At 43.2% G+C, this 45928-nt stretch carries 37 protein-coding genes (1 of these 37 only partly in view); 18 read left to right on the plus strand and 19 right to left on the minus strand.

What is annotated here, in order from left to right:
• The 6 genes from PHU20_RS13350 to PHU20_RS13375 all read right to left on the minus strand — a co-directional run.
• Nucleotides 1-339, minus strand: partial view of a TolC family protein gene (locus PHU20_RS13350; protein WP_274826339.1) — the 5' portion only. 1014 nt of this gene lie to the left of the window's left edge; 339 of the gene's 1353 nt are visible here — the first part of the coding sequence; its start codon is at nt 337-339; its stop codon lies off the left edge, out of view.
• Nucleotides 340-409: 70 nt separating this feature from the next.
• Entirely contained in the window at nt 410-3658 is a 3249-nt protein-coding gene (locus PHU20_RS13355; RefSeq protein WP_274825887.1) for an efflux RND transporter permease subunit, read from the minus strand.
• Nucleotides 3658-4800: an efflux RND transporter periplasmic adaptor subunit gene (locus PHU20_RS13360; RefSeq protein ID WP_274825888.1), complete on the minus strand. Its 1143-nt coding sequence runs from the start codon at nt 4798-4800 to the stop codon at nt 3658-3660. The genes PHU20_RS13355 and PHU20_RS13360 overlap by 1 nt, the downstream gene beginning before the upstream one ends.
• A 9-nt stretch (nt 4801-4809) precedes the next feature.
• Nucleotides 4810-5196 carry a MarR family winged helix-turn-helix transcriptional regulator gene (locus PHU20_RS13365; protein WP_274825889.1) on the minus strand — a complete coding sequence of 129 codons (387 nt, stop codon included), beginning with the start codon at nt 5194-5196 and terminating at the stop codon, nt 4810-4812.
• Between the two features lie 244 nt (nt 5197-5440).
• Nucleotides 5441-6319, minus strand: coding sequence for a leucine-rich repeat domain-containing protein (locus PHU20_RS13370; RefSeq protein ID WP_274825890.1), 879 nt, complete (start codon nt 6317-6319; stop codon nt 5441-5443).
• 172 nt (nt 6320-6491) lie between these two features.
• Nucleotides 6492-8408 carry an ABC-F family ATP-binding cassette domain-containing protein gene (locus PHU20_RS13375; protein ID WP_274825891.1) on the minus strand — a complete coding sequence of 639 codons (1917 nt, stop codon included), beginning with the start codon at nt 8406-8408 and terminating at the stop codon, nt 6492-6494.
• A 64-nt stretch (nt 8409-8472) separates the two neighbouring features.
• Between PHU20_RS13375 and PHU20_RS13380 the strand changes: the two genes are divergently transcribed.
• Nucleotides 8473-8877 carry a DUF983 domain-containing protein gene (locus tag PHU20_RS13380; RefSeq protein WP_274825892.1) on the plus strand — a complete coding sequence of 135 codons (405 nt, stop codon included), beginning with the start codon at nt 8473-8475 and terminating at the stop codon, nt 8875-8877.
• On the opposite strand, the gene PHU20_RS13385 is transcribed toward PHU20_RS13380, so the two are convergent.
• The 7 genes from PHU20_RS13385 to topA all read right to left on the minus strand — a co-directional run bounded on the left by PHU20_RS13385 (nt 8846) and on the right by topA (nt 18466).
• A complete protein-coding gene (locus PHU20_RS13385; protein WP_274825893.1) occupies nt 8846-9907 on the minus strand; it encodes an NAD(P)/FAD-dependent oxidoreductase in 1062 nt (353 codons plus the stop codon). The two genes, PHU20_RS13380 and PHU20_RS13385, sit on opposite strands and share 32 nt — an antisense overlap.
• Before the next feature lie 109 nt (nt 9908-10016).
• Complete coding sequence (gene porN / locus PHU20_RS13390; RefSeq protein WP_274825894.1) at nt 10017-10919, minus strand: type IX secretion system ring subunit PorN/GldN; 903 nt, start codon at nt 10917-10919, stop codon at nt 10017-10019.
• Nucleotides 10920-10946: 27 nt separating this feature from the next.
• A complete protein-coding gene (gene porM / locus PHU20_RS13395) occupies nt 10947-12506 on the minus strand; it encodes a type IX secretion system motor protein PorM/GldM (RefSeq protein ID WP_274825895.1) in 1560 nt (519 codons plus the stop codon).
• Between the two features lie 56 nt (nt 12507-12562).
• Entirely contained in the window at nt 12563-13216 is a 654-nt protein-coding gene (porL, locus tag PHU20_RS13400; RefSeq protein WP_274825896.1) for a type IX secretion system motor protein PorL/GldL, read from the minus strand.
• Between the two features lie 115 nt (nt 13217-13331).
• Nucleotides 13332-14690, minus strand: coding sequence for a T9SS ring complex lipoprotein PorK/GldK (gene porK / locus PHU20_RS13405; RefSeq protein WP_274825897.1), 1359 nt, complete (start codon nt 14688-14690; stop codon nt 13332-13334).
• A gap of 114 nt (nt 14691-14804) precedes the next feature.
• Complete coding sequence (locus PHU20_RS13410) at nt 14805-15962, minus strand: formimidoylglutamase (RefSeq protein ID WP_274825898.1); 1158 nt, start codon at nt 15960-15962, stop codon at nt 14805-14807.
• 2 nt (nt 15963-15964) lie between these two features.
• The gene (gene topA / locus PHU20_RS13415) at nt 15965-18466 is read right to left on the minus strand and encodes a type I DNA topoisomerase (protein WP_274825899.1); all 2502 of its coding nucleotides are present in this window, start codon (nt 18464-18466) and stop codon (nt 15965-15967) included.
• A 198-nt stretch (nt 18467-18664) separates the two neighbouring features.
• Between topA and PHU20_RS13420 the strand changes: the two genes are divergently transcribed.
• Nucleotides 18665-21805, plus strand: a complete 3141-nt coding sequence (locus tag PHU20_RS13420; protein WP_274825900.1) for a WD40/YVTN/BNR-like repeat-containing protein — start codon at nt 18665-18667, stop codon at nt 21803-21805.
• Between the two features lie 59 nt (nt 21806-21864).
• Here the strand turns inward: PHU20_RS13420 and PHU20_RS13425 are convergent, their stop codons facing one another.
• On the minus strand, nt 21865-23106 hold the full coding sequence (locus tag PHU20_RS13425; RefSeq protein WP_274825901.1) for an LVIVD repeat-containing protein: 1242 nt from the start codon (nt 23104-23106) through the stop codon (nt 21865-21867).
• Between the two features lie 161 nt (nt 23107-23267).
• Entirely contained in the window at nt 23268-23990 is a 723-nt protein-coding gene (locus PHU20_RS13430) for a hypothetical protein (RefSeq protein ID WP_274825902.1), read from the minus strand.
• A gap of 132 nt (nt 23991-24122) precedes the next feature.
• Between PHU20_RS13430 and miaB the strand changes: the two genes are divergently transcribed.
• From miaB to groL, 7 genes are all read left to right on the plus strand, one after another.
• On the plus strand, nt 24123-25568 hold the full coding sequence (gene miaB, locus PHU20_RS13435; protein ID WP_274825903.1) for a tRNA (N6-isopentenyl adenosine(37)-C2)-methylthiotransferase MiaB: 1446 nt from the start codon (nt 24123-24125) through the stop codon (nt 25566-25568).
• A gap of 26 nt (nt 25569-25594) precedes the next feature.
• The gene (locus tag PHU20_RS13440) at nt 25595-26866 is read left to right on the plus strand and encodes a sigma-54 interaction domain-containing protein (protein WP_274825904.1); all 1272 of its coding nucleotides are present in this window, start codon (nt 25595-25597) and stop codon (nt 26864-26866) included.
• Nucleotides 26867-26868: 2 nt separating this feature from the next.
• Nucleotides 26869-27390 (plus strand): LptE family protein, encoded by a 522-nt coding sequence (locus PHU20_RS13445; RefSeq protein ID WP_274825905.1) that lies wholly within the window; start codon nt 26869-26871, stop codon nt 27388-27390.
• A 57-nt stretch (nt 27391-27447) separates the two neighbouring features.
• Nucleotides 27448-28380 (plus strand): hypothetical protein, encoded by a 933-nt coding sequence (locus tag PHU20_RS13450; protein WP_274825906.1) that lies wholly within the window; start codon nt 27448-27450, stop codon nt 28378-28380.
• A 5-nt stretch (nt 28381-28385) separates the two neighbouring features.
• The gene (secG, locus tag PHU20_RS13455) at nt 28386-28745 is read left to right on the plus strand and encodes a preprotein translocase subunit SecG (RefSeq protein WP_274825907.1); all 360 of its coding nucleotides are present in this window, start codon (nt 28386-28388) and stop codon (nt 28743-28745) included.
• 140 nt (nt 28746-28885) lie between these two features.
• A complete protein-coding gene (locus PHU20_RS13460) occupies nt 28886-29164 on the plus strand; it encodes a co-chaperone GroES (protein WP_274825908.1) in 279 nt (92 codons plus the stop codon).
• A 115-nt stretch (nt 29165-29279) separates the two neighbouring features.
• On the plus strand, nt 29280-30914 hold the full coding sequence (groL, locus tag PHU20_RS13465; protein ID WP_274825909.1) for a chaperonin GroEL: 1635 nt from the start codon (nt 29280-29282) through the stop codon (nt 30912-30914).
• 176 nt (nt 30915-31090) lie between these two features.
• Here groL and PHU20_RS13470 read toward each other — a convergent pair whose 3' ends face one another.
• The 3 genes from PHU20_RS13470 to PHU20_RS13480 form a co-directional block, all read right to left on the minus strand.
• On the minus strand, nt 31091-31453 hold the full coding sequence (locus tag PHU20_RS13470) for a heavy-metal-associated domain-containing protein (RefSeq protein WP_274825910.1): 363 nt from the start codon (nt 31451-31453) through the stop codon (nt 31091-31093).
• 24 nt (nt 31454-31477) lie between these two features.
• On the minus strand, nt 31478-33718 hold the full coding sequence (locus PHU20_RS13475; protein ID WP_274825911.1) for a TonB-dependent receptor: 2241 nt from the start codon (nt 33716-33718) through the stop codon (nt 31478-31480).
• A 266-nt stretch (nt 33719-33984) separates the two neighbouring features.
• Nucleotides 33985-34488, minus strand: coding sequence for an HYC_CC_PP family protein (locus PHU20_RS13480; RefSeq protein ID WP_274825912.1), 504 nt, complete (start codon nt 34486-34488; stop codon nt 33985-33987).
• Nucleotides 34489-34528: 40 nt separating this feature from the next.
• Between PHU20_RS13480 and PHU20_RS13485 the strand changes: the two genes are divergently transcribed.
• From PHU20_RS13485 to rodA, 7 genes are all read left to right on the plus strand, one after another.
• Nucleotides 34529-34981, plus strand: coding sequence for a GAF domain-containing protein (locus PHU20_RS13485; protein ID WP_274825913.1), 453 nt, complete (start codon nt 34529-34531; stop codon nt 34979-34981).
• 261 nt (nt 34982-35242) lie between these two features.
• Nucleotides 35243-36772 carry a bifunctional phosphoribosylaminoimidazolecarboxamide formyltransferase/IMP cyclohydrolase gene (gene purH / locus PHU20_RS13490; protein ID WP_274825914.1) on the plus strand — a complete coding sequence of 510 codons (1530 nt, stop codon included), beginning with the start codon at nt 35243-35245 and terminating at the stop codon, nt 36770-36772.
• 53 nt (nt 36773-36825) lie between these two features.
• The gene (locus PHU20_RS13495) at nt 36826-37854 is read left to right on the plus strand and encodes a rod shape-determining protein (protein WP_274825915.1); all 1029 of its coding nucleotides are present in this window, start codon (nt 36826-36828) and stop codon (nt 37852-37854) included.
• A gap of 87 nt (nt 37855-37941) precedes the next feature.
• On the plus strand, nt 37942-38757 hold the full coding sequence (gene mreC / locus PHU20_RS13500) for a rod shape-determining protein MreC (protein ID WP_274825916.1): 816 nt from the start codon (nt 37942-37944) through the stop codon (nt 38755-38757).
• Complete coding sequence (locus PHU20_RS13505) at nt 38750-39256, plus strand: rod shape-determining protein MreD (protein ID WP_274825917.1); 507 nt, start codon at nt 38750-38752, stop codon at nt 39254-39256. The genes mreC and PHU20_RS13505 overlap by 8 nt, the downstream gene beginning before the upstream one ends.
• Before the next feature lie 114 nt (nt 39257-39370).
• A complete protein-coding gene (mrdA, locus tag PHU20_RS13510; RefSeq protein ID WP_274825918.1) occupies nt 39371-41239 on the plus strand; it encodes a penicillin-binding protein 2 in 1869 nt (622 codons plus the stop codon).
• Nucleotides 41229-42512, plus strand: a complete 1284-nt coding sequence (gene rodA / locus PHU20_RS13515; protein WP_274825919.1) for a rod shape-determining protein RodA — start codon at nt 41229-41231, stop codon at nt 42510-42512. The genes mrdA and rodA overlap by 11 nt, the downstream gene beginning before the upstream one ends.
• Here the strand turns inward: rodA and PHU20_RS13520 are convergent.
• On the minus strand, nt 42509-43321 hold the full coding sequence (locus PHU20_RS13520; RefSeq protein ID WP_274825920.1) for a DNA/RNA non-specific endonuclease: 813 nt from the start codon (nt 43319-43321) through the stop codon (nt 42509-42511). The two genes, rodA and PHU20_RS13520, sit on opposite strands and share 4 nt — an antisense overlap.
• A 138-nt stretch (nt 43322-43459) precedes the next feature.
• On the opposite strand from PHU20_RS13520, the gene msrB reads away from it, so the two are divergent.
• Entirely contained in the window at nt 43460-43921 is a 462-nt protein-coding gene (msrB, locus tag PHU20_RS13525; RefSeq protein ID WP_274826340.1) for a peptide-methionine (R)-S-oxide reductase MsrB, read from the plus strand.
• Between the two features lie 314 nt (nt 43922-44235).
• Nucleotides 44236-45687, plus strand: a complete 1452-nt coding sequence (locus tag PHU20_RS13530) for a sugar porter family MFS transporter (RefSeq protein ID WP_274825921.1) — start codon at nt 44236-44238, stop codon at nt 45685-45687.
• Nucleotides 45688-45928: the final 241 nt, after the last annotated feature.

Consider the following 45928-nt stretch of genomic DNA (forward strand, 5'->3'; position numbering starts at 1 on the left):
GGTCAGTGCCGAAGAATATGCTTGGGCCTCTGCTTTATCGAGCTCAACATCTTCCCTCGGGCTGCCATCATCATTGTACTGTCCGGGAAATTCTATGACCGAATCATCCCTACCGTAATCGGCACTTGCCGAACCGGTAAGCGTAGGCAAATAACCCGAATTAAGCACACTTTTGTTATTCCCTGCAACCTCAACATCATTTTTGGCCACATTTATTCCATAATTATGTTCCAAGGCAAGTGCAATGGCCTCTTCCTTGGTCAACATTTTATCTTGGGACCGTGCACTCAACCCTAAAAGTACCAACACCATAAAGAGAAAGGCGCTTTTATAGCCCATAATATTCGACCATAGTTTTAATTGGAGTTTCTTGTACATACGTTCCGATTCTTTATATCCCATAATGCAACTAATCATTGTCTAAGTTGGTTACTTCATGGCCTTGTGAAAGCCCTCCGCTCAAATGAGCCTCTTCCTTTTGTTCCTTGATCGCTCTTTCAACCTCTTCTTTGGAAACACGGGTACCTGTGATCAACCATTTGGTTTCGACCTTGACCCTATTACTGAAAGAAAGGAACAACGGTAACATCAACAAGGTCAAAACGGTAGCAAATGCAATCCCATAAGCGATGGATATCGCCATGGGCTTAAGAAATTGTGCTTGCCTACTTTTTTCCAAAAGTAAAGGGGCCAAACCGGCAATCGTAGTTACCGAGGTCAAGAAAATGGCCCTAAACCTGGATTTTCCCGCTTCAATCAGGGCCTCGTCAAATTTCATCCCTTCCCTAAGGTTTCCATTGAACTTTCCTATAAGCACGAGTCCGTCATTGACCATAATCCCTATCAAAGCAATGACACCCAACATCGAAAGGAAGTTTACCGCAAATCCATGGATCCAATGCCCCCACCCCACGGCGGTGATACTAAAGGGCACCAATAAGATCAACATCAAAGGTTGACTAAAACTTCTAAAGGTAAAGGCAATCGTTATATAGATCAGGAGTATGACGGCCACACCTACCCCTTTCAACGAACTCATGGTTTTGTTCACTTCCCGGTTCTGCCCCTCATAAGAAGGTGTCACCGTAGGATATTTCGATTGTATCGCAGGCATAATATCCTCCTTTATTTCGGTCATGACATCGGTAGCACTGGTTTCCTTCTCATCTTTTAGGTCCGCTGAAATTTGGATCTCGCGCCTACCTTCCAAACGATTTATGGCCACATCTCCCCTTTCAATGGAGTAATTGGCAATTTCTTTTAAGGGCACCCGGTCCCCAGATGGGGTCTGTATCCTCATTTCATCCAAATCGGCGATAGAGGAACGGTTTTTCCGATCATAACGGACCCATACCCGAATTTCATCCTGACCCCGTTGAAAACGTTGCGCTTGGGAACCAAAAAACCCAGCCCTTACCTGGTTCATGACCGTTCTTAGATCCAATCCCAACAAATAGGCATTTTCCTTAAGTTCCAACCGTATTTCCTTTATCCCAGCAGGATCGTTATCCTCAATATCCTTTAAGGCGGAATTACTCAACATTATCGTTTTCAATTCATTTTTCGCCGCCTTTAATTCTTCAATGTTATTTCCCAATAAGGATACCGAGACCGGGGTTCCTCCAAAATTGCCCCCCGAACCATAGATCAAACTCTCAACACCTATTACCGGGCCTACCAACTCCCTGAGTCGGTTGGTCACCAAATCCGAAACAATTTCGTCTGGGCGCTCTTCCCCGGGCAATAAATTCAAGGTCAGGGTAGCCGCTGACGACCCAGGTCCCAATTGTTTAATGACATTCTCATAGAGCACCTTGCCCGTACCTTTCAAGTATTTATCGGTCAATTCCTGATTTACGATCTCGGCTTTTTCCTCAATCAACGAAATTATCGAATCGGTCACCTTCTCATTCGTCCCATTGGGCATCAATAAATCTACCTGTACCCGATCACTGGCGATACGAGGGAAAAATGAAGTGCGGATGACACCCCCGCCTATCGACCCTATGGTAAGGACCAACAGCATGATAAAAACACCGAAGGAAAAGAGTTTATGTTGCATTACGAACTGAAGGGTTGGACCGTACAACCGATCCCGCATCCATTTCATGAACTTGTCACCGGCCCGATTGATCCCCCTAAGACGGGCAAAAGCTTTGGCCATTCCCGTTTTTTCTTTATTGTCTGCCGGCTGTAGGGCTTTGGAGTGTGCCAAATGCGCCGGAAGTATCAACAATGCTTCGACCAAGGAAACCAACAGGGTCAGAATAACGATAACGGAGACCTCACTGAAAAATTCGCCGATCCGCCCATCCAAAAACAAGAATATGGAGAAGGCCAAAATCGTGGTGATAATAGCCGAAACGATTGGAGGAATAACCTCCATGGTCCCATCAATGGCTGCTGCCAATGGCGATTTCCCCCTTTCGTAATGTTGATAAATATTCTCCGCGATGACGATACCGTCATCAACCAGGATACCGATAACGATGATCATACCGAACAACGACAGCACATTGATGGTCACATCGAAAAAACCTGCGAAAATGAACATGCCAAGGAAAGAGATCGGCAATCCGAAAGCTACCCAAAAAGCCAACCTTGTATTTAAGAACAGTGACAGGAATATAAGCACCAAGATCATACCCATTATGGCGTTTTCGGTAAGCAACTGGGTTCGTTGGTTCAAGGTCTTTGATTGATCACTTACCACATCCAAGCGAACATTATTGTGTTGTTGGTTAAAACTCGACACATATGATTTGACCTTATCGGCCGAACTGAGCAAATCTTCGGTATTTGTACTGGTAATCGAGACATTGATGGCCATATTGCCATTGAAATAGGTGGCATTGGGGGTTTCAGAAAACCGGTCCCGGATAATGGCCACATCCTTTAGACGCACCGTTTGCCCGCTGGGATCGGACTTCACCACGATATTGGATAGCTCATCACCATAATACGACCTATTATTGGCACGTATCAGATACTCCTCGGCACTTGTTTTGATATTACCACCGGTAACAAGGATATTGGCATTATTCACCGCTTGGGCCACTTCATCGAAAGACAGGTTATAGGCCAAAAGATTGTTCTCATTAACCGCAATTTCAATCTCTTCCTCCGGATACCCTGAAATGGCAATCTGGGAAATGCCGTCTATGGCCCTAAGATCATTCTCTATTTGTCTCCCAATCTGTTTCAAGGTAGCCAAGGGAATGTTATCCCCGCTTATGGCAAAATTAATCGTCTGCCGAACCTCTTCCAATTTGGAAACGATCAAAGGTTCCATACCCGTAGGAAAGGTCGGCACCCGGTCTACGGCATTTTTCACCTCTAGGAGCATAAAATCGATATCGCGCCCCTTTTCGATCTCAACATTGATATTGCCACTATTTTCCTGGGAAACGGAAGTAACCCTGTCAACACCTTCGAGCCCCTTAAGGTTGTCCTCGATCTTGAGCACAATGCCCTCTTCCACCTCTTGGGGTGAAGCCCCTGGATAAGTTATATTGATCGAAATGTTTTTGGAATCGGAAAGCGGGAAAAAGGATGACTTTAAGGAAAGTGCCCCTATAAGCCCGAATATGGCAAACGCAAAAATAAATACGTGTACCGCAACGTGGTACTTTATGAAGTAAGATATGATGTTTCTCATTAGTTCGCCGAATTAGTTGACAACCCTACTTCTTTATCCTGGTATTGTCTTACCAACATACCTGTATACGCCCCGACGACGGGTTTACTTAAAATGGTCATTCCATCAGGTACATTTTTCACCACCACTTTTTTTGTTGAAAAATACACGGGTTCAACATCGATCATATCCAACAAGGAATCACGGACAACGAATATGCGATTGTTTTCCAACAATAGGTTCCTATCTATTTCTATGGCATTGGTTTCTTCCTTGGCATCCAGATTGGCCTCTAAATACATCCCTTCCCTTAAGCCTGTGTCACGCACCTCGATATACGCCTTTATGGTCTGTGTTTCTTGATCGACACTACCATTGATCCGGGCAACTTTACCCGTATAACTTTTGGTCTTATCCAAGTTGGAAAGGGCTACGTGCTCCCCTAACTCGAGTAAATCACTGAATTTTTTGCTGATGGCAACCTCCAGCTCATAAACATCGGTATTAATGAACTCCCCCAGTTTTTGACCGGAACGGATAAGGGTCCCCTCGGTTACCAAGGCATCGGTAAGTATCCCATTGAAAGGAGCGGAAATATTATATTTGGAAAGCCGTTGTTCCAAATTCTTCACATTGTAATAAGTGGTCAAAATACCCCTGCCCGAGATAAAGAATTTTTCCTTTTCGCTGGTCATTTCGGGAAGCTTTGGAGTGGTTTTCTCCATATCGAAATCCCTGAGATAGGCTTGCCACTTCGGGAATACTTCCGGATAATCGAGTCGCAGATCGGGCATGATCGAAGTAAGTTCATTGTATAGGTTGCTTTTCGCCGATTGCACATTGGCCAAATATTCGGAGGCATCTATACGTATGATGTTTTCCCCTGCACTATACCGTTGCCCCGGACGAAAAAGTTTGCTCCCCCCTAGAAAAACGCCCTGTACTTCGGCATACAGTTCCAAACGGTTCTTGGCCTTCAGGTTCCCATTGGCCGGGACCACAATCGGTACCACACCATTGCTTACCTTTTCGGTAAAAACGGTTTTCACCACTTTTTCAACTTTGGGCCGCGCATTGTTTTTACTATCGATGATCATTTTTGCAATGAAAACAGATGCCACGATAATCAGAACACCCAAAATACTTAAAATTGTTTTTCTCATATGGTTTGGCTATTGTACTTGACTTTCTTGCTTATAATTAAATTGAACTTTTTTTAATATTTTGATCAAGTGTTTTTTCTCCTCTTCCGAAATACCCATTTCCATGGCTTCAATAAGTTCTTTCAAGGCCCTTTTAGCCTTTTTATAAACCCTTTTCCCCTCATCGGTCAAAATAACATGGTTGATCCGCTTATCCTCAAACTGCTGTATTCTTTTGATACACTTCTTCTTTTCCATTTTCGATAGCAAACGGGCCAACGAAGATTTATCCCTATTGGTAAGAAATGCCAACTCATTTTGATTTAGACCTTCACCCTCATGATCGTGTAATTTTTTCAACACTACAACCTGCTCCTTACTTAAGTCCAACCCGTGATGTACAAGTCGTAAATGCAAGTAATGATCTACAAACTTTGAGGTTTTTCCTAACCAAGGTATGATTGAATTATCGAAATCGATATATACTTCTTTGGATTGCACCGGACGAAACTAACAAAAATCGCTTTTGGTTGCAGATGCAACCAATGTTAAAATTATCACAATGTCCTTATTACCAATAGCACTAAAAAGAGCTTTACAAACAAAAAGGGATGCTGTTGCATCCCTTTTAACCAAACTAACTAAAATTATGAATCACTAACTACTCTTCTTCGACATCCTCGAACTTGGTGTCCGCCATTCTTGTTTTACTGAAGTTTATGTCTTTGAAATCCATACGGGAATCATCCTTATCATAGTCAAAGACCAATAACCCTTGTGTATCCATCATTCCTAAATTATCAAAGGAATTGAAATTATTGTTTTGGATTTGAAATACCTCCAAGCTGGCCAATTGTCCGAATTCGGATGGGATTGCCCCTCCCAACTCGTTATTTGCCAAAACGAGTTCCTTCAATTTGGTAAGGTTGCCGATTTCGTTGGGGATATTACCGATCAATCCGTTTTCGAACAGCCCCAAACTTTCCAATTTTGTCAAATCCCCTAAAGATTTAGGGATTTCGCCTTTAATATTATTGCTTGAGAGGTTCAAAACCTTGAGGTTCTTAAGCCCCCCAATCGATTCAGGGATACTTCCTGATATGAAATTATTGAATATGGAAAATTCTTCCAATTCGCCCATCATTCCGATGGTATTTGGTAAAGTTCCTTTTAAACGGTTCATTTCAAGTTTCAATACCCTTAGTTCCTTCAAAAGCCCCAAGCTAGTGGGCAAGGTTCCTGTAATCGTATTGAATGCCAAGTTCAATTTCTTTAGGTGAACAAGTTGTCCAATGCTATTGGGCAAGGTGCCCGACAAATTATTATGGAACAAATCGAGCCCTACCACGTGTCCATCCACGACTTCTACGCCATGCCATGTAACACATTCGGCTTCTAAATCCCAAGTTACTTTCCATGACGGGCCATTGGTATTATGGTAGAGATCCAACAAGGCCTGCTTTTCCTCAGAATCGACCTTAGCAAGCATAACTGTATTGGCCATAATAACCATCAAAACCAAACATAATATCCTTTTCATATTGCAATTAATTATTTATGAACAAATACAATCTCGTTCAATTAAGAATTACCCTACAAATATACTATTGAACAAGATTAAACTACAATTTTTATCGTTAAACGGCACCACAATGTTGTGAAAGTTCGATTATGTGTGGTGAAGGAAATATTGGAATCGGAAAATTTCCGAATTACCCCTCAAGATTCTCCATATCAATGGTGATTTCCGTCCATTGTTCCATGAATTTTTCCAAATCTTGCTTTTTTCCTTCGTACTTATCGAAGAAACCCGGTTTGGCTATAGTGGCGTCGTAGTTCAAGAGCAGCTCCTGGTCTATGGTTTTCAATTCTTTTTCCAAGCGGGCGATTTTGCTTTCCACAGAACTCAATTTATTCTTCAAGGCCTTTAATTTCTTTTGGTCTTGGAAAGAATTGGTGGGCTTATCTACCTTCACTTTTTTGGAAGCATTTCCCTTTTCCTTTTCAATGGCCCTAAAATCGGCCACTTTTCTTTGTTCCAGATAAAAGTCGATATCCCCTAAATATTCTTTGATCTTTCTGTCGCGGAATTCATAGACCTTATTGGTCAACCCTTGAAGAAAATCCCTGTCATGGGAAACCAGGATCAGGGTGCCCTCAAAGTTCTGCAAGGCCTTTTTAAGCACATTCTTGGATTGGATATCGAGGTGGTTGGTAGGTTCATCCATCACCAATACATTGAAAGGTTGTAAAAGCATTTTCGCCAAAGCCAACCTATTGCGTTCCCCCCCGGAAAGCACTTTCACATATTTGTCTACCTCTTCCCCCCGAAACAGGAAAGAACCCAGAATATCGCGCACCTTACTTCTATTGGACTCGTTGGCTGCATCGATCATGGTGTCCAAAACCGTTTTACGGCCATCAAGGTACTCCGCCTGGTTTTGTGCAAAATAACCGATCTGGACATTATGCCCCAATTTGCACTTTCCTTCGTACCCAATCTCTCCCACCATAATTTTGGCCAAGGTGGATTTCCCTTGTCCATTTTGCCCTACAAATGCGGTTTTACTATCGCGTTCTATAAGTAGGTCAATAGCGTTGAGCACCAAATTATCGCCATAGTTTTTTGATAGGTCCTCTATTTCAGCTACCACTTTACCCGGTGTGATCGAAATGGGGAACCGTAGGTTCATTACGGCATTATCATCCTGATCCACCTCGATCCTTTCCATCTTATCCAGTTTCTTTATCAAGGATTGCGCCATTGAGGCCTTCGTAGATTTTGCCCGGAATTTTTCGATGAGGCGTTCTGCCTGTTGAATCTCCTTTTCCTGGTTTTTTTGCGCATTGAGTTGTTGCTCCTTGATTTCGCCCCTCAACTTTAAAAATTCGGTATAGGGTTTACCGTAGTCATAGATGCGCCCTAAAGAAATTTCAATGGTCCGATTCGTCACATTGTCCAAAAACATCTTATCGTGGGAAACAATGACAACGGCCCCTGCGTAATTGGTCAAGAACTGCTCTAACCATATGATCGATTCAATGTCCAAATGGTTGGTAGGCTCATCGAGCAACAATACATCATTCGTTTGCAACAATAATTTGGCCAATTCGATCCGCATTCGCCACCCTCCTGAAAATGTTTCGGTTTTCTTTTCAAAGTCTTCCCGCTTAAAACCGAGGCCCAGCAATATTTTCTCTGTCTCCCCTTGATAATTATACCCACCAATGATTTCATAATGATGTGTAAAGTCATTGAGATCTACCATTAATTGATGATATTCCTCACTCTCATAGTCCGTTCGTTCCGCGAGTTGTTGATTCACATGTTCCAACTTACGCTCCAAGGCCTTGATTTCCTCAAAGGCATGATAAGCCTCCTCCAAAACGGTCCTACCTTGCTTAAAATCTATATCCTGCCTTAAAAACCCGATTTTCAAGTTCTTTTCGGTGGCTATGGTCCCCGAATCTAAAGGCATGTCCTTGGACAATAATTTCAAAAGCGTTGATTTCCCGGCCCCGTTTTTTCCGATAAGGCCGACCCGATCACCCGCATTTAGTCTGAAGGATATTTCCTCAAATAAATATTCACCTCCGAAAGAGACTGAAAGATTATGGACGTTTAGCATATTTTGTGACCTAGGTTACTTTAAAAAAATTACAAATACCGTAATTTCGTGAAAACTTTTGCAAATGTTAAAAAAAGGAAACAAACTCTACAGCATTTTAACAGGAACTTGTCCTAAATGTCAGAGTGAAAGCATGTATTTGGAAGAAAACCCATATAAATTGGGGGAATTGTTCAAAATGCATGAGCGCTGTTCGCACTGCAATACTAAATACAAGATCGAACCCTCCTTTTTTTACGGAGCCATGTACGTAAGTTACGCCGTAGGTGTGGCCTTTGCCGTTGCAGCCTTTGTGATCTCCTTTTTGTTCATTGGTACTTCCCTGCTGACTTCCTTTATTGCCATCGTAGTCACAATGATCGTTTTTTTGCCCGTTATCATACGGTTATCACGAAATATATGGATCAACTTTTTTGTTCATTACGATCCCAATGCCGCTAAGAAACCTTCGCAGCATACCGCTTTATAAATCGATGTACGTCTATTTCAGGGGGTAATGTTTCCCCATGTTCTATATGCCTGTACAGTTGCTCCGATACGGTAGGTGCTATAAGGACTCCACGCGACCCAAACCCGTTCAACACATACAGGTGGCCGTAATTAGGATGAACGCCGACCAATGGCCTCCTATCCGCAACCGTTGGCCTTATCCCGGCCTCCTGACCAACGATTTCATAATCACATTTTAAAAACGTATGCAATTTGGTCTGCAATTCCTGTCTGGCCTTTTGTGTGGGTTCATTGGATTTTTCCGACCTTTCATAAGTGGCGCCGACCCTATAAAGGTCTTTACCCAAAGGAATTATGAAAACCGAGGATTTGATGATCGTGTCTAACTTCAAAGCCGGGGCTTTTATCGTCAAAAGCTCCCCTTTATTACCCTGTAAAGGCAGGTAATTGAAATATGGATTGTTTTTAAGTCCGAAACCTTCGGCGAAAACAATCTTCCTCGCTGTAATTTCCTTATACCGTATGGTGTCTGTATGCACCTGTAGTTGGTCAAAATCAAATGTTTCCTCCAACAGCTTTTCTTTTTGAAGGAGGTCGGCTCCATATAAGGAAACCAATGTACTCACATCTATTCGGCCCGTATGTAATACTTGCCCATACCCAAAGGGCGCATCAATACCTTCATAAGTGTTTTCGACAACGGTACCATCAAGAAATTTACCGAGCTTTTTTTTATCAGCGGCCTCAAACCACATATTTTGCTCTTCGACAGAGGCAAACTTCCTGAAAACAGGAACCTTATAATCCAACTGCGTACCGAATTTCCCCTCGAGGCGCTTATAAAACGGGATGGCCTTCTCCAATTGTCCATCCGCATTCCAAGCCAATGTAAATCGCTTCAGTACTACTGGATTATACAACCCCCCAGCGACAAGGGATGAGGACTGGGAACGATCGGAAACGACCTTATAACTTTTCTTGTCCAGCGCTAACCGCTCACAGAATGAAACCCCTGCCAATCCCAGGCCAACAACCAAATAATCTATCATGCCATAAAAGTATACAATCTTGCCAAATACACATTCTTCCGGTAAACAAAAAACCCTGACGAAATCGTCAGGGTTTTTATTTTATAAATTGAATTGGAATAAACCTTGTTTAATAGGCCCACATATCTTGTTCGCGATCACGAATGGCCTCTTTGATCCGTTGGGCCTCCAAAAGTTGGAACAAAGCATTATCGGCAATATAATCGGTGACCTTACGATCCCCATGCACATTATCCTCACGGTAGATAACACCATTGAACCTCCTGGCATTCAACAACATATCGAACGATATGGGTTGTGCCGAGTTACGTTGGTTAAAGACTTTTGCTTCGTGCAAAATTTGTCTTGCGCTCGGATACCATACCCAGAAAAGCTCTACCTTGGCTTCTGAAGGATCCATCGATTCATCATCGATGAAGTTAACATCGGGAGCAACCGGGGCAATACCCAACAAACGGTATTTTAATTCCCCTTGGCGCTTATCGAAATACCAAATCCCTTTAATACGATACTCTTCAATATCCGCTGCGGTCAAATCGCGTTGGTTGACAAATTCAGGGGACAGTGGTTCACCTGCATTGATTTGTTCGTATCCCATATCGGTGGTATCCACTTTACGCAATGTAGCGGCCAAGTCACTGAACTTTCTTTTTTCAGTAAAATAAGAATCCACATACACATCCTCTAGGTCCCCATTTTTGAGGTTCTTGATAAGCACATCGTATAACGACCTTCTATCGGAACCGATATCAACGGTGTCGATTGGATAATACAGCGGGAAGTTGACACGCTCATCCAGATCAATGGTCTCCCATACGGTTTTGGACCAAAGGATATCCCTGTCGTCCACATAACCGTACTCCAACGGAGCATCATTGTCAAGGGCCTTCTGCGCTTCTGTCCTTACCCCGATCTGTTCTGGCTTTTTAGCATTCAATATATTTGCTTGGGCCATAATGGATGCGGGCAATAAACTAACAGCTCCGATTAATAAAACATTCTTCCAATTCATAAAATACAATTTATATAATACTACTTATTAGTTTGTTATCTCAACAACTACCGGAGATACCTTTTTAAGTTTGTAGGTCTTATTGTTCGTGATATACGCGTTTACATCGAATATCTGAACCGCGTCACCACGCTTGGCTCTTTTAAGGGCAGATTTGGCCCTTGAGTCAAGTTTGTCGCCATTGACGCTTACCGTAGGCTGACCCGGAACTTTAAATTTGAATCCGCTTACTTTTAGGTTCAAGTCAAAATCAAAATCTTCCAACAAAGCACCCACAGTGGCTATTTCCAAATTTTTTCTGGGCATTTTTGTACTACCGGTCTCACCTCTGATCGCTCCGGCCGGTCTTGGGATATCCTTGATCCTAAACTCGGATTTTGAGGATATGGTCTGACCATCAGGCAATTTTCCAGAAGCGGTAATGGTAACCGTTCTACCTTTTCCTGGGTTCATTACATACTTGCTTCCACTTATGGATTGTAATCCCGGTGCAGATGCATTCACTTTGTTGTTGGGTATTCCAGGGATGGAAATCGACATTGGGTTTGGAACACCACGATAAACAACATTCATTTTATCGGCAGCAATCAATGCAGCATTCGGCTTACTAATGGTCGCGAAACTATTATTGACCTCAACGGGAATTTCCTCCCCATCCTGCATAAAGTACATGGTACCTTTGATTTCGTGATCTCCCGCAGAACCGGCACCGATCAACATTTTTATACCACCGGCTTCCAAGACATAATCCTTACCTTCAGAAAGTTTTCTACCATCGAGGGTCAATTCTGCCCGTACAGGTGTCGAAGATTTATCGGTCTTACTGATGATGATCTTACCATCGTACTTTTCACCTGCATAGAAGGCGGATTTACTGGCCGCAAGTGATGTGGCGAAATTTTTCAAGGAAACCTGGCTGGTCAACTCCCCTTCCAACATTGATTTTAAAGCATCCTCTTCGGTTGCTTTAACGTCTGCTTGAAGCGAAGTCAATTTGGCCAAGGAAGCCACTAAGGGATACCCTTCGTAATGATAGTTGATCCAATCTTGCTTAGTACCATCCCTTTTTTCGACCTTACCATTGTCATCCCCTGTTTGGAAACGTAAGCTTACGGCCTCTTTTAAACTTTCTGGAGCGATCTTTGCGACTTGGGTACGGTAATCGTTAATTCTTTTCATGAATTCCTTACCATCCGGGGCTAGGTTATCCCCTTGGAAAAACTTTTGATCCAAGAAATCCGAATTGTCCATACGGGCATAATCCTTAGGGTCTTCCACCTTTTCCATCATCCCTTTTTTAAGACCTTCCAAGTAGTCATAATACTCTTGGGACAAGGTTTTTATCTTCTGGGCATTTTGATACAATTCCCCGTACTTCTTAGCATCTTCCGATGCTTTAGTCTCAAGACTTCCCAAGAAAGCCTCATTGCTTTCGGTAGTCTTTATATTAGAAGCTTCCAGTTTTTCGTTCATGATACCGAACGCTGCTAGAACTTCTTTACTCATATTTAAGGCCAACATCGCGATGAAGATCAAATACATTAAGTTGATCATCTTCTGACGTGGTGATGCTTTTCCTCCTGCCATTTCTTAATTGGATTTTAATTACTATTTGATTTGGGGTTATTTGACTAAAATTCCAATTAGTTTCTGTTCATTGCAGTCAACATACCGCCATAAACACCATTTAATGAAGAAAGATTAGTAGCTAAAGATTCCATTTGGTCTTTAAGGGCGCTGGCATTTTGAACCACTTGTTCGTTAACGCTGGCTTGCTTGCTAGCACTTTCCAATTGTACTTTGTACAAACTGTTCAACGATTCCATTTGGGCGGCTGCTTGGACCATCTCTTCCGAGTATTTCTTGGTAGACTCCATCGCGTCAACTGCAGGGGCGATACCTTTGGCCGCACCTTCGAAATTCTTGATACTGGAACCTAAACTTTCCATAAGACTGGCATCGATACCTGCCTCTTCCAAAAGGGTATCCAATTTTTTGGACAATGAAGTTTCGGTCTCCTTGATCTCGGTAGCTTCATTTTTCCTACTACCATTGCTTGCCCCACCGGCCAATTCAGGGTAAACCAATGACCAATCCAATTCTTCCTCTACGGGTTCAAATGCAGCGATTGCGAATATCAAGGCTTCCGTAATAAGACCTACGGCCAATAGTAGTCCACCGGTCAAAGGTCCGATTTCCCAGTGAAGGATCTTGAACAATGCACCGATAATCACCACTGATGCTCCCAGCCCGTAAGCCATATTGAATAATTTTTTTGTTGCTTTTGATTGTGCCATAATTTTTAAATTTAATTTTAGTTAATGTTATTAATAAGTATTTGGTTAATGGTTGAATTTGTCCTGCATCCGATATTGCATCGGGATCCGGATCGTATTTATGGTTATTGTATTCTTATTGTGTCGAATCTTCTTCACCCATGTAATCCTGTACGGTCCTGAAACCTACATAACTACGGGCAGAATCCGCATATTCATAATCCCGAGTACTCACCTGTAGGAAATAAGCGACGTCTTTCCATGAACCTCCACGTATGACCTTTCTGGCATTGTTCCCGTCACCCGCATTAGGGTTCATCGTAGAAACATATTCATAAGAATTCGGGTCATAACTTGAGTTCGTCCATTCCGAAACGTTCCCTGCCATATTGTACAGGTTGAAATCATTGGGCTCGTAGGATTTGGCCTCTACGGTATACAGTGCCTGGTCGGCCGCATAATCCCCTCGCTGGGGTTTGAAATTCGCCATGAAACAACCGGTATCACTAATTACATAAGGACCACCCCAAGGATAGGTACCTCCCTCGATACCCCCTCTTGCGGCATACTCCCATTCGGCCTCGGTAGGTAACCTGAATTTATTCACGAATTGTTTGCCTTTACTTTTTTGATCGTCGTTCTTGAACTTTGTCCTCCAATTACAAAAAGCCTGTGCCTGTTTCCAAGAAATACCCACTACAGGATACTCACTGTAGGCATCATGCCAAAAATAATCGTTGTGCATGGGTTCATTATACGAATATTCGAAATCCCTGATCCAGACCGTGGTATCCGGATATATTTCCAATTCCTCATGACGGATGAAATCCTTTCTATTGCCATTCCTAGAACGTGCAGCAGCTTCAATATCCATCCAACTGTACTTATATTTCAATCGGGTCACGTCAAAAGTACGCTGACCATTATAGGATTCCTCTTCAGACAAATAAAGGGAATCGACCATGACTTCGGTATAGTATTCATCCGGATAATCGGAGGTGTCCCAGACCAAGTCCACATCCTTATTCAATGCGCGACCTTCATAACCTGTTTCACCCAATCCCGAATAATTGTCCAACATATATTTGTCATACACGGAGGCTTTGGTCGTGTCGGCATCTTTGAATGCATATTCCCCAATACCGCCATCTTCAGGTCCTATTCCCAATTCATCGGCTAAAATGGCCAATTTGGTTCTTGTTATTGAATCTTTGACCCACTCTACAAACTGTCGGTATTCACTATTCGTGATTTCCGTGTCGTCCATATAAAAAGATCGCACTGTCACGGTCTTGGTAGGTGCATTGAGAAGTTTTGCCTGGTCTTCCTCACTTTTACCCATGATAAATGACCCCCGTGGGATCAGCTCCATGCCGTAAGGTTTTTCCGGGTACCACTTTTTACCCTGGACGCCGACCAGCTCTCCTTTTGTTTTGGACCCACAACTGGTGAGCAAAAAAACAAATGCTATAGATGATAACAATAGCTTCTTCATACTTTAGGTTAAATTTCGATTAAGGTTATAAATGCAAACACAATTATTATACTCTCTAAAACTACGTTTTGGGTAAATTATTGTACGTTATACCATTATCGTATATTTTTTTGATCAGTTAAAGCCTTTTCTGTAGGCCTTGAACCACCGCTCTGGAATATTCTGGTTGCAAGCATCCAGATAGTCCTGTTCGATGCAAGGTAATAACGCCACTGATCCGGCTTTAGTATGTGAAGTCAAAATTGAAGGTACCTCTACCCACCATCTTTCGGTAAGATGGCTTTTATAATAGACCAACTGCTCTGTATCGGTCGGTACGGTATACTTTGTAAAATCGTCTGAATTGGAATATGGGGTTTCTTCGATCCTAAAATTGACCCCTTCTATGAAGTACCATATGATTTGGGCCAACAATTGGCACGATTGGTCTATATTCTCCATCTCATAAATACCGAAAATGCTGACCTTATCGCTGAGGCCCGCATATCTGGAGATGGCACAAATTTCCCGGCCGTCGAAACCATTGGGTGAAAAATTGGGTGAAACCCCCAATTCGCTGGCCTTGATCGCCCGCACATCCAAACTTACCATATGGGCATTGCGCAAAACAGGTTCTGCCAATGAAACGTCATTCGTCAATTCGCCCAACCTGTAGGCATCAAAAAACAAACGATCCATAAGATCCTTTTCTTCCTGTGCGATAAAATAACTTTGATATCCTAAATTGGAAAAATTAAAAAGGTTGTTCGGTTTGTCGGTAATGATCTTGCTCATATAGGAATGGGAAGATATGAGTTCATCTTCCATACCGAAGTCAAAACGGCTATCGATTGCCACCAAGTTGACCATATCCTTGATGCCGTCAAAGGCACGGTATGCGGCATAGGTGATATCTTGGGTTGCCCCTAGAATGACCGGTATGATATTTTCCTCAATCAATCCCGCAACCACCTCCTTGACCACAAAGTAGGTATCATCAACGGTTTCCCCCTCTTCAATATCGCCCATATCGATGATCGTCGAATTCCAATTGCCCAACATCAATTTGTACAACTGTATCCGAATGGCGGAAACGTCTAATTTTTCAGGTTTTTTTTCGTAGGCATTACGGGATTCCCTTACCCCTAGTATCGCAATGGTGGCATTGGCCAAAACCGGAAGGCCATCGTTTTTGGTATGTGCATAAATATGTCTTCCTAGGGCTTGGGCGGGTAACAATTCGTTATGGGCCATTACCCTATCCGCTACAGGTACCAAAAAATCGAATGCCATGCTTATTTCTTAGTTTTTGCCTTTGTTTTTGTTTTTGCCTTTGTTTTTCTTTTGGGGGATTTCTTTTCGATCAGTTCCATGGCCTCTTTCAACGACACCTTCGAAGCGTCTACGGTTTTTGCCAATTCGACCTTTACTTTTCCCTTGATGATATTATGCCTTCCCCATCTGGCCTTTTCTATTCGGATGCCTTCTTCGGGCCATTCCTGGACCAGTTTATCGATTTCTTTCTGCTTCTTAGCCTCGATCAGTTCCACAATATCCGCTTGTGATAGGTTATCGAAATCGTATTTCTTATTTACGTTGATGAACATTCCGTCCCATTTAATAAAAGGACCAAACCGCCCAACACCCTTAACCACATCCTTATCCTCATAACTTGCGATAGGGGCATCGGCCTTTTGTTTTTCCTTGATCAGTTCAATGGCCCTCTCCAAGGATACATCCATGGCACTTTCCCCTTTGGCCAATGATACGAACTTTTTGCCAAATTTGATATAGGGTCCAAAACGCCCCACGTTCGCTTCGATTTCCTCATCTTCAAAACTACCCAATTTCCTGGGAAGTTTAAACAGGTCCATGGCCTCCTCGAAGGTAATGGTATTCAATGATTGGTCGGGCGCCAAACTGGCGAATTGTGGTTTTTCCTCATCATCAACGGTACCTATTTGCACCATGGGGCCAAATCTGCCCAAACGCACCGAGACCTGTTTTCCGGTTTTGGGATCCTTTCCCAATACACGTTCCCCACTTGCACGATCGGCATGCTCCTCTACGTCGAGAACGGTCGGATGGAAGTCATCGTAAAATTCTTTCATTACTTTATGCCAATCTTCCTGACCTTCGGCTATCTCATCAAAATCCTCTTCGACCTTAGCCGTAAAGTTATAATCCAAAATGTTCGAAAAATGACTTACAAGAAAATCATTTACGATCATCCCGATGTCGGTAGGCACCATTTTTCCCTTATCGGACCCCACCGTCTCGGTCAACTCTTTTTCTTTGACGACATTCGTCTTTAAGGTAAATTGTACATATTTTCTTTCGGCACCTTCAACCGTTCCCTTTTCGACATAGCCCCTGTTCTGTATGGTGGAAATGGTAGGGGCATAGGTAGAGGGTCTCCCGATTCCCAATTCTTCCAATTTTTTGACCAAGGAGGCTTCCGTAAAGCGATAGGGTGGCCTTGTAAAACGTTCGGTAGCCGTAATATAGATGTTCTGCAAAGCATCACCGATCTTCATCGGGGGCAACATGCCTTCTTGCTCTTCGGACAGATCCTCATCGTCCAAACCTTCCATATAAACCTTTAGAAAACCATCGAATTTAATGACCTCCCCATTGGCCGTGAACTCTTCGGGGTGTGTGGTTGCCTTGATCTTCACATTGGTGCGTTCCAATTGGGCATCGCTCATTTGGGAGGCAATGGTCCTTTTCCAGATCAGGTCGTACAACTTTGATTGATCCCGTTCCAAAGAAGGGGATTGTCTTGTCATATCGGTGGGGCGAATTGCCTCATGGGCTTCTTGCGCCCCTTTGGTCTTGCCCTTGAAATTACGAACCGTACTGTACTTCTCACCATATTGATCGATGATGGCATCTTTTGCCGCATTGATCGCCTCTCCTGAAAGGTTTACACTATCGGTTCTCATATAGGTAATGAGACCGGCCTCATATAAACGCTGTGCCACTTGCATGGTCCTTGCCACTGAGAAGTATAGTTTCCTTGACGCTTCCTGTTGTAAGGTCGATGTGGTAAAAGGTGCTGAGGGGGATTTTTTGGCTGGTTTCTTATCCAGACTGCCGATAGAAAAACCGGCATTGATATTTTTATCCAGAAAGGCTTTCGCCTCTTCCTTGGTCTCAAAGGTCTTCCCTAATCTCGCCGTGAACACGCCCCCACTTTCCGTTTTGAATTCGGCAGCCACTTTAAAGGATGCCTTTGGGGTAAATGCCTCAATATCACGCTCACGCTCAACGATCAATCGAACAGCAACGGATTGTACCCTACCTGCCGATAGTCCCGGTTTGATCTTTTTCCAAAGTACCGGCGACAATTGGTAACCTACCAACCGATCCAAAACCCTTCGGGCCTGTTGTGCATTTACCAGATCGTAATTTATCTCACGTGGATTCTCGATGGCTTTTTGTATGGCAGATTTGGTAATGGAGTTGAAAACGATTCTTTTCGTCTTTGCTTTATCCAATCCCAAGGTTTCGGAAAGATGCCATGAAATGGCCTCCCCTTCACGGTCCTCATCACTGGCCAACCATATGGTCTCTGCTTTTTTCGCTAGATCCTTAAGCTTTTTTACCAGAGCCTTCTTGTCCTTATCAACGATATATTTGGGTATAAAACCCTTTTCAACATCTACGCCCAACTCCTTTGAGGGCAAATCGGCTATGTGACCAAAGCTCGATTCAACCTTAAAATCCTTCCCCAAAAACTTCTCAATAGTTTTGGCCTTTGCAGGAGACTCAACAATTACTAAATTTTTCGCCATCTACCTTATTTATGGGTACAAATGTATACTAAAAATTAAACTTTGAAATTTGATGCGTTTATTTTTCCCTTTAAAATCGCAATAATAACCCCCTAAAATCATGAATTCCTCAGAAATAAAAAAGTTTGCCAAAGACGATTCCGAAGACCATATAAATATTCATAATTTTAAGTTACCATCCAAAAACAAACCCATACAATGAAGCAAATTTACGCCACCCTCCTCTTTGCATTTCTATTCTTACAGCCAGTTCAAGAGGTAATTGCACAACGAAAGAAAAAGACCATTTCCTATAAGGAGTCAATTTACAGCGGTATGGAATATCGTCCTATCGGTCCTTTTAGGGGAGGAAGGGCCGGTACCGTTTCCGGGGTTTTGAACCATCCAAACCTATATTATATGGGTACTGCCGGTGGTGGAGTATGGAAAACCACGGATGCCGGCAATACATGGGAATGTATTTCCGACGGATTTTTCGGCGGTTCCATAGGGGCCATTGCCGTATCGGAGTCCGACCCAAACATCATTTATGTCGGTGAAGGGGAACAGACCCTAAGGGGAAATGTATCTTCAGGCAAAGGACTGTGGAAAAGTATGGATGCAGGGGAAACCTGGGAATTCATCGGCCTCAAGGATTCCGAGCATATCGCTAGAATTCGAATACATCCCAAAAACCCCGATCTGGTTTATGTAGCCGCCATAGGGAATTTATGGAAACCCAATGAAACACGAGGGGTATATCGTTCCAAAGACGGAGGGGACAATTGGGAAAAAGTACTTTATGTAAGTGACAAGGCCGGTGCCGGGGATTTAATTTTAGACCCCAATAACAGTAGGATCATCTATGCTTCCACTTGGGAAATGAAAAGAAACGGGTATCGCATGGATAGCGGCGGACCGGATAGCAAACTATTCAAAAGTACCGATGGAGGTGATACTTGGAAAGACATCTCAACGCAAACCGGTCTGCCGGGCTTCCCATGGGGCATCGTTGGCATAACGGTATCCCCGATAGACTCCAATAGGGTTTGGGCCCTAATAGAAGCCGAAGACGGTGGTCTGTTCCGATCGGACGATGCCGGGGCAACCTGGGAAAAAATAAACGAGAACAGGGCACTACGCCAGCGCGCTTGGTACTACACCCGTATTTATGCGGACACCCAAAACATGGACAAACTTTACGTCATGAACGTAAGCTATGGTGTTTCTACCGATGGGGGAAAAACATTTACGCTCAAAAACGCCCCCCATGGCGACCATCATGATTTATGGATAGACCCACAAAACAACCAGAGGATGATCATTGCCGATGATGGTGGCGCCCAAATTTCAAATGATGGCGGAAATAATTGGACCACGTATTACAACCAACCTACGGCCCAGTTTTACCGCATTGCAACAGACAGTGTGTTTCCTTATCGTATTTATGGGGCCCAACAAGACAACACCGCATTACGAATTTCCCACAGGTCGTCGGGGGAAGCGATTACAGAACGTGACTGGGAACCTACGGCAGGTGGGGAAAGTGCGCATTTAGCACCTGACCCCAAAAACAACCAAGTTGTTTATGGCGGCACGTATAAAGGGTATATGAACCGTTTGGACCACACTACGGGCCAAGCCCGTTCGACCAATGTTTGGCCCGATAACCCGGCAGGTTCCGGGGCCGAAATCATGAAATACAGGTTTAATTGGAACTATCCGGTTGCCTTTAGCAGACATGACCCCAATAAATTATATGCAGGTTCGAACTTTTTAAATGTCACAACCGATGAAGGCCAGTCTTGGAAAACCATTTCCCCTGATTTGACCAGAGGACTCCCGGAAACCATAAAGTCATCCGGAGGACCAATTACCCAGGACAATACAGGGGCCGAATTTTATTCGAACATTTTTGTAATCTCGGAATCGATTTTGGAAAAAGATGTGATCTGGACAGGCAGCGACGATGGTTTGATCCATGTTACCAAGGATAGCGGAACTACTTGGGAAAATGTCACCCCACCTTCTTCGATGTCGCCTAAATTGAACATGATCAATTCCATAGACCCAAGCCCATTCCATAAAGGAACGGTTTATGTCGCCGCCACCGCCTATAAATTCGGTGATTACACCCCTTATTTATACAAAACCACCGACTATGGCAAAACCTGGTCCTTGATCACCAACGGAATCAAAGACAATTTTTACACGCGGGTCATACGCACAGACCATGTACGGGAAGGTCTTTTGTATGCCGGCACCGAATGGGGCATGTATATATCATTCGACGATGGTAAATCCTGGTCCCCTTTTCAGTTGAACCTCCCCATCACGGCAATACGGGATTTACATGTTCGGGACAATGACCTGATCGTGGCCACCCATGGGAGGAGTTTTTGGGTTATCGACGACCTAACCCCATTACATCAACTATCGCAGGAAGTTGCCGAGAGTGATTTTTATCTTTTCAAACCGGACACTTCCTATAGGATGCATCAATCCGGTGGCAGGACAAAACCCAACACCAAGTTGGTAGGAACCAACCATCCGGATGGGGTTATCATCAACTTCTTTTTGGATAAATTTCAGGAAAAGGATACTGTCTTGCTCGATATCCTAGAAACCAACGGCACTATGATACAGCGTTATGCAACCAGTGCCAAGGAGGATAAACTGGACCCTGCAGCTCCCAAACCGTTAACCGTTAAAACCGGCGGGAATACAATGGTCTGGGATATGCGCTACCCCGGTTACAAAACCTTTGAAGGGATGATCTTCTATTCTTCCCCAAACAAAGGCCCAAAAGCAGTTCCCGGAAACTACAAGTTGAAGCTGACCGTTAACGGGGTTTCCCAAGAACAAGGGTTCAGCATCGTAAAGGACCCCAGATTACCCAATACGCCAAATGACTATCAAGAACAATTCGATTTTTTAATTGAGGTACGTGATCAAGTCACCAAGGCCAATGAAGCGATCATCAAAATAAGAAGCATCCAAGGTGATTTAAAATACTTAAAGGACAAAACAAAAGAATACAGCGCCCTTCAGGAGTTGATCACCGAATATGAATCCGAACTTTCGGTCATAGAGAACAACATCCATATGACCAAAAACAAGAGCAGGCAAGATCCACTCAATTACGGCATTCGTATCAACAACAGGTTGGCCTTTTTGTTGGCCGATTCCCAAAGAGGCGATTACCCCCCTACCCAACAGGCAAAAGCGTTTTTTAAGGAAATCGCAGATGAACTGGATGTTGAGATTAAGGATCTGGACAACCTTGTGAAGAAACAAACGGCAATCGTAAACTCCAAAGTAGCGGAAGAAGGCATTAAGATCATTTCGCCCACACCATAACCAACAACAGGAAAGGGAGGCCCATAAGGCTTCCCTTTCCTGTATATGATTTCACAATCTCACAAATCCAAGGTACTTATCAACGTAATATCGTTGTTCGAATATCCATACTGATATAACATATCGGCACCTACCATCAACAATGAACTTTCCAACGGTATCACATCGTAGGTATCGATATCCTCAAAATGGTTCAGGGCCACTAAATCCATGACATCGGTTTTGTCGTACACCTTTAATCCGGATTCCCCATCACAGACGAATAATTTCCCGTCTTTAATACCAAGTCCATAAGGGCCATCCATGGGATAACTTATCGCCAATTCAGGATTCGTGATATCCGAGATATCCACGATGAACAGTCCGCTTTCAGTTGCCCCACAGCTATTGCCGCCCCGTAAGGTAACAAAGGCATAATCCCCATCGACCACTACGGGATCACAGGCCGTACCGTGTTGGAATTCGGACACGAATGTCGGTGTGGCCGGAGAAGAAATATCATAGATATACATTCCGCGCATGCTCCCCAAGAACAGATGATCGCCCCTATTGAAAATAGTCTCGATATCAAAACCGGCATACACATCCTCCAGGTCTTGGGGGGCATCCAAATCCTGTATATTGAAAATATTCAAGGTATGGCTATCCACTGCATAGAGATAATCCCCGACGATCTTAAACCGTGCCAAGGAACCTCCTTGCCCCACTGATGCATCATTGGCCGCTTCGGCCATGGCAAAGAGTTCCCCATCAACGGTAAACCTTTCCTCGTATTCCGATATAAGCCTACGCTCGGTGACCGTTTCCCATCCGACCAAAATATCGTTCTCATAATCAACACCGTCATATTCATAAAAATCGACCAATGGCCATACCACATTGCTGCCAAGAACATTTTCCAAACGGTCGACCTGACTGATGTTATGGATATCCGAAATATCGAGTACTACCAAATCTATGACACTATCGGCATACAAATAATCATCTTTTATTGAGATATCCACATTTCCCGCAATCTTTATGAATGCGATTTTCATGGGTGCACTTGGATCACTATTATCTATTACATGAACACCGCGATATTTATCATTCACGAAAATATAATCCTTGTAAGCATAAATTTTCCCTGACCCCACTATGGGGGATGGCGCAATGACATCCACACCATTTTTAAATTCGGCCTTGCTTATCACCAATGGCTTGGCCACCAAATAGTCGGCATACTTTCCATCTTCGGATTTATCACAGGAAACCATGGCCAGCGTGGCCGTAAACAGAAGTAACATCAATTTCTTTTTCATCGGTATGGTATTACAATAACGTTTAAAGTGAAATGACTTTCGGCCAAATGAATGATGTATAAACCGGGTTTCTTCCCAATCCATTTCCCGATCATTCGCCTCATGGCCATACCATTAAGATGGGATTACCGTACCAACGTTGCGTTAAAAAAAGGCCGTCCTTAAAATTTAGGCCCGGAAGAGAACCCAATGGCATCTTTATACATAAAATAGACCGGTATCTTAGCCAACATGGCCGTAAAAAAGATGCCAACGAAACAGAGCATGACACCCAATTCGGCCACCAGCCCCATAACAATAAGGAGTCCGAAAATAACGAACCAATTCCTATTCCCCAGCATAAAACTCGATTTCACGATTTGTATCGCGGACAAATCTTCTTCAAAGGCCAAAAAGGCCGGTATCAATGAAATTGGGACAATCAAATAAAAAATCCCCAATCCACAAGCCAACAAACCCATGAGCATCAACCCCAAAATAAGCAAGGACAGTACCAATGATTTTAAAATATACGCCTTCTTGAAGTAATGGAAGTAATTACCTGACTTGACAAGGTTAAGGTCCTTGTGCTTACAAATTCGCAGGAAAGCCGCATTGAGCAATAGACTTACTGTCATGGTCCCCAAAAAAATCACGGGTACGAACACCATCATTACCAATACCATTTCCGGTGGCATCCCTTCAACTTTGGCCATTTCCGGTTCGGACACCCCCGCAATAAGAAGCGGCATATAAAAAGGAATGATCGACACCAACGTCAGTAAAACGATTATAAACCCCTGCAACCAAACCATTTTGAACAGTGCTATGGATTTACTGAAAATGGACCCAAAATCCAATGGACTACTTTCTTTAATTCGATTTTCCAAAACTTTATAGCTCATGATCCCTTTAGGTATTGAAGTACGATTAACGGCACAAACACTAAAATAGTACTAAATTATACTGTCATATTGTCATTAAATTGGAATTAGCGCTATCTTTGCAAACCCTTATCCCAAGATAAAGGTAATTATATGGAGAAAATCATTGATGAATCGGTTCAGGGCAAGGCACTTTCCCTGGAAAAGAACGAAAAGAACACACGCAACCTATATATAGAGAGTTACGGTTGCTCCATGAATTTTTCAGATAGCGAAATCGTGGCTTCGATCTTGGCCAATGAAGGATTCAACACTACCCAAGAATTGGAACAGGCCGATTTGGTTTTGGTCAACACCTGCTCCATTCGTGAAAAAGCGGAGACCACCGTTCGTAAACGCTTGGAGAAATACAATACGATCAAAAAAAAACGACCCCACATGAAGGTAGGGGTCCTTGGTTGTATGGCCGAACGGCTAAAGAGTAAATTGCTCGAAGAGGAAAAGATCGTGGATATGGTCGTAGGGCCTGATGCTTATAAAGACTTACCCAACCTGATCCAGGAGATAGACGAGGGCCGTGATGCGGTCAATGTCGTTCTTTCCAAAGACGAGACCTATGGGGACATTTCCCCCGTGAGATTGAACAGCAATGGGGTGAGTGCCCTTGTTTCGATCACAAGGGGTTGCGACAATATGTGTACGTTTTGCGTCGTACCCTTTACCCGGGGTCGCGAACGCAGCAGGGATCCACAATCCATTATCAACGAAGTAGACGAACTTTGGAACAAAGGGTATAAGGAAATAACCTTGCTCGGCCAGAATGTGGATAGTTATCTTTGGTATGGGGGTGGACTCAAAAAGGATTTTGACAAAGCTTCGGAAATGCAAATCGCAACGGCTGTGGATTTTGCCAATCTGTTGGATATGGTGGCCCAAGCCCAACCTAAAATGCGCATACGGTTTTCAACCTCCAATCCCCAGGACATGAACCTAGAGGTCATAAAGACCATGGCACGGCATGAGAACATCTGCAAACACATCCATCTACCCGTACAAAGTGGCAGTAACCGAATTTTAAAGGAGATGAATCGGCAGCATACCATTGAGGAATATTACGAACTGATAGACAATATCAAGGAAATAATCCCCGATTGTGCCATTTCACACGACATGATATCCGGGTTCCCTACGGAAACCGAAGAAGACCACAAAGCCACCCTTGCCGTCCTTGATTACGTTAAATACGACTATGGGTATATGTTCTCGTATTCAGAACGCCCCGGCACCATGGCTGCCCGTAAAATGGAAGACGATGTGCCCAATGCGGTTAAACAGCGTAGGCTTGCGGAAATAATCGCATTACAGCGGGACCATTGTTTGTACCGTACAAAAAACTTCGTTGGCAAGGAGCAGGAAATCTTGATCGAAGGCACCTCCAAAAAGGATGAGGGCATGTGGATGGGACGTAATTCACAAAATGTTGTCGCGGTTTTTCCTAAGGAAAACTATAAGTTGGGTGATTTTGTAAACGTCAAGTTCAATGACTGTACTTCGGCAACCCTCATCGGGGTAGCTGTAGGTTATGGAAAATCGAATTAAATCATACTTGAAACGACAAGAATACTATGGAAGGTGTACAAGCAATAAAGCAACGTTTCGAAATCATTGGGAACGACCCCAAGCTCAACCGTGCCTTGGAAAAGGCCATACAGGTGGCCCCCACTGACATTTCGGTCCTTGTCACAGGGGAAAGTGGTGTCGGCAAAGAGTCGATCCCCAAAATCATACATTCCCTTTCACACCGTAAACACGCTAAATATATTGCCGTAAACTGCGGTGCCATACCCGAGGGAACCATCGACAGTGAACTTTTCGGACATGAAAAAGGATCTTTTACGGGAGCAACCTCTACCCGAAGTGGGTATTTTGAGGTAGCTGATGGTGGAACCATTTTCCTGGATGAGGTCGGGGAACTGCCTTTGACGACCCAAGTTAGACTTTTAAGGGTCCTTGAAAACGGGGAGTTCCTAAAAGTAGGATCCTCCCAAGTACAAAAAACCGATGTACGTATCGTCGCGGCCACGAACATGAACATGATCGAGGCCATTAAAAAAGAAAAATTCAGGGAAGACCTCTATTACCGTCTGAGTACCGTGGAGATCAACATTCCGCCACTCCGTGAACGCAAAGAGGACATCCATTTATTGTTCCGGAAATTCGCTTCCGATTTTGGCCAAAAATATAAGATGCCGACCATACGATTGCAAGAGCAAGCCGTTCAATTATTGTACAAATACCGTTGGCCGGGCAATATTCGACAACTTAGGAACATTGCCGAACAGATTTCGGTATTGGAAAGTGAAAGAAATATTTCCGCTGCCACTTTGGGCAGTTACCTGCCGAGCACAGGGGGTTCAAACTTACCGGCAATTGTTCGGCAAGACAAAACCGAAAGTGACTTCAGTAACGAACGCGAGATTCTTTATAAGGTTTTGTTCGACATGAAAGGGGATCTTACCGATTTGAAAAAATTGACCTTGGAATTATTGAAGAACAAAGACACCCAAAAAGTCCAGAAAGAGAATGAAGGGTTGATCCAAAAAATCTATGGAGGGGAGCAAGAGGATTTTCAAGAAGAAGATGATGAAGAAACCATGGAAGTACTGCAACTTCCAGAACCACATATCGCACATGACACCCTTGAACCGCCACAGGAAGACAAGTACCATTTTGCCGAGGAAATAGAAGAGGAAGAAACCTTATCTTTACAGGAAAAGGAAGTGGAATTGATAAAAAAATCCCTGGACAGAAACCGTGGAAAGCGAAAAGCCGCCGCGGCCGAACTGGGCATTTCGGAACGCACGCTTTACCGAAAAATAAAACAATACGATCTTTAAGCATGAAAAACATCCAAAAAACGCTATTGATTTTCACCATCCTAACCACGATCGTAAGTTGTGGGGTTTACAATTTTACGGGAGGTGATATCGGAACCGCCACGACGTTTCAGGTAAACTTTTTCCAAAACTATGCGACCCAGAGCCCTGGATCTACCTTTGAACCCAGTTTGGACCGTGATTTTACCCAAGCCCTCCAAGACAGGATAATGAACCAAACCAGTTTGGATTTGGTGAACAACAACAATGCCGACTTATTGTATGAAGGGGAAATCGTGGAATATAAGATATCCCCCATGAGTGCAACAGCGGATCAGACCGCCTCACAAAATAGATTGTCAATGGCAGTCAATGTCCGCTTCTATAACAGAACAAAGGAAGACGCCGATTTTGAAACCCGGTTTTCCTTTTTCTATGATTACGATGCCGATGTTCAATTATCATCGGTAAAATCGGAGGCCCTGGAAACCATCTTTGAACGACTTACCCAAGATATTTTCAGCGCATCCCTAGCAGATTGGTAAGTAACGACGAATAAAGTTTAGGCGCTTTGTTTTCGCCTTTTGAACCTTTACAAAACAATGAACGTACAGGATTTTACATTCTTACTACAAAACCCTGACAAGGTCGTAACACCCATCCAAACCAGACAACTGGAAGAGGTATTGGAAGAATACCCCTATTTCCAAGCGGCCAGGGCTCTTCATTTAAAAGGGCTAAAAAATCTCAACAGTTTTAAATATAATAACGCCTTAAAGGTTACGGCTGCCTATACCACAGACCGCGATATCCTTTTCGATTTCATCACATCTGACGATTTTTCGCAAAATAGCATTGCCGATACAATTTCGGGCAAAGTCCCTATTACTGAGGCGCCGGAAACGGCAGCCGGGGAAACAACTTCGGAAACGGAGGAACCCAAGGCTTTAATCCCGGAATCCGAAGACAAACCCTTACCCCAAGACCTAAAGGATGCCGATAAGATATTGGATCCCAAACTTTTTAAATCCAAGGACCCTGAAATTGACCGTACACTAAAAGAAGAGAAGCAAAAAGCGGAAAAGGACCTCGAAATAGGCCAACCTATACCGTTTACCAAAAAAGAAAAGCATTCTTTTAGCGAATGGTTGCAACTGGCTACGGTAAAAACCATTGAAAGGGAACCGGAAACCAAGGAAAAAGAAGGCCCAGACACGACCAAGGATGGTGATTTTCCATTGGAAAAAGAAGTCCTGAAAAAGAAAAAATTCGAATTGATCGACAAGTTCATCGAAAACAATCCCAAAATAAGTCCTACCCCCAAGACCTCCATAAAAATAGACATCAAAGATTCGGTTAAAATCGATAAAACCGAATTAATGACCGAGACTTTGGCCAAGGTGTACTTAGAGCAGAAAAAGTATAAGAAAGCCATTCAAGCTTACAAAATTTTAAGTTTGAAATATCCAGAAAAAAGTGGTTTCTTTGCAGACCGAATTAAAGCGGCAGAAAAAATACAACAAGAAAATACATAGTACGAATGAGCACATTTACAATATTCTTGGTTCTTATCATCGCAGTTTGCTTTTTATTAGTGTTGGTGATCATGGTTCAAAATCCAAAAGGCGGCGGATTATCGTCCTCATTCGGAGGTGGAGGCAGCCAAGTCGTTGGTGGGGTAAAGAAGACCGGTGACTTTTTGGATAAAAGCACCTGGACCCTGGCCGGATTACTCATTGTTTTGATTTTGGCATCCAATGTCGCCCTTAAGGGAAGTTTCAGTGATGCGGAATCAAAATTATTGCAAGGTGATGACATAGAGGAAACGGTTCCCGAGGCAGTACCTGAAGAGGTACCAGCACCTGCCACTAATACCGGTAGTGCTTCAGACAGCCTGTAACATACCCCTTTAAACAATATTAAAATGCCAGCCTGAATGACAAGCTGGCATTTTTGTTTTACAATTTGTCAGTTTTTATCGAATGGCATAATTTCTGACTAGTACATCCAGTAATTTTAAATCAACTTAAAATATTCAATATGGCTAAAGTTAACATTAAACCATTGGCAGATCGAGTTCTTATAGAGCCAATGGCCGCAGAAACCAAAACTGCATCCGGTATCTACATTCCGGACACCGCTAAAGAAAAACCTCAAAAAGGGAAAGTAGTTGCTGTAGGCCCTGGAACAAAGGATGAGCAAATTACCGTAAAGGTGGGTGACACTGTCCTTTATGGGAAATATGCCGGTACCGAGTTAAAATTGGAAGGTACCGATTACCTGATGATGAGGGAAAGTGACATTTTAGCAATTATATAACTAACGTAAATTCCAAAGTATACAAATCACAGGTTCCCAAACGTAATCTTCATTATAAATGGGAATTTGGATATTGAAATTTGGAGCTTAAAATTTTAAAAATAAAATTTTTATTATGGCAAAAGATATAAAATTTGATATTGAAGCACGCGATGGCCTAAGAAGAGGGGTAGATGCCTTGGCCAATGCCGTAAAGGTAACCTTAGGGCCCAAAGGTAGGAATGTTATCATCAGCAAATCATTCGGAGCTCCTGTAGTCACCAAAGACGGTGTTTCGGTAGCTAAAGAAATCGAGCTGGAAGATGCTTTGGAAAACATGGGGGCACAAATGGTTAAGGAAGTAGCTTCCAAAACCAATGACCTTGCAGGTGACGGGACAACTACAGCGACCGTTCTTGCCCAAGCCATCGTTAAAGAAGGCTTGAAGAATGTTGCCGCAGGTGCAAACCCAATGGACTTGAAAAGAGGTATCGACAAAGCTGTTGAGGCCATTGTTGCCGATTTGGCCAAACAATCCAAAAAGGTCGGCGATTCTTCCGAAAAAATAAAACAAGTTGCCTCTATTTCTTCGAACAACGATGAGACCATTGGTGAGTTGATTGCCCAAGCATTCGGCAAAGTTGGCAAAGAAGGTGTTATCACCGTTGAGGAAGCCAAAGGAACGGATACTTATGTTGATGTTGTAGAAGGTATGCAATTCGATAGAGGATACCTATCTCCTTATTTCGTGACCGATTCTGAAAAGATGACCACTGATTTGGAAAACCCATACATCCTTCTTTTCGACAAGAAAATCTCTTCCATGAAGGATTTACTTCCGGTCTTGGAGCCTGTGGCCCAATCGGGAAAACCATTATTGATCATCGCCGAAGATGTAGACGGTGAAGCTTTGGCCACTTTGGTAGTCAACAAATTAAGGGGATCATTGAAAATCGCCGCTGTAAAAGCCCCAGGATTCGGTGACCGAAGAAAAGCAATGTTGGAAGATATTGCCATCTTGACCAAAGGAACGGTAATCGCAGAAGAAAGAGGTTTCTCTTTGGACAATACCACAATTGACATGTTGGGTACCTGTGAAAAAGTGACCATCGATAAAGACAACACGACTATCGTAAATGGTGGTGGGGTCGCTGAGGACATCAAAACAAGGGTAAACCAAATCAAAGCACAGATAGAAACCACAACTTCCGATTATGATAGGGAAAAACTACAGGAACGTTTGGCCAAATTGGCCGGTGGTGTTGCCGTTCTTTATGTAGGTGCAGCTTCTGAGGTTGAAATGAAAGAAAAGAAAGACCGTGTTGACGATGCATTGCATGCAACAAGGGCTGCGGTAGAAGAAGGTATCGTTGCAGGTGGTGGCGTTGCATTGGTTCGTGCCAAGAGCGTCTTATCCAAAATCAAAGCCGAAAATGCCGATGAGGAAACCGGATTACAAATCGTTGCAAGGGCCATTGAAGCCCCATTGCGAACCATCGTTGAAAACGCTGGAGGTGAAGGTTCCGTAGTTGTAGCTAAAGTTCAGGAAGGCAAAGGTGATTACGGCTATGATGCCAAGTCTGAGCAATATGTTGAAATGTTCAAAGCAGGAATCATCGATCCAATGAAAGTTACAAGGGTTGCCTTGGAGAACGCCGCATCGGTATCCGGTATGATCCTTACTACTGAATGTGCGTTGACCGATATCAAGGAAGATACACCTGCTGCCATGCCTCCAATGGGCGGTGGCGGAATGCCCGGTATGATGTAATCGTAGCATTACAGCCAAATACAAACCTGAAAACACAGGTTCTACAAATAAGAAACCGCACTTGGAAATCCAAGTGCGGTTTTTTTTGTTGTCCTGTAATGGGAAATCCGTCAGGTATTTGACCCACGATGATCAATTTGGCACTAAACCAATCGTCCGCAACGAATTGATCTTGACTACATTTTGTGAATGGCCCCATCATCCGAATTGTCTTCCCTGTACTTACAACAGGGATGCACACTATTATAAGCCTCCTCGGTAGCCTTTAATTCCTTGGTATCGTGACCTACCGCAACTATAGCCGTTTTGATCTTCATGGCATCGGTTTTGCGTTCATCCATGATTATCGATAATTGATGTGTGGGTATATCCCAATTTGCATACTTCACCCCTTTTACGTTCAAGGCCGCCTTTTCAATACGCTCTTTGCACATGGCACATTTGCCGTTAACATCAAAAGTCATTTTCTTATTCTTATCCTGGGCCGTGGTCAATATGGCCATTAACATCATTGCAATTGATAAAACCGTTGTCTTCATTGTTTTTATATTGATTGTTAGGTATTATATTTTAAATCTAAATCCGCCATAGAACATTCTCCCCATGATCGGCGCATACACTATTGTGGTGTCAAAATTTGGGCCAAATGGATCATCTGCGGCCAGAACCGGATTATCCTGCTGCACCCCACTTATGTTCTCTGCCCCTAAATATAACTCAAACTTACCTGAAAATACTTTGGTGATTTGGGCATTCATAAGGTTATATGGCGATGAATGATCCGACAATCGGTACTGATCGGGATTGGTACTGGTATCGGGCAATCTCATTTCCCCCATACTATGCAAGGTATAATCGAATTTCCATTGTGCCCCGTCCTCCTTGGCCTTGGTCACGTAACCCAAGTTGATGAAAAAACGATGTTGTGCCTGTAATGGCTTTTGCAGGGTACCCCCTTGGTAATCGGTCGATACATCATAATATTTATAGGCCGTCCTGAAATTTAAACGGGCCAACAATTCGTAATTCAATTCGATTTGGAAACTCTTCGCACTACTATTCCCATCCAAATTATAGAATGAAACTTCCTGCGGGTTTTCCCAATCGACTACGACTTGATTCGTAAAATCGGTGATATAATAATCGACCGAAATATCCCCTTTTTTATTCAGGAAATTAAACCCTTGCAAAAAACTCACCCCGTAATTCCATGCATCTTCCGGCTCCAGGCCATAAACATTGCCATCCGTATCCAAGATATTTACCTTCCGGGCCGATGCAAACAATTGTTGGTTCTCCGCAAAGATATTGGCCGCTCTTTTTCCCCTTCCGAACGAACCCCGTAAACTACCCTTTTCCCAAGGTGTATAGCGAATATGGAACCTTGGCGTCATAAACGTTCCCAATCTATTATGACGATCAACGCGCAACCCAGCCGTTAAACTGACTTTCTCCAAGTTCTCGTAACTATATTCAAAAAACGCCCCTACCGATCTGTCTTCCCGTGAATAGTCGGTACCGGTCACCATTTCGTCATATCCATCATACGCAAAGGTAATTCCCGTAGCAAACCTGTTTCGGGTATCGCCGATAATTGAATTGAATATGAGGTTACCATACAAACTTTCATGATCGATATCATAGGTTCCAAATCCGAAATACGAATCCTGTTTATGTAAACTATAGGAAGTTTGAAACCCAAAACTCTGATAAGGCAGTTCCGGAAAAACATAACCCAATTTCACCGATGTATCGAAACGACGGGTATTGATCTCACTGCCCCAACTATTGGTCGTAAACTTATCGGTATCAGGATTGAAATCCATTTGCCCTACTTGTTTTTCGTCATTCAAAAATCGCACATTAAAAAAGCTGACCCATCCTTTTTCCGGATCTTGGTATTGCCAACGGTTCATAATATTAATTTGATCGGCCAATGGGGCATCCAAGAATCCGTCTTCATTAATATCCTCTTTTTGGGTCCGGGTATTCCCATGGACATAAAAACCGGCACTTAATTTTTCAGTAAGCTTTTTATTGAAATGCGTATTCAGCTCATAACGTCCGTTCTGATTCGCATATCCATTTACGAAAATGGCCTTATCGGTAAGTGGTTTCACAAGTTCGGTATTGATCTGGCCCGAAATACTTTCATACCCATTGACCACACTTCCTGCCCCCTTGGTAATTTGGATACTCTCGATCCAGGTACCGGGAGTGAATGTGAGTCCGTAAGCCTGCGATGCCCCACGAACCATGGGGATATTCTCTTGGGTTATCAACAGATACGGACTTGTCAGCCCCAGCATTTGAATTTGTTTTGTCCCTGTCAATCCATCGGAAAGGTTTACATCGATCGCAGGATTGGTCTCAAAGCTCTCTGCCAGATTACAGCAGGCTGCCTTCAATAGTTCCGCACTATTCACGGTTACGACATTCGACGGACTGAAAAAGGTTTTCTGAATGGCATCACGCTCCTTTTTCACTATGACCTCATCCAGCGCATTGGAAGCTTTCAGCGTATGACGTATATATTTAGGGGTATTGACCGTTAACGTATCCGGTTCATACCCGACATAACTAATGATCAATTTGTTGAAGTCCTTTAAATAAGGTATCGAAAATTTACCGTCAAAATCGGTTACGACTCCGGTTTGTGAATCTTGCCAATACACATTGACCCCGGACAACCCCAGATTATTCTCCCCTTCACTTGTGTCCATGACCATTCCTTCCACTTTCCCTTGAGAGAAAGCCAACCAAGGCAAAAGAGCGGAAAACCATACAATTAAATTTTTATTCATTTATTCCATTAAAACTTTTGTCAATTCATCTTTGTATTTGGTGGATATGGAAGGCTCGTTCCATATTCCGGTCTTTAGACGCCCTTTGAAACAACCATTCAACACCGTTCACTTTTTACGTATCATCTTCAAGATAAATCCTTTACGGTCAAATATTTACATTAAACAACGTGCTGCAGTGGCTACTGGTTTTTCCCATGGTGGTTAGTCCCTGTCCCATATAACCGGGAACGGTCCAAGGCGGGCGTATGGAGAAAAAAAAGGAATCAAATCAAGAAGACATCGCCGAGCAATTGGATATCCTTGACGATCTTGGGCGGAATATATTGCCTATTCACAATATTGTGGCCATGGATCGGTTCAAAAAGACCAAGGCAGCCATCGATGTACGTGATGAAGTACAGTTGCCGTTCCAGATCAATATCGGTATCGGAAGGCTTGATATCATTTTGACCTTTTTTCGCAATTATCTCATTCGCACAGCACGATTTTTTACCGATGATCGTTTCCGGATCGGAAGCATCCGGACTATCCATCCCACAACCTTCGGCATCAACGAAAAATGCCATATCGACCAAATGCCCCATACAAAAGTGCTTTTCGACCTTCCAGGAAGTGGTGGTGGCCAAAAGCAGAAGGGCCATGGAAACTGCGATTATTTTGGATACATAGGCTTTCACGGATCCAAAAATACAAATATTTGGTTTGTATGCGTCCCATGGAACCCGTTTATGCAATTTTAGGTTAAAGCGCTCAAGCTCCCATTCCATGGAATTACAAAGCAATTTAATATCTTCGCCAAAAAAAATCATGCTCAAAGAACTGCAACCTGAAATAAACGAACTGTTATCCAATGGCAATGCCGGCATGGACGAACGCCTGCAAGGCATCTGCGAATTACTGAAAGATCGTGTTCCCCATTATGATTGGGTCGGTTTTTATTTCAAAAACGGGGATAAGGAAGAACTGAAACTAGGTCCTTACGCCGGTGCGCCTACCGACCATACCATTATACCCTTTGGCAAGGGAATATGTGGTCAGGTCGCCGTAAGCAACCAAAACTTTGTGGTCCCCGATGTCAATGCCCAGGACAATTATATTGCCTGCAGTATAACCGTGAAGGCAGAAATTGTCGTTCCCCTATTTTTGAATGGTGAAAATATCGGTCAAATCGATATCGATTCGAACACGCCCGATCCCTTTACGGAAGAGGACGAGAAATTATTGGAATATATCAATTCCGAAATTGCCAAGATCATGTGAACCAAAGGGTATTCCAACTTGTTGGATACCCCTTTCAGTAAATTCACTCTTAGAATTGGGACGGGCATGGGTCAATATCTTGGGCCTGCCCCCTGTTTGGCCACTTCTAAAGCTGTTTTCGGCACCTAAATCATGTAATTTGACCCTAACCAGGTTCCATTGGTTAAAACTTTCTTGTTTTTGTTGATAACCTACCTTATTTGTTAGCCTCAAAAAAATTACTTTTGTGTGCTTAGAAACCAAAAATCGAGCAGCAGCAAAATGAGCACCAAGAAAGCGACATCGGCCTTAATATCAGTATTTCATAAGGACGGACTTGAACCTATCGTAAAAAAATTCAATGAACTCGGCATCACCATATATTCTACTGGGGGAACCGAGAAATTCATCAAAGACCTAGGCATAGACGTTGTACCGGTTGAAGAGGTAACCAGCTATCCTTCGATCCTAGGGGGCAGGGTAAAAACCTTGCATCCAAAAGTCTTTGGGGGAATTTTGAACAGACAGGACAACGAAAGCGATCTGGCACAATTGGAAGAATTTGAAATTCCACAATTGGACATTGTCATCGTAGACCTATACCCATTTGAAAAAACAGTGGCCAGTGGGGCTTCCGAACAGGAAATTATCGAAAAAATAGATATAGGTGGCATTTCGTTGATACGGGCGGCCGCAAAAAATTACAAAGATGTCCTTTGTGTGTCTTCCATGGAAGATTACGCCGAAGTGCTGGAATTGATAACCCAAGGCAATGGATCGACCACCCTTGAAGATCGCAGACGCTTTGCCACAAAATCATTCAACATTTCTTCCCATTACGATTCAGCGATATTCAATTATTTCAATGCCGACCACCAAGAGGCTGCATTAAAGATCAGTGAAACACAGGGGAAAGTTTTACGCTATGGCGAAAACCCACACCAAAAAGGGTTTTTCTTCGGTGATTTTGACGCCATGTTCTCAAAACTCCATGGCAAGGAACTCTCGTACAACAACCTACTCGATGTTGATGCCGCAGTGAACCTAATGGGCGAATTTAAAAACGACGGCCCCACCTTTGCCATTTTAAAACACAATAATGCCTGTGGTCTGGCCATGAGGGACACCCTTCATCAGGCCTACTTGGATGCTTTGGCCGGCGATCCCGTTTCTGCATTCGGTGGCGTTCTGATCAGTAATAAGGAAATTGACAAGGCAACTGCCGAGGAAATCCACAAACTTTTCTGTGAAGTGGTCATCGCCCCGAGTTATGCCGATGACGCCTTGGAAATTTTGAAAGGCAAAAAAAACAGGATCATCCTGATCCAAAATGAGGTTGAAATGCCCGACATGCTCGTCAGGACATGTTTGAACGGCGTATTATTACAAGAAAAGGACCACAAGACGGATGCCGTTGCCGATTTAACCGAAGTTACCGTAAAAACCCCTACAGACCGTGAGGTAGAAGACCTTATTTTCGCCTCTAAGTTATGTAAACATACCAAATCGAATACCATCGTCCTTGCTAAGAACAAACAACTATGCGCAAGTGGTACCGGACAAACTTCCCGCGTAGATGCCCTGAACCAGGCGATACACAAGGCAAAGTCGTTCAATTTTGATTTAAACGGGGCCGTGATGGCGAGTGATGCCTTCTTCCCTTTCCCCGATTGTGTCGAAATTGCGCATAAAAGTGGGATTACGAGCGTTATACAGCCGGGAGGGTCGATCAAGGACCAACTGAGCATCGATTATTGCAATGAAAATAATATTGCCATGGTAATGACAGGCACACGTCATTTTAAGCATTAATTTCACTACTTTTGTCGATGAAATGCACCATTAACCCGAACAAATAACAAAAAATGGGATTTTTTGATTTCTTAACCGAGGAAATTGCCATTGACTTAGGTACGGCAAACACCCTTATCATTCATGCGGACAAAGTCGTTGTAGACAGTCCGTCAATCGTTGCCAGGGATCGTATTTCGGGCAAAATCATCGCTGTAGGTAAGGAAGCCAACATGATGCAAGGGAAAACCCACGAGAACATAAAAACCATTAGACCGTTGAAAGACGGGGTTATTGCAGATTTCGATGCCTCGGAAAAGATGATCAATATGTTCATCAAGAATATTCCCGCATTAAAGAAAAAATGGTTCCCTCCTGCCTTGCGGATGGTCATTTGCATACCATCGGGCATTACGGAAGTTGAAATGCGGGCGGTTAAGGAATCGGCGGAACGTGTCAATGGCAAGGAAGTGTATTTGATTCACGAGCCCATGGCCGCTGCCATTGGTATCGGTTTGGACATCATGCAGCCGAAAGGGAACATGATCGTTGATATAGGTGGGGGTACCACCGAAATCGCCGTTATCGCCCTTGGGGGTATCGTTTGCGACAAATCGGTTAAAATTGCGGGAGATGTATTCACCAATGACATCATCTATTACATGCGTACGCAGCATAACCTTTATGTAGGGGAAAGCACTGCGGAAGCCATAAAGATCGAAATAGGTTCGGCTACCGAGGACCTTCAAACCCCACCTGACGAAAAATCGGTTCAAGGGCGTGATTTACTTACGGGTAAACCCAAGCAAGTACAGATATCGTATAGGGAAATTGCCAAAGCCTTGGACAAGTCCATTTTAAGGGTCGAGGATGCCGTGATGGAAACCTTATCACAAACCCCTCCGGAATTGGCCGCCGATATTTACAACACCGGAATTTACCTTGCTGGTGGTGGATCCATGCTTCGGGGGTTAGACCGAAGACTTTCACAAAAAACGGATCTCCCCGTATATATTGCCGAAGACCCATTACGTGCTGTAGTTAGGGGTACGGGTATAGCGTTAAAAAACCTAGAGCGTTACAAAAGTATTTTAATCAAATAGGACCTCTCGGCACCCAAGTTGCTTTATACCGGTTTGGTTCCAAGGGTTTCAGGATATTTCGACGAGCATACAAAACAAAGAAAGTGAATGCAGCAGATCATCAAATTCATAATACGATATAAGATTTTTCTTCTTTATATCTTATTGATGATCATTGCCTTTGCTTTTACGGTACGATCTCATTCTTACCACCAGTCCCGATTCTTCAATTCTTCCCATTGGATTTCGGGGAACATCTATGGTACGTTCCAGGGCATCGACACCTATTTTGATTTGGATGACGAAAATGAAAGATTGCTTCGCGAAAACCAAATTTTACGCAGCAAACTATATAACCAAGCACCGATTCCCAATATCACCATAGACACTGCGGATTTAAAGTACTCCATTATTTCGGGCCAGGTAATCAAAAACAGCTATGCGGGCAGTAGAAATTACATCACCATAAATCGGGGAAAAAGGGACAGTATAAAACAAGACATGGGGGTTATTACCGATTTGGGCATTCTGGGCATCGTGGAAAACACCTCCCGAAAATTCGCCACGGTTCAAAGCATTCTCAATACAAAATCGAACATCAATGCCAAATTGAAGAACACCAATCATTTCGGTTCATTGATTTGGGATACCGAAAACTACAACACCGTCCAATTGATAGATATTCCCCGTTTGGTACCTTTGAACATTGGCGATACCATTGTCACGGGGGCCATGAGCAGTATTTTTCCCGAGAACATCCCCATTGGCACCATTAAAAAGTACGACCTGGATACCTCCAAGAGTTTTTATCGTATAGATGTGGGGCTGTTCAACGATATGACCAATATCAAGAATGTCTACATCATCAATAATCTAGACCGAAAGGAAATCCAGGAGCTGGAAGAAAGAACCGAGAATGAATAGAGGTATTTTCTTAAATATCGTCCGCTTTGTTTTACTGGTTCTGGTACAGATACTGGTTTTCAACCGACTTAACTTTTTTGGGTATATCAACCCCATGGTATATATCATGTTTCTTTACTGGTATCCCATAAAGCAGAACAGGGCGTTGTTCATAGGGGTATGCTTCCTATTGGGGCTCTCGATCGACTTATTCTCCGATACCATGGCCATGCACACGGCGGCGACCACTACGATCGCCTACTTCAGATCCACGGTAATGCGTTTTGTTTTCGGTATCAATTACGAATTCCAAAGTTTTAAATTAAGTAATACCACTAGGGTACAACAATTTACATTTTTAGCGTTATTGATATTGGTACACCACATGGTTTTCTTTTCATTGGAAATTTTCAGTTTTTCCAATGTCATGTTAATTGTTAAAAAAGTGTTGTCCTTTGGTGCTGCCTCCTTAATTTTGTGTTTATTGTTCATATCATTGTTCAGTAGCAACAAAGCTTAAGGCACTTTTTGATAAATATCGTTCTTAACGCTACGAAACAAGGATGTTCGGTGCATTTAAATAGTTGTTGAATTTTAAACGGATTAAGTTCCTAAAGCCTAATCACCATCTTCTATGAAGAAGATTCTTTTATCATCTATAATCCTGATTATCGGAATAGTTTTTATCGCCAGGTTATCTTACCTACAGATATTCAGTTTTTCCGCCGATCAGGTCTTGGAAGATCCCGCCATAAAAGCTATCTATGATTATCCCGAAAGGGGATATATCTACGACCGAAATGGCAAATTATTGGTGGGGAACGACCCTGCTTATGATGTCATGGTCATCCCCCGGGAGGTCAAGCCGTTGGATACCTTGCAATTCTGTGAGCTCATCGGTCTCGAGAAGGAAGACTTTGTGAAAAAACTCAAGAGGGCCAGAATATATTCCCCGCGTTTACCTTCGGTTTTGGTGCCACAACTTTCAAAGGAAGACTATGCAAAACTTCAAGAAAAAATGCGCCATTTTGAAGGTTTCTACATCCAAAAAAGATCTTTGCGTTACTACGATACGAAAAGTGCCGCCAACGTCCTTGGATACATCAGCGAGGTCAATGAACGGGATTTGGAACAAAACCCATATTACGTTCAGGGCGAACTTAAGGGAAGAACCGGTGTAGAAAAAACCTATGAAGACATATTAAGGGGTAAAAAAGGGGTTCAGTATATTCAAAAAGATAGGTTCAATAGGGATATCGGCCCCTACAAAGAGGGGGAATTGGATACCCCTCCGGAACAAGGAAAGGAAATCAGCATTACCATAGATAAGGATCTTCAGGAATACGGGGAATTGCTTATGCACGGCAAACGCGGTGGCATTGTTGCCCTTGAGCCCGCAACCGGCGAAATATTATCCATGATATCAGGCCCTACCTACGACCCTTCCCTTTTGGTAGGCCGTAAAAGGTCAAGGAACTACACAAAACTTTATAACGATTCGATTGCCAATCCCACGTGGGACCGGGCACTCTTGGCAGAACCTTCGCCAGGTTCCCCCTTTAAAATCTTGAATGCATTGGTCGCCTTACAAGAAGGGGTCATCATCCCTGAAACCAAAATAACATGCTATCATGGTTTTTATGTCGGCAATACCAAACGAGGTTGCCACTGTGGTGGTGGGATCCGCGATCTTAATTCAGGTATTTACAAGTCCTGCAATGCATATTTTGCAGGGACCTTCAGGAAAATATTCGACAAATTCGAGACTGCCGATGAGGCGATGGACGTATGGGAAAAACACATGAGGAGTTTTGGTCTTGGCGGTTATCTGGGTTCTGACCTTCATACCGGAAGACCGGGAAGAATACCCTCAAAAGAGTATTACGACAAATGGTATGGCGACAACCGTTGGAGCTCCTCATATATCATTTCAAATTCCATTGGACAAGGGGAGGTAGCGGTAACGCCCATCCAATTGGCGAACATGACTGCGGCCATAGCCAATCGAGGCCATTATTTTACGCCCCATATCATAAAAAAAATCGATGGGGAGGATATTACCATTCCTGAATTTACCGATTTAAAACAAACTACGATAGACCGAAAATATTTTGAACCCATTATCAAAGGCATGGCCGATGTTTATCATAAAGGTACTGCACGATGGGTTCAAATCCCGGATATTGAAATCGCTGGTAAAACAGGTACCGTAGAAAACTATACCATTATCGATGGCGTGAAAACCCAGTTGACCGACCATTCCCTATTTGTGGCCTTCGCCCCAGTAAACAACCCTAAAATAGCCATTGCCGTTTATATCGAAAACGGATATTACGGATCACGTTATGCCGGACATATCGCATCCTTGATGATAGAAAAATACCTTAAAGGCGAGATTACCAGAAAGGATCTTGAAAAAAGAATGCTGGAAAAAACCCTGGAACACGAATACGCAAAACCGTATAGTGGTGAAGAGTTCAAGATAAACGAATATGTTTGGTAAAAATATAGCAAAGCGTATCGATTGGTTATCCATATCCATCTATTTGGCCCTTGTGACCATTGGCTGGGTCAATATTTACTCTACCACCTTTACAGAGACTGATGCGTCGATTTTCAATTTCGCAACCTTGGCCGGCAAGCAATTGTTCTTTATTGGGGTAAGCTTGGCAACCATCATTGTGATCATAGGATTAGAGGCCAACTTTTATGAAAGGTTTTCCAGCCTGATGTATGTCATAGCCCTACTGTTGTTATTGGGTCTTTTTGTTTTCGGAAAGACCATATCCGGGGCCACTTCTTGGTATAATCTGGGGTTTTTCAACCTTCAACCCTCCGAATTCGCCAAAGTGGCGACCGCACTGGCATTGGCCAAGTATTTAAGCGATATACAAACGGATATAAAAAGGCGAAAAGACCAGTTTTATGCGTTAGGGATCATTCTATTGCCCGCCTTATTGATCATCCCACAACCCGATCCCGGGAGCGCCCTGGTATTCTTTGCTTTGATATTCGTGATTTTTAGGGAAGGACTTCCGTTATATTATTTGGCTATCGGCCTTCTCGCGATTTCAGTGTTCATAACGACTTTGATGTTCGGTACCATTTGGATCGTCATATTCATTGGGTTGTTTTTGGTGATTTTTTTCCTTACCAAAAAGAAAACATTCAAAGTCCCGGTTTTCCCCTTGATCGGTGTAATAGTGGTCACCATTTTATTTTCACTATCGGTGAATTTCGTGTTCAACAAGGTTTTTGAACAAAGGCATAGGGATCGTTTTGGCCTTTGGCTGCGCTTGGAAAAGGACCCCACAAAACTGGAACAGATCCGGAAGAGCGTTGGGTACAATACCTATCAATCGGAGAAGGCCATTGAGTCTGGCGGTTTTTTCGGAAAAGGTTTTTTGGAAGGTACCCGTACCAAAGGGGATTTTGTACCTGAACAACACACCGATTTCATTTTTACCACTGTAGGGGAAGAATGGGGTTTTATGGGCACGGCAACGGTCATCCTGCTCTTTACATGCCTATTCCTTCGGTTGGTCTATTTGGCCGAAAGGCAAAAAAACCCATTTTCACGAATGTACGGGTATGGGGTCATATCCATCTTATTGATCCATTATTTTATCAATATAGGGATGGTCATCGGTATATTACCCACTATCGGTATACCGTTACCGTTTTTTAGTTATGGCGGTTCGGGTTTGCTCTTTTTTACCATCTTGTTGTTTATATTCTTAAAGCTCGATTCGAACCGGTTAAAGGAAGGCATCTAAAATTTCCATCCGGAAACTGTTGTAGTACTTTCCAGCTTTGCTTCGATCCCATCAGGTAATTTTTCAAAAAAATCCAATCCGGTCATCCGCTCCACTTCATCGACAGGGACCAGGAATGCCTGCAATGTTTTGGAACTTTCACTACTGGGCATTAAAAAAGCGAGTACCTCAAGGTCATCCATATCCCCTTTGGCAATAATTTTATAATAGTACTTAGGAACGTCCACATCTTCCTCCCCTATTTCCTCAAGGCCTTCTTCGAGTACACCTCCCGTAACCACAAAAACCTCCCCATACCGTTTGGCCCATCTCCTTACCTGCATTTCCAACCTATTCCAGATACCGGCATTAAAATCGCGGTCTTGTGGACTTATATTACTGGTATAAAACGTCTCCTTATAAGCATATTCCGAAAATCGCCGATCCCCGGCCGGACATAAATGGCCCCGATCATAGCCAGATCCTTTATAATTGCGCCAATCTGCCGATTTGGTCTTTACCTTAGGGTCCTCGATAAAATATGGCCGTTTACGGTCCTCATACGTTAGGTGTTCCTTTTTAAGCATATAAGCCACCCATTCGGCCTGTTCAAAGGGCTCGTTATAGGACAGTATGAAATGGTCATGGGCCGCAATGGCCCCTGTGGTGGAACTGGGCAAAAGAAAAGAGGGGATACTGGTCTTTTGTCCGTCATCGAGTGCTACCGAATAGGTGTCGGGAGTATAAAAATTTTCAAACAACCAAAAACCAATGATACACAATACCATTAAAATGGCATAAAGGGTTTTGTTTTTCCTAGCGCGATCCATCTGGCAAATTTAGTTTAAATTCGTAAAGTCCCAACCCCCAAAACGATTCCAGGGGTTTTGAAAATGGGACGCAAAGGTATCCCTGGTGAAGCCCCTGATTTACCCTACGAAAAGAACAAGGACAGAAAAAACATTACTATGATCACTTGGAAAAATGTCATCGATTTTACATTAAACGGCAATCCGGCACCGGACCAAAGGGTAGCGAAAACAGAAAATGAATGGCGCGAGATCTTAAGTCCGGAACAATTCAGGATTACCCGTAAAAAAGGAACCGAAGCCCCCCATTCGGGAGACTTATGTACTATTCACGAAGCAGGAAAATACAATTGTGTATGTTGCGGGTCCCCATTATTCGATTCCACGATAAAATTCGAATCGGGTACCGGCTGGCCCAGTTTTACCCAACCGGTAAAAAACAATGCCATCAAATACAAAAAAGACAGCAGTTTTGGAATGATCCGGGTAGAGGTCATGTGCAATAGCTGTGATGCCCATTTGGGCCATGTTTTTCCTGACGGCCCTGAACCCAGTGGCTTACGGTACTGTATAAATTCCATGTCGATGGTTTTGGAACCTTCGAAAGGGGATATACATTAGTTTTCATCCGAAGACAACAAATCGGATCCACTACTTTTTGAGGTGGTCGTTTTTACCATCCCCCTCCCATTCGCTTGGTCGTACCCGAACCACCCTTAAAATTGAGCCATTGGGGACAACTGCATTCGATCACACCCAAAAAACGGTTTCTTTTGTACCCCACCCATACATTATCGGAAATCCTCAGCCATTCTTAAAATTAATCAGGATATCAATAAAAATAATTCCGATAATTATTAAATGTCCAAAAGTGGTGTTTCCCCAACAAAAAGTTATCTTTGGTTTCATGTAAAAAATGTAAACCAATCAAAACCATGGGGAAAAAATCAACTGCAAAAATCAATATTTATTTTATTACCATTGTAATTACCTTAGGCGGCCTGTTATTCGGATATGATACAGGGGTTATCAATGGAACACAATTCTATTTCTCCAAATACTTTGAACTTACCGGAGCATTAAAAGGGTTTATCGTCAGTAGTGCGTTATTGGGAGCCCTGGCCGGTGCCGCTACGGCAGGAGTGATAAGTAAGGCCATAGGCAGAAAAATATCCTTGATCATAGCTTCCCTGCTGTTTATCATTTCGGCATGGGGATCGGGTCTGCCCAGCATATTGCCCGAATCAACGACCTTATTGGTTGTCTTTAGGCTCATCGGGGGAATCGCCATAGGAATTGCCTCCATGAACGCCCCCATGTACATTGCTGAGATTGCCCCCGCAAAGAATAGGGGTAACCTTGTCACCTTTTACCAATTGGCGGTGGTCATTGGCTTTTTTATCGTATTCCTGGTTACGTATTTTATCGGGGCCGAATTAAGTGAAAGTGAGAATATCGCCTTCGGATGGCGTAACATGTTCTGGTCGGAATTGGTACCCGCCGGATTCTTTTTCGTCTTCCTTTTCTTTGTACCTAAAAGTCCCCGTTGGTTAATGATCAAAGGTAGGGAGGATGAGGCAAAGAATATCTTGACCCGCATACATGGTGAAGCAATCGCCGCTAAGGAATTCAAGGACATCAAAGATTCCATCGTCGCGGAAAGCACGGAGAAAAAAGCATCCATCTTTAATAAGACCATGCTACCGATCGTCATCATAGGCACGGTACTATCGGCCTTGCAACAGTTTACGGGCATCAATGCGGTACTCTATTACGGGGCCGACATATTTGAGCAGGCCCTTGGTTTTGGACAGGATGACATTCTACTACAACAGATATTATTGGCCACCGTAAACCTGGTCTTTACCTTCATTGCCATGTTCACGGTAGATAAACTTGGCCGAAAACCCTTATTGATTATCGGTGGTTTTGGTATGCTAATCGGTTTCTTATTGATGGGCTTCACCCTTTATTTCAGTGATTATGCCCATGTGAATTCTGCTGGCCTACCCACAATTTCTTCCTCTGAAGGCATCATAAGTCTTATCGGCGTGCTTATTTTCATCGGCTCCTTCGCCATGTCTATGGGCCCTATTGTTTGGGTGTTATTATCTGAGATATTCCCCAATAAAATACGAAGTGCCGCCATGTCCGTTGCGGTTGCAGTGCAATGGTTGGCCAACTATTTCGTATCTCAGACCTTCCCTATGGTGGTCGAAAGTGATGCGAATGACCTGATCATGAATGGAGGTACTTGGAACAATGCGTTACCCTACTTCCTGTTTTCGGCCTTTATAGTCATCATTATAGTATTTGTCTATAAATACATTCCTGAGACCAAAGGAAAGACCTTGGAAGAAATGGAAGCCTTGTTCTCTAGGAAATAACGCGGGTTTATAGCCTAAGCTACAAGTCGCTTTGAATTTATATTAAAATGCCCCATACAATGGATATTGGGCATTTTTAGTTTACAAATAAAGGCACACTGAGAGTCATGGATTACTTTAGCTTCGCTGCACCTCGTGGTTGAGTCCGTTACCTCACCATTGTGAGGGTAACGAGCTATGTTTTCGCTACTCCTTGGTTTGGTTTTAAGGTGTCAGTTCTTTAATTCATGCCCTGAGCGCA

The sequence above is a fragment of the Maribacter polysaccharolyticus genome, assembly GCF_028882255.1.
Taxonomy (GTDB): Bacteria; Bacteroidota; Bacteroidia; order Flavobacteriales; family Flavobacteriaceae; genus Maribacter_A; species Maribacter_A polysaccharolyticus.

Bases quoted from the DNA above. Each gene is read 5' to 3' on its own strand.
- porM (WP_274825895.1), bottom strand. From the start codon at position 12,506: ATGGCAGGAGGAAAAGCATCACCACGTCAGAAGATGATCAACTTAATG.
- PHU20_RS13505 (WP_274825917.1), top strand. From the start codon at position 38,750: ATGAATAGAGGTATTTTCTTAAATATCGTCCGCTTTGTTTTACTGGTT.
- porN (WP_274825894.1), bottom strand. From the start codon at position 10,919: ATGAATTGGAAGAATGTTTTATTAATCGGAGCTGTTAGTTTATTGCCC.
- PHU20_RS13445 (WP_274825905.1), top strand. From the start codon at position 26,869: ATGAAAAACATCCAAAAAACGCTATTGATTTTCACCATCCTAACCACG.
- PHU20_RS13495 (WP_274825915.1), top strand. From the start codon at position 36,826: ATGGGATTTTTTGATTTCTTAACCGAGGAAATTGCCATTGACTTAGGT.
- PHU20_RS13530 (WP_274825921.1), top strand. From the start codon at position 44,236: ATGGGGAAAAAATCAACTGCAAAAATCAATATTTATTTTATTACCATT.
- mrdA (WP_274825918.1), top strand. From the start codon at position 39,371: ATGAAGAAGATTCTTTTATCATCTATAATCCTGATTATCGGAATAGTT.
- PHU20_RS13375 (WP_274825891.1), bottom strand. From the start codon at position 8,408: ATGCTAAACGTCCATAATCTTTCAGTCTCTTTCGGAGGTGAATATTTA.
- rodA (WP_274825919.1), top strand. From the start codon at position 41,229: ATGTTTGGTAAAAATATAGCAAAGCGTATCGATTGGTTATCCATATCC.
- PHU20_RS13475 (WP_274825911.1), bottom strand. From the start codon at position 33,718: ATGAATAAAAATTTAATTGTATGGTTTTCCGCTCTTTTGCCTTGGTTG.
- PHU20_RS13520 (WP_274825920.1), bottom strand. From the start codon at position 43,321: ATGGATCGCGCTAGGAAAAACAAAACCCTTTATGCCATTTTAATGGTA.
- PHU20_RS13370 (WP_274825890.1), bottom strand. From the start codon at position 6,319: ATGAAAAGGATATTATGTTTGGTTTTGATGGTTATTATGGCCAATACA.
- PHU20_RS13425 (WP_274825901.1), bottom strand. From the start codon at position 23,106: ATGAAAAAGAAATTGATGTTACTTCTGTTTACGGCCACGCTGGCCATG.
- PHU20_RS13470 (WP_274825910.1), bottom strand. From the start codon at position 31,453: ATGAAGACAACGGTTTTATCAATTGCAATGATGTTAATGGCCATATTG.
- topA (WP_274825899.1), bottom strand. From the start codon at position 18,466: ATGGCGAAAAATTTAGTAATTGTTGAGTCTCCTGCAAAGGCCAAAACT.
- PHU20_RS13440 (WP_274825904.1), top strand. From the start codon at position 25,595: ATGGAAGGTGTACAAGCAATAAAGCAACGTTTCGAAATCATTGGGAAC.
- msrB (WP_274826340.1), top strand. From the start codon at position 43,460: ATGATCACTTGGAAAAATGTCATCGATTTTACATTAAACGGCAATCCG.
- PHU20_RS13480 (WP_274825912.1), bottom strand. From the start codon at position 34,488: ATGGAATGGGAGCTTGAGCGCTTTAACCTAAAATTGCATAAACGGGTT.
- miaB (WP_274825903.1), top strand. From the start codon at position 24,123: ATGGAGAAAATCATTGATGAATCGGTTCAGGGCAAGGCACTTTCCCTG.
- PHU20_RS13385 (WP_274825893.1), bottom strand. From the start codon at position 9,907: ATGATAGATTATTTGGTTGTTGGCCTGGGATTGGCAGGGGTTTCATTC.
- porL (WP_274825896.1), bottom strand. From the start codon at position 13,216: ATGGCACAATCAAAAGCAACAAAAAAATTATTCAATATGGCTTACGGG.
- PHU20_RS13360 (WP_274825888.1), bottom strand. From the start codon at position 4,800: ATGAGAAAAACAATTTTAAGTATTTTGGGTGTTCTGATTATCGTGGCA.
- PHU20_RS13355 (WP_274825887.1), bottom strand. From the start codon at position 3,658: ATGAGAAACATCATATCTTACTTCATAAAGTACCACGTTGCGGTACAC.
- PHU20_RS13460 (WP_274825908.1), top strand. From the start codon at position 28,886: ATGGCTAAAGTTAACATTAAACCATTGGCAGATCGAGTTCTTATAGAG.
- mreC (WP_274825916.1), top strand. From the start codon at position 37,942: ATGCAGCAGATCATCAAATTCATAATACGATATAAGATTTTTCTTCTT.
- PHU20_RS13380 (WP_274825892.1), top strand. From the start codon at position 8,473: ATGTTAAAAAAAGGAAACAAACTCTACAGCATTTTAACAGGAACTTGT.
- groL (WP_274825909.1), top strand. From the start codon at position 29,280: ATGGCAAAAGATATAAAATTTGATATTGAAGCACGCGATGGCCTAAGA.
- PHU20_RS13450 (WP_274825906.1), top strand. From the start codon at position 27,448: ATGAACGTACAGGATTTTACATTCTTACTACAAAACCCTGACAAGGTC.
- PHU20_RS13430 (WP_274825902.1), bottom strand. From the start codon at position 23,990: ATGAGCTATAAAGTTTTGGAAAATCGAATTAAAGAAAGTAGTCCATTG.
- PHU20_RS13410 (WP_274825898.1), bottom strand. From the start codon at position 15,962: ATGGCATTCGATTTTTTGGTACCTGTAGCGGATAGGGTAATGGCCCAT.
- porK (WP_274825897.1), bottom strand. From the start codon at position 14,690: ATGAAGAAGCTATTGTTATCATCTATAGCATTTGTTTTTTTGCTCACC.
- secG (WP_274825907.1), top strand. From the start codon at position 28,386: ATGAGCACATTTACAATATTCTTGGTTCTTATCATCGCAGTTTGCTTT.
- purH (WP_274825914.1), top strand. From the start codon at position 35,243: ATGAGCACCAAGAAAGCGACATCGGCCTTAATATCAGTATTTCATAAG.
- PHU20_RS13420 (WP_274825900.1), top strand. From the start codon at position 18,665: ATGAAGCAAATTTACGCCACCCTCCTCTTTGCATTTCTATTCTTACAG.
- PHU20_RS13485 (WP_274825913.1), top strand. From the start codon at position 34,529: ATGCTCAAAGAACTGCAACCTGAAATAAACGAACTGTTATCCAATGGC.